Here is a 45,891-nt window from a genome sequence, read left to right on the forward strand (position 1 = left end):
GATTCTGTCCGAGAACGAAGGCGAACACGGCGGCTACAAAGAAATCATCGCCCGTGTCGAAGGTGAAAACGTCTACGGCAAGCTCAAGTTCGAGTCTGGCGCGCACCGCGTGCAGCGCGTGCCGGAGACCGAATCCCAGGGCCGCGTGCACACTTCCGCCTGCACCGTGGCGGTACTGCCCGAGCCAGACGAACAAGCGGCCATCGAAATCAACCCGGCTGACCTGCGCGTGGACACCTACCGCGCCTCCGGTGCCGGCGGCCAGCACGTCAACAAGACCGACTCGGCGATCCGCATCACCCACTTGCCCACCGGCATCGTGGTGGAGTGCCAGGAAGAGCGCTCGCAACACAAGAACCGCGCCCGCGCCATGTCCTGGCTGTCGGCGAAGCTCAACGACATGCAGACCAGCGCCGCCCAGAACGCCATTGCCAGCGAGCGCAAACTGCTGGTCGGGTCGGGTGACCGCTCGGAACGTATTCGTACCTACAATTACCCACAGGGGCGGGTGACCGATCACCGTATCAACCTGACCTTGTATTCGCTGGACGACATCCTCAGTGGTGGCGTGGACGCGGTGATCGAGCCGCTGCTGGCCGAATACCAGGCCGATCAACTGGCTGCCCTGGGGGACTGATGACCATCATCGCCAGCCTGCTGCGCAACGCACAGTTGCCAGAATCGCCTACCGAACGCCTGGATGCCGAACTGCTGCTGGCAGCGGCCATCGGCAAGTCGCGCAGTTATCTGCACACCTGGCCCGAGCGGATCGTCAGCAGCGAAGACGCGCAGACCTACGCCGGGTACCTGCAGCGCCGCCGCGGCGGTGAGCCGGTGGCGTATATTCTTGGCCAGCAAGGTTTCTGGAAGATCGACCTGGAAGTCGCGCCGCACACGCTCATCCCACGTCCGGATACCGAGCTGCTGGTCGAAACCGCCCTTGAACTGCAGCCCGCGGCCCCAGCCAGGGTTCTCGACCTGGGCACTGGCACGGGCGCCATCGCATTGGCCCTGGCCAGCGAGCGCCCCGCCTGGCAGGTCACGGCCGTAGACCGGGTGGCAGAGGCCGCTGCGCTTGCCGAGCGCAACCGGCAGCGCCTGGGCCTGAGCAATGCCCAAGTGCGCCTCAGCCATTGGTTCGACAGCCTGGCCGGTGAGCGTTTCGACCTGATCGTCAGCAACCCGCCCTACATCGCCGCCGCAGACCCACACCTGGTGGCTGGCGACGTGCGTTTCGAGCCCAGCAGTGCGTTGGTGGCTGGCCCCGATGGCCTGGATGACCTGCGCGTGATCGTCACCCAGGCCCCTGGGCACCTGGTGCCGGGTGGCTGGTTGCTGCTGGAGCATGGCTATGATCAGGCCGCGGCAGTACGGGCCTTGCTGGTCGAACAGGGCTTCAACGAGGTGGCCAGCCGGACCGATCTGGGTGGCCATGAACGCATCAGCCTGGGGCGCCTGCCATGCTGAGTGATCAGGAACTGCTGCGCTACAGCCGCCAGGTGCTGCTAGCGCAGATCGACATCGACGGCCAGCTACGCCTCAAGCACAGCAAGGCATTGATTGTCGGGCTGGGTGGCCTGGGTTCGCCGGTCGCCCTGTACCTGGCAGCCGCCGGGGTTGGCGAACTGCACCTGGCGGACTTCGATACCGTCGACCTGACCAACCTGCAGCGCCAGGTGCTTCACGACAGCGACAGTGTCGGCATGAGCAAGGTCGACTCGGCGCTGCAGCGCCTGCAGGCCATCAACCCTGAAGTCACCCTGGTTGCGCACCGCCAGGCACTGGACGAGGACTCCCTGGCAGCCGCGGTAGCGGCCGTCGACCTGGTACTGGACTGCTCCGATAATTTCTCCACGCGCGAGGCGGTCAACGCCGCCTGTTTCGCCGCCGGCAAACCCTTGGTCAGCGGTGCGGCAATCCGGTTGGAGGGGCAGCTGTCGGTGTTTGACCCGCGTCGCGACTACAGCCCTTGCTACCACTGCCTGTATGGGCATGGCAGTGAAGCCGAGCTGACCTGTAGCGAGGCGGGGGTGATCGGCCCACTGGTGGGCCTGGTCGGCAGCCTGCAGGCGCTGGAAGCGATGAAGCTGCTGGCAGGCTTCGGCGAGCCGCTGGTCGGCCGGCTGCTGTTGATCGACGCCCTCGGCACCCGTATTCGCGAACTGCGCGTCAAGCGCGACCCGGCGTGTGCCGTGTGCGGCAAGCGCGATGGCTGAGCGCTCGGCGCCGGTCGGCGTGATGGACTCAGGTGTTGGTGGCTTGTCGGTGCTCGCCGAGATCCAGCGCCTGTTGCCCAACGAGACACTGCTGTACGTGGCCGATTGCGGCCATGTGCCTTATGGCGAAAAATCCCCGGACTACATCCGTGAGCGCTGCCGGCGCATTGCCGGGTTCTTCCGCGAGCAAGGCGCCAAGGCTCTGGTGCTGGCCTGCAACACCGCCACGGTGGCGGCCGCGGCGGATTTGCGCGAGCTGTACCCGAACTGGCCATTGGTGGGGATGGAGCCTGCAGTAAAGCCTGCCGCGGCTGCGACACGCTCAGGCGTGGTTGGCGTGCTGGCCACCACCGGCACGTTGCAAAGCGCCAAGTTCGCGGCTTTGCTCGACCGCTTCGCCAGCGACGTGCTGGTGATCACCCAGCCTTGCCCGGGGTTGGTCGAGCTGATCGAGACCGGCGACTTGTGCAGCCCCACGCTGCGCCAGATGCTGTGGGGCTATGTCGAGCCGCTGCTGGCCGCTGGTTGTGACACCTTGATCCTGGGCTGTACCCATTACCCCTTCCTGCGGCCGCTGCTGGCCGGCATGGTGCCGCCAGAGGTGGCCATCATCGATACCGGTGCCGCCGTCGCCCGCCAGTTGCAGCGGCTGTTAGGCAACAATGGCCTGCTGGCCGCCGGACCAGCGCAGGCTACCCGCTTCTGGACCAGCGCCGATCCCTCTTCCCTGAAAAAAATCCTGCCTGTGCTGTGGCATAAGTCTGACGATGTGCAAAGCTTTGCCATGTGAAAAAAACGTGAAGAAAAGCTGAACTATCGTACCACTGCCGCTTTCTATGCTTTGCCTGAGATGAGGCGATTATTAAAACGGCACTAGGATGAAGGATGTTTCTCATGAAGAAACTGCTGGGCTTGGCGGCGGCTGCCGTTTTCACCATGGGGCAGGCAGTATCGGCGCAGGCTGCTGATGTATCGGTTTCGGTAGGGCAGACCGGTGACTCGACGATGGTCTACCGGCTGGGGCTGCAGTCGAACTGGGATGCCAGCTGGTGGCAGACCAGCGTCGGCCGCGTGACCGGCTATTGGGACGGTGCCTACACCTACTGGGACGGCGACGACACGGCTAGCAACCACAGCCTGTCGTTCGCACCCGTGTTCGTGTACGAGTTTGCCGGCCAGTCGGTCAAGCCCTACATCGAGGCGGGCATCGGCGTGGCAGCTTTCTCCAGCACCGAGCTGGAAAGCAACGAACTGGGTTCGTCGTTCCAGTTCGAAGACCGCATCGGCTTCGGCCTGCGCTTCGCCGGTGGGCATGAAATTGGTGTGCGTGCGATTCACTACTCGAACGCCGGCATCAAAGAACCCAATGACGGGGTCGAAAGCTACAGCTTGCATTACCGCATGGCGCTCTGACCCGATCGGGTCAACCATCAACCATCAACCGCCAAGCGCGACCCAGGTTCGCGCTTGGCGGGGAGCCTGCCGTCACCTTGGCGGCAGCGGCCATAGCCCACTGAGGTCAAGCGTCTCCAGCACCAACTCGGGCTCAGCCGCGGGCCAGCGCCGCAACAACTCCTGCGCGGCGCTTTGCGGCGTCCACTTCTCCGGAAAGGCTTGCGCAGGCGTCACTGGCGTTTTCAGCGACTGCGGCCCTACCACGGTCAGCGATATCCCCAACGCCTCGAGCGCATCACGTTGCTCACGTACCCACTGCGGCAGGTGGTTCCAACCGGCGGTTACCTGGCTTGGCGCGTACAACTGCAGGGCCGAATAACGGTTGAAAATAGCCATCACCTGGGGTGAATCACCCTTTGCCAGCAAGGGCGTCACCGCTGTCAGGCAGTGCTTGCCCGCCAGCTGGTTGCTGGTGACGATGGCCTCGATCAATTCGCTGTCAGCCACATCGCCCGGCAGGTAATCGCTGGTGCCGGCATTGATGATCACGCCGTCCAGTGAGTGCCATTGACGAGCGATCAGCTGGCAAGCGTCAGCGGCTTGCTGTGCATCGTGCAACTGCCAAGGCACTTGCAGGAATTGCTGGCCATAGCGTTCGCCCAGCGCTTCGAACGCAGGCGCATCCTTGCCACTCGCGGCCACCCGGTGGCCTTGGTCGAGCAGCCCTTGCAACAACGCCAAGCCAAGTCCATTGCTTGCGCCCGTAACCCAAAAACTGCGTGAGTTGTTCAAGACGTTCTGCCCCCTGATGTTACCGTCGCGGCAGGCCCTTGAAGGCCTCCAATGCACGTTGGCGACTACTGCCCAGATCAACTATTGGATTGTGATACGAATTACCAGCGAAAAGATCCGTAGATTTCATCGGACCATGAATTGTTTTTTCATCGATATCGCGAAGCTCCGGCAGCCAGTGGCGAATGAAACGCCCCTGAGGGTCGAAACGCTGTGATTGCGAGACCGGGTTGAAAATACGGAAATAGGGCACCGAATCGGTGCCGGTGGAGGCGCTCCACTGCCAGCCGCCATTGTTGGCGGCCAGGTCACCGTCGATGAGGTGGCGCATGAAGTGGCGCTCGCCCTTGCGCCAGTCGATCAACAGGTTTTTGCTGAGGAACATGGCGACGATCATGCGCAGCCGGTTGTGCATCCAGCCCGTGTGCAGCAGCTGGCGCATGGCCGCGTCGATGATCGGGAAGCCGGTGCGGCCCTGCTCCCAAGCCTCGAGATCGCCCGGCGCATCGCGCCAGGGCAGGGCTTCGGTATGGCTACGGAAGGCGCGGTGCCGCGAAACCTGTGGGTAGCCGGTGAGGATATGCTTGTAGAACTCGCGCCACAGCAGCTCGTTGACCCAGGTCTGCACACCCGTGCTACCGCTGTCGAACTCGCCCTTGTTAGCCGCCAGGGCCCCATGCAAGCACTGGCGCGGTGAAATCACCCCGGCGGCTAGGTACGGCGAAAGCTGGCTGGTCCCTGGCATCGCCGGCAGGTCCCGGGTTTTATGGTAGTCGTCGATGGTTTCGTCCAGAAACTGCGACAGGCGCTGCTGTGCATGGGCCTCGCCCGCCGGCCAGTGCTCACGCAAGGCGCGCGGGGTTTTTTCGACGCCGTCGATATGTTGCGGGATCGGGTCACTGTGGATCTTCAGCGCAGCCTGGCGCTTTACCCGCCGGGCCAGCGCAGGCAGGCTGCGGTGCAGGTGTTCAAGGCAGGTTTTCTTGAACTGGCTGAATACCTGAAAGTAATCGCCACTGCGGGTCAGGATGGTGCCTGGGCGAAACAGCAGCTGGTCGAGATAGCTGTGCGCCTGGACAGACGCATTTCCCAGTAGCTTGCGCGTAGCAGCGTCCCGGCGCTGCTCGTTGATGCCGTATTCCTCGTTCCAGTGCACGCTTTGCACCTGGTGTTGTTGGCAAACATCGAGTACGGCCTGAGGCGCCTGGTCCCAGGTGTCGATCTTGCGGATCAGCAGCGGGATGTTCAGCTTTTCCAGCGCCTGGCGCAGGTCGCGCAGGTTGCGTAGCCAGAAATCGACTTTGCAGTCGGCGTCGTCGTGCGCACGCCATTGCCCGGGGCTGACCAGCCACAAGGCGACGGTCGGCCCGCGTTCGGTCGCAGCGCTCAGTGCGGTGTTGTCATCGATGCGCAGGTCACTACGCAGCCAGGTCAGGTGCATGGGGCATTGATCTCTACAGGCTGGCGGTCATGGGCTTGAAGCAGGCGCAAGGCCGCTTGCGGGGTATCGAACAGGAAAAGGTCAGGCAGTTCGCTGTCTTTGAGGCGGGTTTCATGCAGTGCAACCATGCTGCCACCTAGCAACTTCGGCCCCGGCACCCCCTGCAGGGCACGCAGCAAGGCTTTGTCGTCCATGCGCGGGCCCAGGTGCAGTAGCACGGCGCGGGGTTGGAAGATGTTGACTGCGCTTTGCAGTTGCGCCGCGCTGACAGGCTGCTCGAGCACCTCAACGGGGATGCCATTGCTGGTGAACAACCAGGCGCACAGCCACAGCCCTGGGCTGAAGGCGCGCTCGCTGTCTTCGGCCAGAAGCACGGCGGGGCCGTGCAGCAACTGGTTGTCGTGGTAGACGCGGGCGCCCAGCTTGCTGCGTAGCCAGCCGTAGAAGAACACCTGCTCCAGCCGCGCGTTGAAGTAGTTGCCCCAGCGCAGGTCGAGCAGGTCGAGCAAGGGCAGCAGCAATTGCTCGCACAGGGTCAGAGCCGGATAGAGCGCCATGGCCTGGTTGAGTTGCTGGTCCAGGTTACGTTGCGACAGGCTGGCGATGGCTTCGACCAGCTCGTACTGACGGGCTTGCCAGTCGCCTTTGGGCGCGCTGCTGGTTGGTTTGTCGAGCAACTCGCGCACTTGGCCAACAGAGGCACCCCGCTGCAACCAGGCCAGGATCGTTTCCACCCGTTCCACCTGGCTTTGTGGGTACAGGCGGTGCCCCTTCGCTGTGCGTTGTGGTTTCAGCAGGCCATAACGGCGCTCCCAGGCGCGCAGCGTGACCGGGTTCACCCCGGTGCGGCGGGCCAACTCGCCTATTGGCAACAGCACCTCAGACCGCATTGCGTAAACCCAGGCTTTCAGGGTGGGGTTGCAGGTAGGTTTGCTGAAGCAGGTACGGGTCCGGGTGCTTGCGCAGGTGGTGTTTGAGCAGCGTCAGTGGCACCACCAGCGGCACGACGCCCTGCTGGTACTGGCCGATGATCGTCTGCAGTTCGGCTTTGTCCTGCTGGGTGAGGGTGTCCTTGAAATAGCCGCTGAGGTGCTGCAGCACATTGCAGTGGGTGCCACGGCTGGCACAGCGGCGCAGCGCCTGCATCAGTTGGCTGAAATACCGCTGGCCCACCTGTTGCGGGTCATCGTCCTTGCTCATGCTGCCGAGCAGGCGCCCGAGGGTGCGGTAGGCCTGAGGGTTGTTGGCCATCAACAGGTACTTGTAGCGCGAATGGAAGCTTACCAAGGCACCCCGGCTGAGGCCCTCGGCCAGCAGGCGTTGCCAGTCGGCATAGGCATAGACACGGCTTATGAAGTTCTCGCGCAGCACCGGGTCATGCAGCCGGCCTTCCTCTTCCACCGGCAGGTCGGGGCGTAGCGCGCAGAAGGCCTGGGCAAAGGCGCCGCGACCACTCTGCACCGCAGGGTGACCGTTTGGTTGATAGACCTTGACCCGTTCCAAGCCGCAGGACGGCGATTTCTGCATGAAAATGTAGCCGCAGATGTCACCCAGCTCAGCGGCCATCTGTTCGCCATAGCTGCGTAGCGGCCCGGTCAGGTCCATGCCCGGGTTGCGGGTGCCGACCACTTCAGGGTTGTTCGGGTCGCCAACCAGGCGGATCGGATCGCGAGGCACGCCTAGCCCGATGGCTACCTCGGGGCAAACAGGCAGCCATTCGAAATGTTCTTCCAGTTGCTTGCGACACAGGTCGGAGGCCTTGTGGCCGCCGTTATAGCGCACGCTGTGCCCGGTGAGGCAGGCGCTGATGGCAATACGCGGCTTGCTGTGGGTGGGCGGGTTTTGCATGACTGCCTCCGAAAACCTGTACGTTTGTAAAAACTTGTACAGGTTTATTCCAGCACAGTGCGGAAGTTATGCAAACCAGTTTTTTTGTATAAGGTGAAATCAGTCCAAATGTTCGAGCAGTCGCCGTGCTGCTTCCTGGCCGCTAAGCCAGGCGCCTTCTACACGCCCCGACAAGCACCAGTCGCCGCATGCATACAAGCCTTGGTCGGCATCGGCCAGGGCGCCCCACTCATGGTTGCTGCTCGGGCGGGCATACAGCCAGCGGTGGGCCAGGGAGAAAGCGGGCGCGGGTACCACGCAGCCGACCAGTTCGGCGAATTCGCCGTACAGATGCTCGATCACTGCCTCTCTGGGCAGGTCGATATGCTGCCGGCTCCAGTCTGCCGTTGCGTGCAATGTCCAGGTATCGGGCTGCTCGTCGCGGCCAGGCTTGCTGCGGTTGCGTGCCAGCCAATCGAGGGCGCTGTCCTGCACGAAGCAGCCTTGCATCGGTGTATCCAGCGGGGCCTGGAATGCCAGGGCCACGGCCCAGGTGGGTTCCATCTGCACGCCGGCCGCCACGGCGGCCAACTTGGGCGTGGCGGCCAGCAGCGGTGTCGCCTGGGGCGCCGGCACGGCAATTACCACGCGGCTGAAGGGGCCGTGGCTGCAGCCGTCGGTATCCTGCAGGTGCCAGTACTGCTTGCCGCGAAACACCTCGGCAATGCGGCAGTCGAAATTCACCGTCACGTCCTTGAGCAGGCCGCGGGTGATCGCGCTCATGCGCGGCACGCCTACCCAGCGTGTCTGCTCGTCGGGGGAGGGGCTGAGGGTGCCGTCGCGGTAGTTGTACAACTGGGGTTTCCACTGCTCTGCCCAGCCTGCGGCCACCCATTGCTGAACCTGCTCGACAAAGCGCCGGTCGCGGGCAGTGAAATACTGCGCGCCAAGGTCAAGGGCGCCGGCCTCGCTGCGCTTGCTGGCCATGCGCCCGCCGCTGCCCTTGCCTTTATCGAACAAGTGCACCGACTGCCCGGCCTTCTGCAAAGCCTGGGCGGCAGACAAGCCGGCGATACCGGCACCAATGATGGCAATAGGTACTGTCATGATGGCCTCTTCAAACCTTGCTATGAGCAGACTACGCTGTCAGGAAAACCTGTACAAAGCAAAAATATTGTATAAGGTAATTCCGCTTTGCCGGACAGGTTGGCCTATGTTTATCCGAGAGCGTCGGGTCAAAAAAGTGCCTTGATGTTAAAAATAGACCACCGCTGCAATCTGCGAGGACACAGGCATGCATATATTGCTGACAGGCGGTACCGGGTTGATTGGCAAGCACCTGTGCCAGTACTGGCTCAGCCAGGGCCACCGGCTGACAGTGTGGAGCCGGCGGCCACAGGAGGTGGCGAAACTCTGCGGCGCCGGGGTGCGGGGCATCGCCCGGCTTGAGCAACTGGAAGCAGACGATCAGCTCGATGCAGTGGTCAACCTGGCGGGGGCGCCGATTGCCGACCGGCCCTGGACGGCCGCCCGGCGCAACCTGTTGTGGGCTAGCCGCATTGCCCTGACCGAGCAGTTGCTGGCTTGGCTGGGTAGCCGCGAACAGCGCCCTGAGGTGTTGCTATCCGGGTCAGCGGTGGGCTGGTACGGAGACGGCGGTGAGCGCGAACTGACCGAGGCCTCGCCCCCGGTGCGGGAAGATTTCGCCAGCCAGTTGTGTATAGCCTGGGAAGAAACAGCGCAGCGCTCGCAGGCCCAGGGCATCCGTGTGGTACTGGTGCGTACCGGGTTGGTGCTGGCCAGCGATGGCGGCTTTTTGTCGCGCTTGCGCATCCCCTTCAAGTTGGGGCTGGGTGGGCCGTTGGGCAACGGTCGGCAGTGGATGCCGTGGATCCATATAGACGACCAGGTCGCCCTGATTGATTTTCTCTTGCAGCATAAGGACGCCAGCGGTCCTTATAATGCCTGCGCTCCAACGCCCGTGCGCAACCGCGAGTTCGCCAGGCGGCTGGGCCGTGCGCTGCATCGGCCGGCGCTATTGCCGGTGCCGGCACTGCTGCTCAAGGCCGGCTTGGGCGAGCTGTCGACCTTGCTGTTGGGCGGCCAGCGAGCGCGCCCGGTACGTTTGCTGGAGGCGGGCTTCGCCTTCCGCTTCAATGATCTGCAATCGGCCCTGGACGACCTGTCCAGCCGCCTCTGACATAGGACGCTGCATGACTGATCACGCCCTGCTGCTGGTCAACCTGGGTTCCCCGGCCTCCACTTCGGTGGCCGATGTACGCCGCTACCTCAACCAGTTTCTGATGGACCCGTACGTGGTGGACCTGCCTTGGCCACTGCGGCGGCTGCTGGTGTCGTTGATCCTGATCAAGCGACCGGAGCAGTCGGCCCATGCCTACGCGTCCATCTGGTGGGAGGAGGGCTCGCCGTTGGTGGTGCTGACCCGCCGCCTGCAGGCTGCCATGGTCGAGCACTGGCCGCATGGGCCGGTTGAAATAGCCATGCGTTACGGCCAGCCGGCGCTGGAGGATGTGCTGGCGCGTCTGGCAGCGCAGGGCGTGCGCAGGGTTACCCTGGCGCCGTTGTATCCACAGTTCGCGGACAGTACGGTGACCACGGTCGTGGAGTTGGCGAAACAGACCATCCAAGAGCGCCAGTTGCCGTTGCAAATGCGGGTGCTGCAGCCGTTCTACGAGCACCCCGCGTATATCCAGGCACTGGCGGCCAGCGCCGAACCTTACCTGGCACAGGATTACGACCACCTGTTGCTGAGTTTTCATGGGCTGCCGGAGCGGCACCTGAAAAAGCTCTACCCGCGCGGCACGCATGATCTGCGTGCAGCCGACTGCTGCAAAGATGCCAGCGCCGAAGTGCGCGCGGTGTGTTACCGGGGTCAGTGCCTGGCGACCGCCAAAGCGTTTGCGGCGCAGTTGGGTATACCCGACGGCAAGTGGTCGGTGAGTTTCCAGTCGCGGCTGGGGCGTGACAAGTGGATCGAGCCGTACACCGAAACACGCCTGGACGAACTGGCCAAGGCGGGGGTCAGGAAGTTGCTGGTGATGTGCCCGGCATTCGTGGCCGACTGCATCGAAACGCTGGAAGAAATCGGCATGCGCGGCAGTGAGCAGTTTGTCGAGGCCGGCGGGCGGGAGCTGGTGCTGGTGCCGTGTTTGAACGACCACCCGCAGTGGGTGAGGGTGTTGGCGGACATGTGTGAAAAGGCCTGAGTGAACCGGCCTTTTCGCGGGTGAACCCGCTCCCACAGGGTGTTTTGCTGCCCTGTGGGCGCTCAGGTCAAGGGTGGCTCAAGGCTGCTGATCCTCGAGCTTCTTGTGCTTCCAGCCGTCATTGCCAGGCAAGATCAGGTTCAGGGCAATCGCCACGATGGCACACAGGGCAATCCCCTTCAGGCCCCAGTCATCCGGGCCATCACCGCTGCCGATCAGTACCCCGCCAATACCGAACACCAGGGTCACCGACACGATCACCAGGTTGCGCGCTTCGGCCAGGTCGACCTTGTGGCGGATCATGGTGTTCAAGCCTACCGCGGCGATCGAGCCGAACAGCAGGCACAGGATGCCGCCCATAACCGGCACCGGAATACTCTGCAGCAGCGCGCCGAACTTGCCGATGAATGCCAGGGTAATGGCGAATACCGCCGCCCAGGTCATGATCTTCGGGTTGTAGTTCTTGGTCAGCATCACCGCACCGGTCACTTCGGCGTAGGTGGTGTTGGGCGGGCCGCCGAACAGGCCGGCGGCGGTGGTAGCCAGGCCGTCACCCAGCAGGGTGCGGTGCAGGCCGGGCTTCTTCAGGTAGTCACGGCCGGTTACGCTGCCAACCGCGATAACCCCGCCAATGTGCTCGATCGCAGGTGCCAGGGCTACTGGAACGATGAACAGAATGGCCTGCCAGTTGAACGCTGGCGCCGTGAAGTTGGGCATTTCCAGCCAGGGGGCAGCGGCAATTCTGGCGGTGTCGACCACGCCAAAGGCAAATGACAGGGCAAAACCCACCAGCACGCCAGCGATGATCGGCACCAGGCGGAAGATGCCTTTGCCGAACACAGCGACGATCAGTGTGGTCAGCAGCGCCGGCATGGAGATCAGCATGGCTGTCTTGTACGGCAGCAGCACGCTGCCGTCGCCAGCCTTGCCCATCGCCATGTTGGCGGCAATCGGCGCCATGGCCAGGCCGATGGAGATGATCACCGGCCCGATCACCACGGGCGGCAGCATGCGGTCGATGAAACCGGTGCCTTTGATTTTCACCATCAGGCCCATGAAGGTATACACGAAACCTGCGGCCATCACGCCGCCCATGGTCTCGGCCAGGCCGAACTGGCCTTTGGCGAGAATGATCGGGGTGATGAAGGCGAAGCTGGAAGCCAGGAACACTGGGACCTGACGGCCGGTGACCAACTGGAACAGCAAGGTACCGATACCCGCGGTGAACAGCGCGACGTTCGGGTCCAGGCCGGTGATCAGTGGCATCAGTACCAGCGCACCGAATGCCACGAAGAGCATCTGCGCGCCCGAAACGACCTGGCGCCAGAGCGGGTCGTTGAAGCCGTCCTGCATGTTCAGGCGTCCTTTTGCTTGGTGCCGAAGATCTTGTCACCGGCATCGCCGAGGCCCGGCACGATATAGCCGTGCTCGTTCAGGCGCTGGTCGATCGAGGCGGTGTAGATCTGTACATCGGGGTGAGCTTTTTCCACCACGTCGATGCCTTCTGGTGCCGCGACCAGGACCATGGCGCGAATCTCTTTGCAGCCCGCCTTCTTCAGCAGGTCGATGGTGGCAACCATCGAGCCGCCGGTTGCCAGCATGGGGTCGATGATCAATGCCAGGCGCTGGTTGATGTCCGGGGCGAGCTTTTCCAGGTAGGTGTGGGCTTCGAGGGTCTCTTCGTTGCGGGCAACACCGACCGCGCTCACCTTGGCACCCGGGATCAGGCTGAGTACGCCGTCGAGCATGCCGATGCCGGCGCGCAGAATGGGCACTACGGTGATCTTCTTGCCGGCGATTTTCTCTACCGCGACCTTGCCACACCAGCCGTCGATCTCGTAGGTTTCGAGCGGCAGGTCCTGGGTGGCTTCATAAGTCAGAAGAGCGCCGACTTCCTGGGCGAGTTCGCGAAAATTCTTGGTGCTGATATCGGCACGGCGCATCAGGCCGAGCTTGTGGCGGATCAGCGGGTGGCGGATCTCACGAGTGGGCATAGGGGGGCTCCGAAAGGCGGGCAAAAAAACCGCGCTAGATTAATCTATTCAGCCTGCGCTGTCGTCTGGTCATTCTGCACGTTAGTCCATAAACGCTTGATCTGTGACGAGCGGATGCGTACCTTTGCCCGCTTTTCCAAAATCCCCCGGAGAGCGCCATGTCCGCCGATCTCGAGCATATCCGTCAAGTCATGCGTGAAGCTGACTGCCTGTACACCGAAGCCGAGGTCGAAGCGGCCATCGCCAAGGTGGGCGAGCAGATCTGCAAGGACCTGCACGACAAGAACCCTGTGGTGTTTTGCGTGATGAACGGTGGCCTGATCTTCTCCGGCAAACTGCTGACCCACCTGCAGTTCCCGCTGGAAGCTTCCTACCTGCACGCCACGCGCTACCGCAACCAGACCAGTGGCGGCGAGCTGTTCTGGAAGGCCAAGCCCGAGGTGTCGTTCATCGACCGCGACGTGCTGATCGTCGACGACATCCTCGATGAAGGTCATACCCTCAGTGCCATCATCGAGTTCTGCAAGCACGCCGGCGCGCGCTCGGTGTACACCGCCGTGCTGATCGACAAGGACCACGACCGCAAAGCCAGCCCGGACCTCAAGGCCAACTACGTGGGCCTGCCCTGCATCGACCGCTACATCTTCGGCTATGGCATGGACTACAAAGGCTACTGGCGCAACGCCAACGGCATCTTCGCCGTCAAGGGCCTGTAAAAACGGCCACGTGCTAGAGTGCGGCTTCATACAAGGAGCCTCACATGCGTGCGTTTCTCCCCCTTCTGGTGGCCGTCAGCCTGCCGCTGGCCGCCGCACCGCTGCACAGCCAGTTCCTGCCCCCGGACGACCTGGCCCTGCGTCAGGAAGCACCCACCAGCCAGCAGTTGCTGCAAGTGACCGACTACTCGGTGGTAGTCGGTGCCCAGCGGCAGTCCGACCAGCAGCCGATCCCGATCACCTCGTCGCTGCAAGTGCGCCTTAAGGGCAAGCCGCTGAGCAAGGGGGCGACCATTGCCCAGGTGCTGCTGACATTCGACGGTGAGGCCGCCAAGAGCCTCAAGAAACCGGTGTACGACGACAAGACCCGCACCTTGAGCCTGAATTACCCCCTCAGCGACTACCGGGTGATCATGGACCTGCTGCGCAATGAAACGCTGTATGTGCAGTTCCTCACCTATGGCAATGGCCATATCTGGGCCGACCTGCACACGGGCACCGTACGTACGCGTTGAGGCGCGCGGCCTGCGGGGGGTAAACTGCCGGCCTTCGAAATTCCGTGATGGTCCAGATGGAGCCGGCAATGCGCAAAGACAAGAAACAGGTAATCGGTGACGAAATCAGCGACGACTACATCAAGTCGTTCCTTCAGTTCGAGCCGGCCGATGGCGTCACCTCACCCTCGCTGCACAAACTGGTGAAAGCCTACCGCGGCCTGCGTGTGGACGACTTCCAGCGTTTTGTCGGGTTCTTCGTCGAAGCCGGCCTGGACCTGGATGGCAAGGACGAACACGGCAAAACCTTCGTCGAGCAGATCGCCGACCAGCGCAATGCGCAGGAATACATCGAGATCATCGCCCAGGCCCGTGGTTGATCGTTGGCCTGTGCCGCCTTCTCGCGGCCAAGGCTGACCAACACGCAGGCAAAAAAACGCCCCGAAGGGTGATGCCTGTCCTTTAAGCGTTATTGGGGCTGCTTTGCAGCCCTTCGCGGGCGCGCCCGCTCCCACACGTTTGGCGCTGCACTCAAGAAATGCGCGACCCCTGTGTGAGCGGGCGTGCCCGCGAAGGGCCGCAAAGCGGCCCCCAATTACGTAACTGACTGGCATTACCCCGAAGGGCGTTTTTTCGTTACCGGGCCAGTCAGGCGTAATGCTTGGCTGCCGGGCTGCTTTCCACCAGGTCCAGTGCCGCGTCGTTATCTGCACTGATCTTGCGGTACAGGGCAGCATCGGTCGCCAGGGTCTTCTCGCGTGCGGGGAAGATTTCCTTGAGTTTGTCGGCCCAGGCCCCTTTGGCCTGCTCAGGGAAGCAACGCTCGATCAGTTCCAGCATGATCGAAACGGTCACCGAGGCACCTGGCGAGGCGCCGAGCAGTGCAGCCAGGCTGCCGTCCTGCGCCGAGACCAGCTCGGTGCCGAATTGCAGCACGCCGCCTTTCTTCGGGTCTTTCTTGATGATCTGCACGCGCTGACCTGCGACTTCCAGGCGCCAGTCTTCGGCCTTGGCCTGCGGGTAGAAGCGCCGCAGGGCTTCCAGGCGCTGTTCCATCGACTGCATCACTTCGCTGACCAGGTACTTGGTCAGGTCCATGTTGTCGCGGGCCACGGCCAGCATCGGGCCGATATTGCCCATGCGCACCGACAGCGGCAGGTCCATCAGCGAACCGTGCTTCAGGAACTTGGTGGTAAAGCCGGCATAAGGGCCGAACAGCAGCGAAGTCTTGCCGTCTACAACCCGGGTGTCCAGGTGCGGTACCGACATTGGTGGCGCACCCACGGCGGCCTGGCTGTAAACCTTGGCCTGGTGCTGCTTGACGATTTCCGGGTTGTCGCAGCGCAGCCACTGGCCGCTGACCGGGAAGCCGCCAAAACCTTTGCTCTCCGGGATGCCGGACATCTGCAGCAGCGGCAGGGCCGCGCCGCCGGCGCCCAGGAACACGAAGCGGGCGTCCACTTCACGGCTGCCGCCGCTGTTGACGTCCTTGATGCTGACGGTCCAACCGCTGCCGTTACGGCGCAGGCCGACGACCTTCTTGCTGTATTTGACCTGCGCGTCCGGCGCGTCACCCAGCAGCTTCAGCAGCTTCAGGGTAAGGGCGCCGAAGTTGACGTCGGTGCCTTTGGCCACGCGGGTCGCGGCGATGTGCTGGTCGGCAGGGCGGCCAGGCATCATCAGCGGCATCCAGTCGTTCATCACGGCCTTGTCTTCGGTGTACTCCATCTCGGAGAAGGCATGGTGCTGCTTGAGCAGCTCGAAGCGCTTCTTGAGGAAGGCAACACCCTTGTCACCCTCGACGTAGCTCAGGTGCGGGACAGGGTTGATGAACGCACGCGCCGAGCCGAAGTTGTCCTTCTTGCTCAGGTAGGCCCAGAACTGGCGCGAAACCTCGAACTGGGTGTTGATGTGCACGGCCTTCTTGATGTCGATGCTGCCATCGGCGGCCTGCGGCGTGTAGTTCAGCTCGCACAGGCCGGCGTGGCCGGTGCCTGCGTTGTTCCAGGGGTTGGAGCTTTCCGCGGCTCCGGAGTCCATCGCCTCGACGACCTCAAGCTTCAGGGTCGGGTCAAGCTCCTTGAGCAGTACGGCCAGGGTGGCACTCATGATGCCCGCGCCTACCAGTACCACATCAACCGATTCGTTCTGCGCCATTTAACGCGTCTCCACAATCTACAGCTACCTAATTGACAGCATAGGACCTGGGGTTGCCAGGGTCGCCATGTCCGGCTTTTCGCAGTTCTTGCAACTTCCGCGGACACCGCCAACCAGTCTTCGGGTTCAGGTATTGAACGCCGTTTGCCAGGGCTGCGGCAATTCGACTTATGGTCAAGGTGTCGTGCGTGCGTTATGGAGCGGGTCAGGCACTCATGCAGGATGAGCGCATTTGCCGCCTGTTCAGGGCTGTTCGGGACACATCTGCCGCTTTTACACATGCCAGACTGTTCATTTGCTCGCCACACTCTTGTGAAGTTGTGAAAACCGTTTTTTCACGCTCTTTTGGAGACGTGAACCTCAAAAAGGGACTGCGCGATGGCAACCCGCAGGTTCATGCAGCGTGAAGGGCCGGAAAAGCAGGCACGACAGCCGATGCAAGACCTGAGTGGAAGGCTCTCTGTGGGCGAAGCGTTGAAGTTGCCGGGGTCAATCGGCGAGTGCGGGGCCCGATCAGGAGACGTCCTTATAATCGGGGGGAGATTATAACGATGTCGCGGGCAGAAATGTCGCCATTCGTGGTTTTTATTGCAGCGTTTGTCAGGCCAGGCGCATGCGCGGCTGCCAGTGCTGGCTTGCACAGGCGCAAAGTACAGGCCCGGGCAGTGCATGAAAGCATTGTCACAAGCGGGCTGGGACCGATGACTGGCCGATGCGGGGCTGGGTATACTGTGCGCCTTAGCCGCATTTTCTGGAGAAACGCGCATGTTGCAACGTCTGTTGTTCGGTTTGCTTGCCGTGGCCAGCCTCAGCCTGGTCGGTTGTGCCCACAGCCCGCAACAACTCAACCCGCAACCCACGCTCAAGGCCCAACTCGCGCCGGTCGGTCATGGCCAGCCGGTGGTGGTCCGGGTGGTTGACGGTCGCCCATCGCAGTCGCTGGGTACCCGTGGTGGCATGTACCCTGAAACCAGCACCATCAGCGTCAGTGGCAACGACGTGGTGCCCAAGCTGCAGGCCCAGGCTGAAGCGGCTGTGCGCCTGCTCGGCTTCACGCCTACGGCCAACGCCTACAACGCGCCGCAGTTGACCGTGACCCTGGCCGAGCTGAAGTACCAGTCGCCCAAAGACAACCTGTACGTGACCGAAGCCACGATCGGTGCCACCTTCCGTGCCGACGTGAAGAATGGCGGCCGCAGCTACAGCGGCCGTTACGGCGCGTCGCTCGACCAGCGCTTTGGCATGGCACCGAACCAGGACACCAACACCCAGTTGGTAGGCGACGTTCTGAGCGATGCGCTGACCCGCATGTTCAAAGACCCGAGCATTGGCCAGATCCTGGCCCAGTAAGCCCTCTGCGCTGCTGAAAACCCGCTGCCTGGTCGCCAGGCAGCGGTTTTTTTTGTGCCTCGCCCACGCTTGCCGGTGGGGTGGCCGGCGCAGGTTCACGCCGCCTCTATGTGGAAATCCAGCAGGCTGAAGCCAGTGCCGGCGTCCACCTCCGGCAGGTCTGCATGCACATGCCCGCCCAGCGCGCAGTAGACCAGCCACTGGCGGTCTTGCACATTGATGGCAAAACCATCGATCAGCGCCTGTTGCTCCTCGCTTTGGGCAACGAGATAAAGGCGGTCCTGGTTTTCGGCGTGCAGCATGAAGTAGCTCCGGTTCATGGGAAGGTCGACAGGGTGGCCTGCTCAGATGACGAGCCGATGACAGATGAAATTAAATGACAGTTTGTCGCCAATGCCGGGCAGCGAAGGGCGAGTTGCGTAGAATGCGGGCCTTCGCCGTCGCTTACACCGAGGTTGCGTGATGTCCTTGCAAGTGCTTTGGGGTTTTCTGGCCGCCCATCCCACCAAGTTGATCAATGTGCTGGCGCTGCTGCTGACCTGCCCGGGCGGGTTGCTGCTGCAAAGCGCGCGGCGGCGCGCGGCCGAAACCCGCGAGAGCCTGGCGCTCGAGGAGGGGGTAGTGGATGCCTTCGACCTGCGGGTGCCCAAGTACTTCTACATTCTGGGCTTCGCTTGCCTGGCCATGGCGCTGCTGCTGTCCTGGCTCAGCACCTGGGTGTGAGATTGCGGGGCTGCAAGGCAGCCCCTGCAATCGGTCAGGCAACCGGCGCCTGCTGCCTGACCTGGTACTGGTTGCGCACCGGTGTCGCATACTGCAATACCAGGTACGGCCGCTGCTCTTCAGGGCAGGCCGCCAGCCGACGTTGCCATTCTTCCTTGGCCTTGGCCAGTTCGTCGGCCGGGAACACCTGTTCGGCGCCAGGTACCTGCAGGGCTTCGTCCTTACCCTCCCACATTGCGTAGGCCAGGTAATGCACCGGGAACAAGCGGTAGCCAGCCAGGATCTGGCGGTCGATCTCCGCGGCCAGCTGCTTGGTATCCTCGTAGTACTCGGTCACCGGTGGCGCGAAGTTGATGTGCACCCGGCCCTTGTAGCCGGTAATGCCCTTGGCAATGCTGTTGTCGTCCTCACCTGGGGCCTTCTGGTAGCTGCCAGTGGTGGCGCGGATATACAGCTCGCGGGCTTTGGCCTGGTCGCACGGGTCGTACTCGTAGCTGATCGACACCGGTGTCAGGTTCAGGCTCTGGATGACGGCGCCAAACGCCTCGTCCTTGCGGCTCATGTGGAACATCTTGAGGATCGCCGAGTCGGTGCGGTCGTCACCGTCCTTGGCGCGGCCCTCGGCCTGGGCGATCCAGATCGAGGTGGCGTCGTTGCGGATCGAGTGGTTGATGTAGGCCGAGAGCAGCTGATAAGCCGCCAGCTTTTCACGGCGCCCGCTGATCGAACGGTGCACGATGAAACTCTTGTTCAGGCGCATCATGTCGCTGACGAACGGCTTTTGCAGCAGGTTGTCGCCAATGGCGATGCGCGGCGTGGGCAGGCCGGCGTGGTACACCGCATAGTTGACGAAGGCCGGGTCCATCACGATGTCGCGGTGGTTGGCCAGGAACAGGTAGGCCGTACCTGCCTTCAACTGCTCCACCCCGGAATAGGTGACGCCGTCGGTGGCGCGGTCGATGGTCTGGTCAACGTAGTACTCGACCTTGTCCTGCAGGGTGGAAACGCAGGTCACACCGGCGAATTCCTTGCGCAGGCGGCGGGCGATCAGCGGTTTGAGCAGCCAGCCGAAAGCCCCGGCTGCCCGCGGGAAGCGGAAGTGGGTGAGGATATCGAGGAATGCCGGGTCGCTGAGCAGGCGGGCCAGAACCGCAGGTACCTCAGCGTCGTCGTAGGGTCGGATGGCATCGAATTCGCCCATCATGCTCTCTTGTTGGAAACGGCTAGGGTAATAAACAGGGGCAGGCTCCGAAAAACGGCTCGGACGCACACGGGCCCCGTAAACAGACCGACAATTATACGCATAAGTCACCCCGGAGGCCGCGATGCTCGAAACTGCGTTCTACGATTGCCCTTATTGCGGTGAAGAGGTCGAAACCACGGTGGACCTGTCCGGTGGCGATCAGGAGTACATCGAGGACTGCCAGGTGTGCTGCAGGCCGATTCGTTTCGTGCTGCAGGTGCATGGCGAGGAATGGATGCTGGATGTCTACGGCGAGAACGAATGATGCGGCGGATCTACGAACCGGAAAACCTGCTTGAAGCCGAAATGCTGGCCGGGATGCTCGCCAGTGAAGGCATCGCGGTGCAGGTGGTGGGCCGTGACCTGATCGGTGCAGTCGGCGAGCTGCCCATGCAAGGGTTGCTAGGGCTTGCGGTCGCCGATGAGCAGGCCGAGTACGCACGGCAGCTGATCGATGCGTACAATGAGGCCCAGCCACTGGTTGGCGACGAACCGGAGAGTATCCCCGGTACCTTGATCTGCTAGGTTCTGAATTCGCTCATGTGTGGACGTTACGCCCTGTTTCGCTGGCCCCAGGCCCTTGCCAGTCTGCCGGGGTTCCCCGCGGGCCAGCCGGCCCAATGGAATATCGCACCTGGGGCATCGGTGCTGATCCAGCGCCAGCTTGACGGCCAGCAGCAGCTGGCCATGGCGCGTTGGGGGCTGACCCCGGCGTGGCTCACCGACCTGTCCCGCACCCCCGCTCATGCCCGCGCCGAAACCCTGGCCGAGCAACCGATGTTCCGTGAGGCGTTTCGCCAGCGCCGCTGCCTGATGCCGGCCAACGGCTTTTACGAGTGGCGGGGCACGGTACGCAAGCGTCCTTATTGGCTGACGCCGGGGGAGGGCGCCTCGTTGTACTTTGCGGCCATATGGGAAGCCTACCCCGTGCAGGACCAGGTGTGGCTGAGTTGCGCGGTGGTGACCCAGGCGGCCATGAACCAGCGCCGGCCGCTGATCCTCGACGATGCGGGCCAGGCTGCCTGGCTCGATCCGGATACGCCGGTTACCCGCTTGCACGAACTGCTGGCCAGCCCGCCTGCGCCACTGCGCGAAAGGGCCTTGGCGAATTTCGTCAATGACCCGAAGCTGGATGCGCCGGAGTGTCTTACCCCGCTTTGATGGGTGGCCGGTGCTGGTGATGAAAATCTTCCCTGCGGCTATGGCGGCTACCGGCGAGTCGGCCTAGGATACGGCGCATGCAAAAAAGGGAGTGTTTTCATGCGTAAGTCTTTTGTCGTCAGCCTGTTGAGTGCTGGCATCGTGCTGGGCGGCTGCCAGGCGGTGAATACCACCAGTGGCGGTGCTGTCGGCGTCGAGCGCCAGCAGTACATGTTCAGCATGCTCTCCACCGATGAAGTCAACCAGATGTACGCCCAGTCGTACCAGCAGACCCTCGGTGAAGCCTCCAGCAAGGGGGTGCTCGACAAGTCCAGTGCCGATGCCAAGCGTGTGCAGGCCATCGCCAGCCGGCTGATTGCCCAGGCCCCCAAGTTCCGCCCGGATTCCGCGCAGTGGGACTGGCAAGTCAACGTGATCAAGAGCGACGAACTGAACGCCAACTGCGGCCCTGGCGGCAAGATCATCGTGTATACCGGCCTGATCGATCAGCTCAAGCTCACCGATGCGGAAATTGCCGCCGTTGTCGGTCACGAAATCGCCCACGCCCTGCGTGAGCACAGCCGCGAGGCGATGTCCAAGGCCTATGGTGTGGAAATGGCGCGCCAGGGGGCGGGTGCCATCTTTGGCCTGGGCCAGAACAGCATGGCCATGGCCGACACCGTGGTGAACTACGCCATGACCCTGCCCAACAGCCGGGCCAACGAAAACGAAGCCGACCTGATCGGCCTGGAGTTGTCGGCCCGTGCCGGCTACGACCCGAACGCCGCAATCACCTTGTGGAACAAGATGAGCAAGGCGTCCGAAGGCGCCCCGCCCGAGTTCATGAGCACTCACCCGGCATCTTCCAGCCGCATTGCCTCGCTGCAGGCGGCCATTCCGAAGGTGATGCCGCTGTATCAGGCCGCGGCCAAGCCATGATCGCCTGAAGCGTGGGGGCGCACGGCGCCCCCGTGTTTTCCGGTTACCCGACCCAGCCACTGGCCTTCATCGCCGAGTACACGGCCACGATCGCCAGTACGAAGAACGCCGCGGCCGCCAGGCGACGGATCAGCGTCAGCGGCAGCTTGTCGGCTGCAAAGTTGCCCGCCAGCACCACGGGTACGTTGGCAATCAGCATGCCCAGGGTGGTGCCGATGATGACCATGATCAGGTGCGGGTATTGGGCCGCCAGCATCACGGTCGCGACCTGGGTCTTGTCACCGATTTCGGCGAGGAAGAACGCAATCAGCGTGGTCAGGAACGGGCCGAAGCGGCGCGCCGGGTTCTCGTCATCGTCCATTTTGTCCGGTACCAGGGTCCAGAGCGCCGTGGCGGTGAAGCTCGCGGCCAGGATCCAGTGCAGGGCCGAATCGCTGAAGAAGCTACCGACCCACGCCCCTACGGCACCGGCTGCGGCATGGTTGGCCAGGGTGGCGGCGATGATACCGGCAATGATCGGCCAGGGCTTGCGGAAGCGCGCGGCGAGAATGAGTGCGAGCAGCTGCGTCTTGTCGCCGATTTCGGCGAGCGCAACGATGGCGGTGGGGACCAACAGAGATTCCAGCATCAGGATTCCTACGGGGGCGGGTCGACACGGCTATGACACGTACAGCCTTCCCGCCCCGGGTAAGGTGTGCGTGTCATAGGTCTTGTCAAACCCCGGATCCGTCTATGCGGATCTCTCCATGCACGTGGGCATGGGGGTCGCACGCGCCATGGTCTGTGGACCAAGTATGTTGACGCGTACCGGGCGAGCGGTGGGCTCGCGGGAGACTACTCCCCTAGGACGGAGCGGATTCTGCCTTGGCAAAACGCTTTCGGCAAGCGCTGTTTTCAGCCATGCACGGCCTGGTAGATTCGGAAGCCTTCCGCCTCGTCGCGTATCTGGCAGTTGCCCAGCGCCCCTTCGATCAGCGGCTGGTAGCGCAGGAAGCTATTGGCAACCAAGCGCATTTCGCCCCCTTTTCGCAGATGAACCGCCAATTTTCTCAGCAAGTTTTCCGAGGCCTGGTAATTGGTGTGCACCCCGGTATGGAACGGCGGGTTGCTAAGAATCAGGCTCAGGTCGAGCGGTGCTGCATCAATGCCATCACCGCTGATCACCTCACCTTCCAGGCCGTTCGCAGCCAGGGTCAGACGGCTGGCCGCCACGGCGAAGGCATCCACGTCCAGCAACGTCACCCGGTTGTGCGGGTAACGGCGCTTGACCGTGGCACCCAGCACCCCGGCACCGCAACCGAAGTCCAGCATGTGGCCGCTGGGCAGGTTGTCCAGGTGCTTGAGCAGCAGCGCAGTGCCGCGGTCCAGGCGGCCGTGGCTGAACACACCGGGCAGGCTGACCACTTGCAGCGGGCCGTCTTCCAGGGCCAGTTCGAAGCGCTGCGCCAGGCTCTGCAGCGGTGTCGCCTGCGGGGCCTGGTCGACCGTCACCTGCCACAGCTGGCAATGCCGCGCGCTGTCGAGCTTGCGCGGCTTGCCGAAAGCCTGCAACAGCTTGGCCGCGCCCTCGATGCCACCGCGTTTTTCACCGACCAGGTACAGCGCGCGACCCGCCAGGCGGGAAGCCAGGGCGTTGAGCAGGTAGGCGGCCAATTCGCGGGATTTGGGCAGGAACAGCACGGCGCTGTCGAACGCGCCCGCTGGGGGCTCTACGCCATACTGGCTGCGGCCCGCAAAGCGGCCTTCGAGCACGGCCTGGTCGCCGGCGTGCCACGACCAGGCGCGGGCTTCGGGCAACTGCCCGAGCAAGCCGTCGGCGGGGGCGCCTGCGAGCAGCAGCGGGCCCTGGAACAGCTCCGCCTGGCGGAGCAATACTTCACTGCGCGGATCCATGAACGACGCCTCCTGGAAAAAAGTGGCGCAGTGTAGCAGAGCCCGGCGCCTGGCTCAGCTGACCACGCGGCGTGGCTGCCCGGCGAAAAAGGCCTGGGCGTTCTCGCTGAGCTGGCCGACGATACGCTGGCGCGCCTCCACCGCGCCCCAGGCGCTGTGTGGGGTGATGATCAGGCGCGGGATACCGGCTTCGAGCAGCGGGTTGCCGTTGACCGGCGGCTCCACGCTCAATACGTCGGTGGCAGCGCCGCCCAGGTGGCCACTGCGAAGCGCATCGGCCAGGGCCTGCTCATCGATCAGGCCGCCGCGCGCGGTGTTCACCACCAGCGCCCCAGGCTTGAGCAGGGCCAGCTCGCGCGCCCCCAGCATGTGCCGGGTGTGCTCGTTCAAGGGGCAGTGCAGGGTCAGCGCGTCAACCTGCGGTAACAACGCCTCCAGCGGCAGCCGGTCGGCGCGCTGCGGGCGGCCGGGGATCAGCCCGCTCAGTACGCGCATGCCGAACGCTTCGGCCAGCCGCGCCACCGCGCCGCCCAACTCACCGTGGCCAAGCAGGCCAAGGGTTTTGCCCTGCAGTTCGACAATCGGGAAATCCAGCAGGCAGAACTGGTTGGCCTTGGCCCATTGCCCCTCTGCCACCGCCTGGTGGTAGTCGCACAGCCGCGTGGCCAGCGCCAGCAGCAGCGCGAGGGTGTGCTGGGCGACAGACGGCGTGCCGTAGCCCTGGCAGTTGCACACCGTGATGCCCTGGGCGCGGGCGGCGGCCAGGTCGACGTTGTTGGTGCCGGTGGCGGCCACCAGAATCAGCTTCAATTGCGGGTTGGCGGCCAGCACGGCGGCGTCGAGCACAACCTTGTTGCTGACCACTGCGACCGCGCCCTGCAGGCGCTCGGCGACCTGTTCCGGGGCGGTGGCGGCGAACAGCTCGAATTGGTCGAACTGCTGCTGCAGGGGCGACAGATCCAGGTCGCCGAGGTCCAGGGACTGGTGGTCGAGAAACACGGCGCGACGCGGGCTGGGCATGAACATCTCCTGGGCAGGGCGGGTTTGTGGTGGGGCTCCCGGCGCAGTGTCCAGCTCAACCTCGCCGCCCGTCAACGCCTTGCGGCTCATACCTTGGCCAGGCAAATCATTCCTTCGGCTGATTTGGCCGTCACATTGGCGAACTACAGTAACTCCCCAGATCAGCTCCCCACAGACTTTTCCGGCCCGCTTCCAAGAAAAGGGATACCCATGTTGCAGACCCGCATCATCAAGCCCGCCGAGGGCGCCTATGCCTATCCATTACTGATCAAGCGCCTGCTGATGTCTGGCAGTCGCTACGAAAAGACCCGCGAAATCGTCTACCGCGACCAGATGCGGCTGACTTACCCACAGCTCAACGAGCGTATCGCCCGGCTGGCCAACGTGCTGACCGAGGCCGGTGTGAAGGCCGGTGACACCGTGGCGGTCATGGACTGGGACAGCCACCGCTATCTGGAATGCATGTTTGCCATCCCGATGATCGGCGCCGTGGTGCATACCATCAACGTGCGCCTGTCACCCGAGCAGATCCTCTACACCATGAACCACGCCGAAGACCGTGTGGTGCTGGTCAACAGTGACTTTGTCGGCCTGTACCAGGCCATCGCCGGGCAGTTGACCACTGTCGACAAGACCGTACTGCTGACCGATGGCCCGGCCCAGGCCGCCGACCTGCCCGGGCTGGTGGGTGAGTACGAACAACTGCTCGCCGCCGCCAGCCCGAGCTACGACTTCCCCGACTTCGACGAGAACTCGGTGGCGACCACGTTCTACACCACTGGCACCACCGGCAACCCCAAGGGCGTGTACTTCACCCATCGGCAGTTGGTGCTGCACACCCTGGCCGAGGCTTCGGTCACCGGCAGTATCGACAGCGTGCGCCTGCTGGGCAGCGATGACGTCTACATGCCGATCACGCCGATGTTCCATGTGCATGCCTGGGGCATTCCCTACGCGGCCACCATGCTCGGCATGAAGCAGGTGTATCCCGGTCGTTACGAGCCCGAGATGCTGATCAGGCTGTGGCGTGAAGAGAACGTCACCTTCTCCCACTGTGTGCCGACCATCCTGCAGATGCTGCTCAATTGCCCGACTGCCCAAGGCCAGGACTTCGGCGGCTGGAAGATCATCATCGGCGGCAGCTCGCTGAACCGGTCGGTGTACCAGGCGGCGCTGGCCCGCGGCATCCAGCTGACCGCAGCGTACGGCATGTCCGAGACCTGCCCGCTGATATCCGCCGCGCACCTGAACGACGAGTTGCAGGCCGGCAGTGAGGATGAGCGCGTCACCTACCGTATCAAGGCCGGGGTGCCGGTACCGTTGGTGGAGGCGGCGATTGTCGACGGCGACGGCAACTTCCTGCCCGCCGATGGCGAAACCCAGGGCGAGCTGGTGCTGCGTGCACCGTGGCTGACCCAGGGTTACTTCAAGGAGCCGGAAAAGAGCGAAGAGCTGTGGCTGGGCGGCTGGCTGCACACCGGCGACGTCGCCACCCTCGACAACATGGGTTACATCGACATACGCGACCGTATCAAGGATGTGATCAAGACCGGTGGCGAGTGGGTGTCGTCACTCGACCTGGAAGACCTGGTCAGCCGCCACCCGGCCGTGCGTGAAGTCGCGGTGGTGGGGGTGGCCGACCCGCAGTGGGGCGAGCGCCCGTTTGCCCTGCTGGTGGTGCGCGAGGGCATGGCGATCGATGCGAAAGCGCTGAAGGACCACCTCAAGCCGTTCGTCGAGCAAGGCCATATCAACAAATGGGCGATTCCCAGCCAGATCGCCGTTGTTACTGAAATTCCCAAGACCAGTGTCGGCAAGCTGGACAAGAAGCGCATTCGCCAGGACATCGTGCAGTGGCAGGCCAGCAACAGCGCCTTCCTGTCCACCCTGTAAACCCGGGGCGGGTCGCGTGCGACAGAACGCGACCCGCGTTCTAGAGCGGCTGGCGCCTTGCCAAATGGTAAAAATGCGCCATCCTTGAGCACTGCCAGCACGCGATCAAGGAAAAAACCCAAAGAGTGGTTGGCACGGAGCGCAAATCACACTTTAGAGGGATCAAGCGCCTGTGCCTTGCTGGCTATAGTCGGGGCCAGGGGATTTTCAGGAATGGGGGAGGGCGTCACGCGCTAGCCGTGCCGCCGCAGGCGCAAGCCTGCAAACCGGTCACTCGGGCCGTTCTTGAAAGGACTCACTGCCATAACAATAAAGTACATGGAGTAGCGTCGATGAAATCTGCAAATCCGTTCTGGCGCCGGGCCAAGCTGCCCTTGGCCGTCAGCATCGCTTCCACGCTCGCAAGTCCTGCTTTCGCTGTCAGTTTCAACATCGGTGAAATCGAAGGCCAGTTCGACTCGTCGCTCTCCATTGGCGCCAGCTGGTCGACCGCCAACCCCAACCGGAACCTGATCGGGGTGAACAACGGCGGCAAGGGCCTGTCGCAGACCTCCGACGACGGTCACCTGAACTTCAAGAAGGGCGAAACCTTCTCCAAGATCTTCAAGGGTATCCACGACCTGGAGCTCAAGTACGGTGATACCGGCGTATTCGTGCGCGGCAAGTACTGGTATGACTTCGAGCTGAAGGACGAAGGTCGCGAATTCAAGGACATCAGCGATTCCAACCGCAAGGAAGGGGCCAAGTCGTCCGGCGCCGAACTGCTCGACGCCTTCGTCTACCACAACTACTCGATCGGTGATCAGCCGGGCTCGGTTCGCCTCGGCAAGCAGGTGGTCAGTTGGGGCGAAAGTACCTTCATCGGTGGCGGCATCAACGCGATCAACCCCATCGACGTGTCGGCGTTCCGCCGCCCGGGTGCCGAGATCAAGGAAGGCCTGATTCCGGTCAACATGTTCTACATCTCCCAGAGCCTGACCGACAACCTGTCGGCCGAAGCCTTCTATCAGCTGGAGTGGGACCAGACGGTCGTCGACAACTGCGGCACGTTCTTCTCGCAACCCGACATCATCGCCGATGGCTGTACCGACAACCTGCGCGTGCTCAACAGCAGCCGCACGGTACCGGGCGCCGCCCAGCAGTTTCTTGCCACGCGCGGTGTGAACATCAACGAAGAGGGCGTGATGGTGCGCCGTGGTGCCGACCGCGATGCGCGTGACAGCGGGCAGTTCGGTGTGGCTATGCGCTACATGTTCGAGCCGCTGGACACCGAGTTCGGTGCCTACTTCATGAACTACCACAGCCGTGCGCCAATCTTCAGCGCCACAGGGGCCGCACCTTCGGTATTTGCAGGGCTCAGCGCGCTGCCTGCGCAACTGCGGGCGCTGGCGCCGCTGATCGTGGCCGGCAATTCCGAGTACTTCGTCGAATACCCGGAAGACATTCGCCTGTATGGCTTGAGCTTCTCCACCACATTGCCCACTGGCACCGCCTGGAGCGGCGAAATCAGCTACCGGCCCAACGCACCGGTGCAGCTCAATACCACGGACATCCTGTTTGCCGGGGTTCGCCCGATTGGGGGCGCGTTGAGCAACGCCTCGCTGCTGACAGGCACCCCTGGCCAGGACCTGCATGGCTACCGTCGCAAGGAGATCACTCAGTTCCAGACGACCCTCACGCACTTCTTCGACCAGGTGATGGGCGCCAGCCGCATGACCGTGGTCGGTGAGCTGGGTGTGACCCACGTCGGTGGCCTGGAGAACGCGCACGATACCCGCTACGGCCGTGACCCGGTATTCGGCCCAGGCCCGTTGCCCGCCACCGGCGGCGCAGATACCTGCCAGGCACTCAACAGCAGCACCATCGCCGGCGCGGGTGCGGGGGCCTCCACCGCGAACCTGAACCGCAATTGCGAGAACGACGGCTACACCACCAGCACCTCGTGGGGCTACCGCGCCCGCGTGATCTGGGACTACAACGACGTGTTCGCCGGGGTCAACCTGAAACCGAGCGTGGCCTGGTCGCACGACGTGTCGGGCTATTCGCCAGGCCCTGGCGGCAACTTCGAGGAAGGCCGCAAGGCAGTCAGCCTGGGCCTGGACGCCGAGTACCAGAACACCTACACGGCGAGCCTGTCGTACACCAACTTCTTTGACGGCAAGTACAGCACCGTGGATGACCGCGACTTCGTCGCCCTCAGCTTCGGCGTGAACTTCTAAGCCCACAGATCCAGGACAACACGACATGAACAAGACCAGAAGTCTGCTGCAAGCCGGTGTGCTGGGCCTGTCCCTGCTGGCGACCAGCGTCATGGCTGCGGTATCCGCCGACGAGGCGGCCAAGCTGGGTAGCACGCTGACCCCGATGGGCGCCGAAAAGGCCGGTAACGCCGATGGTTCGATCGGCCCATGGCAGCCCTTGTCGAAAACTGCAGGCAGCGTCGATGGCAAAGGCTTCCTGTCCGACCCGTACGGCAGTGAGAAGCCACTGTTCACCATCACTGCGCAAAACGCCGAGCAGTACAAGGACAAGCTCTCGCCAGGCCAGATGGCCATGCTCAAGCGTTACCCGGACACCTTCAAGATCCCGGTATTCAAGACCCACCGCGGTTCCACCGTGCCTGCCGACGTGTTCGCCGCCATCAAGGAGAACGCCACCAAGACCACCCTGGTGGAAGGCGGCAACGGCCTGAGCAACTTCCGCACCGCGATACCGTTCCCCATTCCGAAAAACGGCCTGGAGGTGATCTGGAACCACATCACCCGCTACCGGGGTGGCAGCGTCAGCCGCCTGGTTACCCAGGCCACGCCGCAACAGAACGGCTCCTTCAACCCCGTGTACTTTTCCGACCAGTTCGTCTTCCGCGACAAGATGAAGGATTACGACCCGAACAACCCGGGCAACATCCTGTTCTACTTCAAGCAGGAAGTTACCGCCCCGGCGCGTCTGGCCGGTACCGTACTGCTGGTGCACGAAACCCTCGACCAGGTCAAGGATCCGCGCAAGGCCTGGATCTACAACGCCGGCCAGCGCCGAGTGCGCCAGGCGCCACAGGTGTCGTACGACGGCCCGGGTACCGCCGCCGATGGCCTGCGTACGTCGGACAACCTGGACATGTACAACGGCGCGCCAGACCGCTATGACTGGAAGCTGGAGGGCAAGAAGGAGCTGTACATCGCCTCCAACGCCTTCAAGCTCGATGACCCCAAGCTCAAGTACACCGACATCATCAAGGCCGGGCACATCAACCAGGACCTGACCCGTTATGAGCTGCGCCGTGTCTGGCATGTGGTCGCCACACTGAAGCCGGGGCAGCGGCATATCTACGCCAAGCGTGACTTCTACATTGACGAAGACACCTGGCAGGCCGCAGTGATCGACCAGTACGATGGCCGTGGCCAGCTGTGGCGCGTGTCCGAGGCGCATGCCCAGCCTTACTACAATGTCGAGGTACCGTGGTACACCCTGGAGGCCATCTACGACCTGCAGTCTGGTCGTTACCTGGCGCTAGGTATGAAGAACGAAGAGAAGCGTGCTTATGACTTCGGCTTCAGTGCCAGCAAAGCCGACTTCCAACCGGCGGCGCTGCGCCAGTCCGGCATTCGCTGAGCAGAACGCATTCAAGCGCCGGTTTACCGTAATGTTGTTCACTTGTGTGTGATGTCACACTGATTGGGGCTGCTGCGCAGCCCATCGCGACACAAGGCCGCTCCTACCAGGACCGTGCAGTTCTTGAGGCCTGCGCTGTACCTGTGGGAGCTGGCTTGCCTGCGATGGGCCGCAATGCGGCCCCAGTTGCTTGAGCGAACAGCATTACCGGTTTACCGGGGCGTTTTCATTGGCGGCTCCATGCCTTCGGCGTGCAAGCCTGAACGGGCGATAAGTCCGCTGAATACCTGCCCAAACCCGCCCCCCACCCCCGTGTCCATCAGGCATGTCGCTTTTTGTCGCAGTCTTTTCCACGGCAATTGTTTCCATCATCTTCAAATGCGTAGCGTTACCGGCTAGTCTCGCAGGCATCCATATCGCCGTAGTCTTCCAACCAGAACGAGCCGGCCATGACAGAACTGTCCCGCACGCATGGATTCGCGACTCAGGCCTTGGGCCTGATGGACGGGCGTTTCTTCCGGCCGCCATTGCCGGACGGGCACGTGCCGCGCCCGCGTTTGTGCCAGCGCTTGTACGCCGGCCTTGGTGGCCGCTTGCTGCTGGTCAATGCGCCGGCCGGCTTCGGCAAGAGCTCGCTGGCCATCGAGTTCTGCGAGTCGCTGCCCGATCACTGGCGCAGCCTCTGGCTGGGCCTGAGCCAGCGCGATGCCGACCCTGGGCGCTTTCTCGAGCGGCTGCTCGAAGGCCTGCAGCAGTACTGCCCGGCCTTGGGCGGCCAGGCCATGGGCCTGTTGAAAATGCGCCAGCGCCATCAGCCATTCGCCTTCGAGGAGTGGCTCGATGGCCTGCTCGACGAGCTGGCGCAGTACCTGCGTGCCGATACGCCGTTGCTGCTGGTGCTCGACGACTATCACCTGGCCCAGGGGCCGGTACTCGACCGCTGCCTGCAGTTTTTCCTCAACCATTTGCCGCCGGGCCTGGTGTTGCTGGTTACCAGCCGGCAGCGGCCGGACTGGCACCTGGCACGTCTGCGCCTGTCACGGCAGTTGGTCGAGCTCAACGAACAGGAGCTGCGGCTGACCGCCGAAGAAGCGCTGGCGGTGATCGGTCGCCAGCCCAACGGCTTGCGAGGCCAGGCGCTGGACAACCTGATCCAGCGCAGCGACGGGTGGGTGGCAGGGTTGCGCTTCTGGCAACTGGCGGTCAGCGAGAGCGCCGACGAGCAGGCCTTGCCACAGGCCCTGCACGGGGGCGAGGGCCTGATCCGCGACTATCTGCTCGAAGAGGTCATCGACATGCTGCCTGCCGACGTGCAGGCCTTCCTCGATGAAACCGCCTGCCAGGAGCGTTTCTGTGCCCCGCTGTGCGATGCATTGCGGGGGCGCGACGACAGCGCCGCGATCCTGCGCTTCTTGCAGGCACACCAGGTGTTCCTGGTACCGCTTGACGAGCATGGCCACTGGTTCCGCTACCACCACCTGTTCTCCGACCTGCTGCGCAGCCGCCAGGCCAGTGAGCCACTGGCTGACCTGCACCTGCGTGCCTGCCGCTGGTTCGAGCGCCAGGGGTTGCTGGATGAAGCCGTGGAGCAGGCCCTGCGTGCCGGCCACCTCGACGTCGCTGCCGACCTGGTACAGAGCCTGTCCGAGGAACAACTGCTGGCCGAACAGAATGTCGGCATGCTGCTGCGCTGGAAGATGGACCTGCCCGACAGCCTGCTGATCAGCACCCCGCGGCTGATCGTGCTGTACAGCTGGGCGCTGGGCCTGGCCTGCCAGCTGGACGCGGCTGAAGAACTGGCAGGCCACCTCAGCCGCTTCCTGCCTGCACCTTCGGCGACCGCGCAAAAGTCCATGCTGGCCCAGTGGCTGGCACTGAGCGGTGTCATCGCCCGTGGCCGCGGAGATCGTGAGCGGACCCTGGCCTATTGTGGCGAAGCCCTGCAGAGCCTGCCCGGCAAGCGCTATGGGCAGCGCCTGGTCTGTTTGTCGACGTTGTCCAACCTGGCGATTGCCGATGGCGACTTCTGGCGCGCCCGTGGCTGGAACCGTGAGGCGCTGGAGCTCGCCCAGCGGGTCGGCAACCCGTTGTTCGAGGCGTTGGCGCATTATGACCGGGCGCGGGTGTTGCACGCCCGTGGCGAGGTGCTGCGCGCACTGGATGAAGTGCGCCAGGGGCTGCAGCGTCTGCAAGGGCTCTCGGCGCAGAGGCTGTATGCGGTGCGCGCCCGCCTGACGCTGTATGAAGGCTACCTGCTGGTCTCGCGCCTGCAACCGGCCCAGGGCCGTGCACGCTTGCGCGCGGGGTTGGGCGAGGCACGTGCCTGCCGCGACATCAGCGTGCTTATCGGCCACTGCGTGATTGCCACCCTCGATGGGCGCGACGGGCAGTTCGCCGAGGCCTTTGCCGAACTGGCCGAGGCAGAGCGGCTGATGCATATCTGGGACGTGCCGCCGGTTTACTACCTGGCCATGATCACCCTGGTCAAATGCGAGCTGTGGCTGGCCCAGGGGCGCGTCGACCTGGCCGAGTCCTGGTTGCTGCGCCTGGGCCAGACCTATGGCGGTGAGCAGCCGGCGGCGGCGCCAGAGTTTCACCCGCTGCTGCCGGTGCATATCGCCCTGCAGCAGGCGCTGCTCGAACGTGTGCTGTCACGCCGCACAGAGGCGCTCGAGCGCCTGGCCGGGCTGGTGGAGCGCGGCCAGGCCAGCGGCGGCATGATGCTCACCGTCAGCGCGCTCAGCCAGTGGATGCTGCTGTTGCTGGACGAAGGCCGCGATGGCCATGCCGCGCAGTTGCTGCCCGGCTTGCTGGAGGCCGCACGCGGGGGCGTGCTGCAACCGTTCCAGCCGTTGCTGCAACGGCACCCGCAGTGGCTGCAGGAGCAGTTGCTGGCCAGGGCCGGCTGCCCGGTGCAGGCCGACCTGCTGGGGCATTTGCCAGCGTTGCCAAGCGCCCCATGCGGTAGCAGCGAGGCCCTGAGCGGGCGGGAGCTGGCAGTGCTCGAACTGATCGCCCAAGGCTGCTCCAACCAGCAGATCAGCGAGCGCTTGTTCATTTCCTTGCACACGGTCAAAACCCACGCCAGCCATATCAACAGCAAGCTGGGCGTGGAGCGGCGGACCCAGGCTGTGGCCAAGGCCAAGTCACTGGGGTTGCTGGCGTAGTGCTGGCGGTGCTGGCTACCGCCCGTTAAAGTAATGGCCTCGGGCCATGTTCGCGGCCGATAATGCTCGATGCTCATCTTTCCCGGCCAGCTGCCGATACAGCGATCGGTGGCATCGCCTCGCGCGATTTTTCAATCATTCCAGGGCAGGTCGTGTTGATGCTGCAGTACGGGCAAAAGAGCTTTCTGATCGTCGACGATTTCACCGACTTTCGCACGTCGACCCGGTCCATGTTGCGCGAGTTGGGTGTGCGCGACGTCGACACCGCCGACAGCGGCGAGCAGGCGCTGCGCATGTGCGCGCAGAAGCGCTATGACTTCATCCTGCAGGACTTTCACCTGGGCGATGGCAAGAAGAACGGCCAGCAGGTACTCGAAGACCTGATCATCGACAAGCATATCAGCCATGAGTGCGTGTTCATCATGGTCACCGCCGAGAGCAGCCAGGCCATCGTTCTCAGTGCCATCGAGCACGAGCCCGACGCCTACCTGACCAAGCCGTTCAACCGCGTGGGGCTGGCCCAGCGGGTCGAGAAGCTGTTCCAGCGCAAAACCCTGCTCAAGCCGATATTGCAGGCGCTGGACCGCAACCGCCCGGGCGAGGTGCTGGCGGCATGCGCCGAGCTGTGCAAACGGGACCCGCGCCTGGCACCGCTGTGTCTGCGCTACCGGGCCGATGCCTTGCGCAACCTCAACCGCTTCGATGAGCTGGAGAAATTCCTCAAGGCCATTCTCGCCAGCCGCCCGCAACCGTGGGTGTACGCGGCGCTGGGGGCCTTGATGCACAAACGTGGCCAGAATGCCCAGGCCCAGGGCGTATACGAGCAGGCGCTCAAAGCCTTCCCGATCATGCCAGCCTTGTACGATGGCATGGCCGAAGTGCTGGTGGCCCAAGGCGAAAGCAAGCGTGCGCAGAGCCTGCTGGAAGAGGCAGTGCGCCTGTCGCCATTGTCGGTGCGGCGGCAGTCGACCCTGGGCAAGCTGGCGCTGGAAAACGAAGACTTCGAAAGCGCTTCCAAGGCCTTCCGCCATGCGGTGAACCAAGGGCAGAGTTCGCGCTACAAAGACCCGGAAAACAACCTGGGCCTGGTGCAGGCGCTGATGAGCAAGAATGCAGGCTTTGGCCTGGACGCCCGTACCCGCGTCGAGATCAACACCACGCTCAGCGAAGTGGCCAAGGAAAACCCCGAAGACCAAGGCTTGCAGGTGCGTGCGCGGATGATGAAGGCCGCCAGCCTGCAACAGGCCGGTGACCCGGAAACGGCTGCCAAGCTGACCGATCAGGCCATTCTGCGCCTGGACAAGATGAACCAGTTCTTCTCGGTCGATTCGGCCCTCACCGTCGCCGCGCAGTTGCAGGCGATGGGCCAGGAAGCCGCCGCCATCGGCGTACTGAAAAGCTGTGTGGAAAGTTATGGCGATGACCTCAAGGTCATGGAAAGAGTGGGCAAGTTGACGGACGACCCGAGTGTGCTCAACGCCATTACCGAAGCGGTCACCCTCAATCGCCAGGGTGTGCGCAGTTACCAGGGAGGGCAGCTCGGCGAGGCGTTGCAACTGTTCCGCAAGGCGCTGGGTCTACAGCCCAGGAACATCAGCATCGCCCTGAACACCGCCCAGGCGCTGCTGCGCATTGGTGGTGAAACCCCCCAGCCCGCGATCATGCAGGAATGCCGCGACGCCTTGACCAGCGTGGCCGGTATCCCTGCCAGCGACAATCGCTATGACCGTTACCGCAAACTGCACATCCGAGTGTTCGGCGCATGAATCAAGACAATCAGGGGCTGGATTTTTCCACGGTGATCGCCTCCACCGTGCACGACCTCAAAAGCTCCCTGGCGGCGTTGATCCAGTGCCACGGCCAGTGGGTGGAGCGCCTGCCCGAGGAACTGCGCGGCGGGGCCGAGCAAGGGATCATGGAGCATGAGTTTCGTCACCTCAACGGCATGCTGGTGCAGCTGCTGGGGTTGTACAAGCTTGGTGTGAACCAGCTGCCGGTGTGCCCGGACTACCACGAACTGGACGACTTCATCGAGGCCCAGCTGGCGGCGCATGAGGAAGTGCTCAAGCACAACGATATTCTCGCCACCTGGCGCATCGACACGGATAACCCGCTGGGTTTCTTCGACCGCGAGCTGGTGGCCTCGGTGATCGCCAACGTCATCACCAATGCCACACGTTTTGCCGGGCATGCGTTGTTGATCAGCATCGAGGAGGCCGACAACCAGCTGGCCATTTGCGTGAACGATGACGGCCCGGGTTATCCACAGCGCATGCTCGACCGCCAGGAGGAATATACCCAGGGTATCGACTCGACCAGCGGCAGCACCGGCCTGGGGCTGTACTTTGCTGCACGCATTGCCGCGCTGCATGAAAGTGGCGGGGTGCGTGGGCGCATCGAGATCTCCAATGGCGGTGCACTGGGCGGAGGCTTGTTCAAGTTGTTTCTGCCGTAGGGATTGGGGTGCACCTGCCGGCTTTTCCTGGCAGGCTTTGCGCAGAACCCCGGCTTTACCTGCGAGAACACCATGACCCAAGCCCTGCCTGCGCTCATCCGCGAAACCTTCCCTGTCGGGCCTTTGCAGTGCAACTGCACGCTCATCGGCGACCCGTTGAGCAAAAAGGCCATCGTCGTCGACCCGGGCGGTGATCCAGACAAGATCCTGGCCCGCCTGCAGGTCCATGGCCTGACACTGGTGAGCATCATCCACACCCACGCCCACTTCGATCATTTTCTTGCCTCGGGCAAGCTCAAAGCGCTGACCGGCGCCACGCTGCATCTGCACAAGGCCGACCAGGCGCTGTGGGACAACCTGGAGATGCAGTGCCAGATGTTCGGCGTGCCCTATACCCCGGTGCCGTCGCCTGATCGCTGGCTGGCCGATGACGAAGAACTGCCGTGCGGCTGCGGCGTGGCCTTGCATACACCCGGGCACACGCCTGGCTCGATGAGCTTCTGGTTCGCCGACGCCAAGCTGTTGATCGCAGGTGACACCTTGTTCCGCCGGGGTATTGGCCGTACCGATTTGTGGGGTGGCGACCAGCGGGCCATCGTGCGCTCGATCAAGGAGCGGCTGTACCGGCTGGACGAGGAGGCCACCGTGGTCACCGGCCATGGGCCTGATACCCGGCTGGGTGACGAGATGCGCGAAAACCCGTTCGTGCGTGCCTGATGGCACATGAAGGCGCTTTCATGGAATTTTTCGTTGCCGGTGCGTTCCAAGGCTGGCATAGATGCATTTGCGATCTGTCGCATTCATGAATTGAGTAGGAGCTTGTCCATGTTCACCATGCGTCGTCTGATTATCGTCGCAACTGCCGCTGCCCTGATGACCGGCTGTGCCAGTCAGAACCCTTACGACAACCAGGGGCAGGCGCAGGGCTCTACTGGGATGAGCAAGACTGCCAAGTACGGTGGCCTGGGTGCGCTGGCCGGTGCGATCGCCGGTGCCGCCATCGACCACAACAACCGTGGCAAGGGCGCCCTGATCGGCGCTGCCGCCGTGGGCGCTGCCGCCGCCGGTTATGGCTACTACGCCGACAAGCAGGAAGCCGAGCTGCGCGCACAAATGGCCAACACCGGTGTGGAAGTGCAGCGCCAGGGTGACCAGATCAAGCTGATCATGCCGGGCAACATCACCTTCGCCACCGATTCGGCCAACATCGCGCCAAGCTTCTACCAGCCGCTGAACAACCTCGCCAGCTCGTTCAAGCAGTTCAACCAGAACACCATCGAAGTGGTCGGTTTCACCGACAGCACCGGCAGCCGCCAGCACAACATGGACCTGTCCCAGCGCCGGGCGCAGGCCGTCAGCACCTACCTGACTTCGCAGGGTGTGGACAGCTCGCGCCTGTCGGTACGTGGCATGGGCCCGGACCAGCCGATCGCCAGCAACGCCGATGCCAATGGCCGTGCGCAGAACCGCCGTGTCGAAGTGAACCTGAAGCCGATTCCAGGCCAGCAGTATGACCAGCAGCAGGGCCAGGTGCAGCAGTATCCCTGAATAGGCATTGGGGCCGCGTTGCGGCCCCGTTTGTTTCAGCGCCCTACGCTGGCCTGAATCGCCGTGAGGGCAATGGTATGGACGATATCGTCCACCTGCGCCCCGCGTGGCAGATCGTTCACCGGCTTGCGCAGGCCCTGCAGCATTGGCCCCAGGCTGACCCCGTCGGCACTGCGCTGCACCGCCTTGTGCGTGGTATTGCCGGTGTTCAGGTCGGGGAATACGAAGACCGTGGCGCGCCCGGCCACCTGGCTGGTGGGCGCCAAGTCCCGGGCAATTGCCGGGTTGGCTGCAGCGTCGTATTGCAGCGGCCCATCGATCAGCAAGCCTTGCGTGGCGGCCTGCGCCAGGCGGGTCGCCTCGCGCACTTTCCCCACTTCCTCATCGCTGGCCGAATCGCTTGAATAACTGATCATCGCCACCCGTGGCGCGATGCCGAAGGCTTGCGCCGATTCGGCACTTTGCCGGGCGATTTCCGCCAGTTCGGCGGCGCTTGGGTGAGGGTTCATCACGCAGTCGCCGTACACCAGTACCTGCTCGGGGAACAGCATGAAGAACACCGACGATACCAGGCTCGCCCCCGGCGCGGTCTTGATCAACTGCAGGGCAGGGCGGATGGTGTTGGCGGTGGAATGCACCAGCCCCGACACCAGGCCGTCCACCTCATCCAGGGCCAGCATCATGGTGCCGATCACCACCGGGTCTTCCAGTTGCTGCTCGGCCATCGGCGCGTTGAGGTTCTTGCTTTTGCGCAGCTCCACCATCGGCTCCACATAGCGCCCGCGAATCAGCTCCGGGTCCAGTATTTCCAGGCCTGGTGGCAGGGTGATGCCCTGCGCGCGGGCGACGGCGTCGACATCCTCGGGCTTGGCCAGCAGCACGCAGCGGGCGATGCCACGGGCCTGGCAGATGGCCGCTGCCTGTACCAGCAGCGGCTCTGCACCTTCTGGCAGAACGATGCGCTTGTTTGCCTGCTGCGCGCGCTGGATCAACTGGTAGCGGAACACCGCCGGCGACAGGCGCAGCTCGCGCGGGGTGCCACAACGTTGGTGCAGCCAGGCTGCGTCGAGGTGGCTGGCGACAAAGTCGGTAATGAACTCGGCGCGTTCGCGGTCGTCCACCGGGATTTCCCGGTTGAGCGAATTGAGCTGGTTGGCGGTGTCGTACGAACCGGTACTGACCGACAGGATTGGCAGGCCCGCCTGCAGCGCGCCGCGGCACAGCCCGAGGATGCGAGCGTCCGGTTTGCTGTCACTGGTCAACAACAGGCCGGCCAGCGGGACGCCATTGATCGCAGCCAGGCTGACGGCCAGGATGATGTCATCGCGGTCGCCCGGTGTGACGACCAAGGTGCCGGAGGTGAGCAGTGGCACGGTATTGGCCACGGTGCGCGCGCAGATGATGATCTTGCTCATGCGCCGTTGTTCGTAATCGCCGGCATTGAGCACCTGGGCGCCAAGCAACTCGGCCACGTCGCGGGTGCGCGGTGCGTTCAGCTCGGGCTGATAAGGGATGCAGCCCAGCAGGCGAAAGTCATTGCCGCGCAGCAGCGGCGAGTGTTCGCGCAGGCGGGTGGCGAAGTCGGCCATGCTTTCGTCGGTGCGGACCTTGTTGAGGATCACCCCCAGTACTTTCGGGTCGCGTGGGCCGCCGAACAGTTGCGCCTGCAGTTCGACCCGCCCGGACAGCTCGCTGAGCACTTCGTTTTCCGGCGCCGAGACCAGGATCACCTCGGCATCCAGGCTCTTGGCCAGGTGCAGGTTGACCCGCGCGGCATAGCTGGCGTGGCGCGTGGGCACCATGCCTTCGACCACGACCACGTCATTGCCGATGCAGGCTTGCTGGTAAAGTCGGATGATTTCTTCCAGCAGTTCGTCCAGTTGGCCATCGCCGAGCATGCGCTCGACCTGGGCCAGGCTCATGGGCACGGGGGGCTTGATGCCGTGGGTACGGGCGACCAGTTCGCTGGAGCGTTCGGGGCCGGTGTCGCCCGGGTGGGGCTGGGCGATGGGCTTGAAGAAACCCACCTTCAGCCCGGCCCGTTCCAGGGTACGCACCAGGCCCAGGCTGATCGACGTCAGGCCGACACCAAAGTCGGTCGGCGCAATGAAAAATGTCTGCATGCGTGCTTCTCGAAATAAGCGGTGCAAGAAATTAACGGCCAAGGGTAGCGCTATCGGCCCCTTGTGCGCACCAGCCACATGCGAACGGCTGGCCGAGACGCTGCAGGCGCTGGGCCGGGTCGAGCACCCACGGGCGTGCCTGCCACGGCGGTTGGTGGCGCAGGTGCTGGGTGTGGCCGCAGGACAGCTCGGCTACCCAGTGGCCTTCTTCGTCCTGGTGAAAGCCGATGATCCGACTGATGGACCGTTGCTGCACGCCAGTGCGTTCGCAATCGGGCGATGGCTTGGTTACACTGGTGCGCTCTACATTCTTTTGCAAAAGGTCTTGCCCCATGCTGATCGCCGCCAACAAGGCTGTCTCCATCGACTATACCCTGACCAACGACGCCGGGGAGACCATCGACAGCTCCGCCGGTGGCGCGCCGCTGGTTTACCTGCACGGTGCCGGCAACATCATCCCAGGCCTGGAAAAAGCCCTGGAAGGCAAGCAAGCTGGTGACGAACTGGAAGTTGCCATCGAGCCGGAAGACGCCTACGGCGAATACCTGGCCGAGCTGGTCAGCACCCTGAACCGCAGCCTGTTCGAAGGCGTCGACCAGCTGGAAGTGGGTATGCAGTTCCACGCTTCGGCGCCGGATGGCCAGATGCAGATCGTGACCATCCGCGACGTGGACGGCGACGACATCACCGTTGACGGCAACCACCCGCTGGCTGGCCAGCGTCTGAACTTCAAGGTCAAGGTCGTCAACGTGCGTGACGCCAGCGACGAAGAAATCGCTCACCGTCACATCCACGGTGAAGGTGGCCATCACCACTGATTTTCTGCGCTAAGCTCAGAAAGTCGCCAGGCGCTCGGGCAAGCCGATCTGCCTTCCTACGGGAGGTGGGCGGTTTGAACGGGCGCCTTTTTAGTGGGCGCGATTTGCCTGCGCGGCAACCCGGAAGCTGAGAGGGGGGTTCATCATGAGTGCATTTCACGAGCTGAAACTGGAGGCGCTGAACGGCGGGGAGCTGCCCCTCGCACCGTTCAAGGGCCAAGTGGTGCTGGTGGTCAACGTCGCTTCCAAGTGTGGTCTCACGCCGCAATACAAGGCCCTGGAAAACCTCTATCAGGTTTACAAGGACAAGGGCTTCAATGTGCTTGGCCTGCCGTGCAACCAGTTTGCCGGGCAAGAGCCTGGCAGTGAAAAGGAAATCCAGGACTTCTGCAGCCTGAACTACGGGGTGAGCTTCCCGCTGGCGGGCAAGCTAGAGGTCAACGGGGCGCAGCGCCATTCGCTGTATCGCCTGCTGGCGGGCGAGGGCGCGGAGTTCCCCGGCGACATTACCTGGAACTTCGAAAAGTTTCTGGTGGGCAAGGACGGCCGAGTGCTGGCGCGTTTTTCTCCCCGCACGGCGCCAGATGACCCGGCGGTGGTGCAGGCCATCGAGAAAGCGTTGGCCTGACGCGGCCCCTCTGTAGGCGCGGCCTTGTGTCGCGATCGGGCTGCAGAGCAGCCCTTCGATAGTTGCAACAATGCCGATATTCGGGGGCCGCCTTGCGGCCCGATCGCGACACGAGGCCGCTCCTACACAGATCGCGTAGCACCCAGCCTCGAAGCAGGTGAAGTCGCAGCCTGGTTCCGGGCTGCGTGCAGATACCCCTCGAACTGCTCGACAATCGCCGGCCAGCCCTGGCGGCTGGCATGCTGCCGCGCATTCAGGCGCACGCGACGTAGCGTTTCCTCTTCCTCCAGCAGCCAGCAGGCGGCATCGATGAATGCGGGCTGGTCGCCCGGCATGGCCAACGCACCGTTGTGGCCATGGCGGATATGTTGCGCAGCTGCCGCCTGGTCACAGGCAACCACCGCCAACCCCGAAGCCATGGCCTCGAGCACTACGTTGCCGAAGGTTTCGGTTGTGCTGGGGAACAGGAACAGGTCGCCACTGGCGTAGTGTTGTGCCAACACTTCGCCGCGCTGGGCGCCGCAGAAGAGCGCCTCGGGGAGCTGCTGCTGGAGGGCGGCGCGCTGTGGGCCGTCACCCACCAGAACAAGGCGCAGGCGTTTCTGTGGATAGGTTTGCTGCAAGGCCTGCAGGCAAGGCTGTAGCAGGCGAAGGTTCTTTTCTGCCGCCAAGCGCCCGACGTACAGCACGGCGATGTCGTCTGCACCCAGCCCCCAGCTTTCGCGCAAAGCCTGGCTGCGCCGGGCCGGGTTGAACAGGCAGGCGTCGACCCCGCGGGCCAGCAACCCCAGGTGCTGGAAGCCGCGGCGCTCAAGCTCAAGGCGCTGGCTTGCGCTGGGCACCAGGGTGACCGCCGTGCGCCGGTGGAACCAGCGCAGGTAGAGGGTGAGCAAGCGGCTCAGCAAACCCAGGCCGTAGTGGCCGGAGTACTGCGGGAATTTGGCGGTGAAGCCACTGACCACCGCCAGCCCCAGGCGCCGGGCAGCGCGCAGCGCGCTAAGCCCGAGCGGCCCCTCGGTGGCGATGTAGAGCACGTCCGGGCGCTGCCGGCGCCAGCGGCGTAGCAGCGTGTGCATCGACACCTCGCCCCATTGCAAGCCTGGGTAACCCGGCAGGCCCCAACCGCGGCACAGCACCAGCTGTGGATTGTGCTGTGCGTGGTTATCGCCGGCCTGGCGTGGGCGTACCAGCTCAACCTGATGGCCGCGCTGGCGCAACCCTTCGCTCAAGCGCCCAAGGGTGTTGGCCACGCCGTTGATTTCGGGTGGGAAGGTTTCGCTGACCAGGGCGATGCGTAGCGCAGGTGTGTTCATGGCAAAAGTTTCTGCCTGCCCGATTGCGTCAATGTGACGGTCACGTGGCGCGCAGGTGACAGCTGACCATCGGCTTGTGCAGCGTGCAGATTATTTCCTGGTGCGCCGCTCAAGGGGCCGTGCCGTCGGCCGATGAAGATGCATTCGACCACCTGTTGCGCTCCAGGAGAGCGGTGATGTTCAACAACAAGCTCAAGCAAGAAAACCGGCAACTCCGCGAAGACCTGATGTGTATCGAACAGGTCAAGAGCAGCCTCGACAGCGAGATGCTGGTGCTGCAACTCGACCCCCAGGGACGGATCGAGATGGTCAATGGCAACTTCGAGAGCGAGATGCTCTACCGGGCCGACCAACTGCTTGGACGCAACATCGAGGACATCGTCCCCGCCCATGTGCGGTCGCTGGACTTCTACCAGCGGATGAAAGCCGCCATCACTCGTGGCGAGCACCTGAACGGCGCGTTTCGCCTGTTGCGCGGCAATGGCCAGGAAGCCTGGCTGCGCTCGATCCTGCAGCCGGTCAAGAACAGCGAGGGGCGCATTCGGTACTTCACCCTGCATTCCAGCGACCTGACCCGCACCATCGAAGCTTCGCGCGAACATGAGAGCCTGATCAAGGCGCTGATGCGCTCCACGGCGGTCATCGAGTTCGACCTCGACGGTAACGTCCTCACCGCCAACGAGCGCTTCCTGGCCACGGTCGGCTACCGCCTGGAGCAGATTCGCGGCAAGCACCATCGTCTGTTCTGCACGCCGGAAGAGGCCAACTCAACCGCTTACCAGGCGTTCTGGGACAGGCTGCGTCGTGGCGAGTACGTGGCTGACCGCTTCAAGCGCATCGATGCCCACGGCCGGGTGGTCTGGTTGGAGGCCTCCTACAACCCGATCTTCGATGCCCACGACGTGCTGTACAAGGTGGTCAAATTCGCCACCGTGATCACCGACCAGGTCAACCAGGAACAGGCGGTGGCCGAAGCGGCGGATGTCGCCTACACCACCTCGCTGGGCACCGATGCCAGCGCGCGCAAGGCTACCGAGGTGGTCACCCAGAGTGTCAGCGTGATGCGCGGCCTGGAAGCTTCGATGCAAGAGGCGGCCGAGGGTATCCAGGCGCTGGACACGCAGTCGCGGGTGATCGGCTCGATCATCAAGACCATCAGCGATATTGCCGGGCAGACCAACCTATTGGCGCTCAACGCGGCCATCGAGGCCGCCCGTGCGGGCGAGCAGGGGCGCGGGTTTGCCGTGGTTGCCGACGAAGTCCGGCAACTGGCCTCGCGTACCAGCAGCGCCACCGAGGAAATCGCCCGGGTGGTGCAGCAGAACGAGCAGTTGGCGCAAGCGGCGGTGACGATCATCGACACCAGCAAGCGCCAGGCCGAACAGGGGCTGGCGCTGGCCGATCAGACGGGCAGCGTGATCGTCGAGATCCAGGACGGGGCGAAGCGGGTGGTGGATGTGGTGGGGCAGTTTTCCAGCCGGTTGGGGCACTGAAACCCAAACCAGACGCGCTCTGCTTTTTGTAGGAGCGGCCTTGTGTCGCGATAGGGCCGCAAAGCGGCCCCAACAATTTGTGCATTAACGTTGAGATCCTGGGGCCGCGTTGCGGCCCTATCGCGACACAAGGCCGCTCCTACAGAGATCGCGTAACGCCCAGGGATCAGTCCCGCTCCCGCACCCAGAACAACGTAGCCCCGGCCACCGCCGCCGGCATCATCAGCACGTTCACCCCCGGGATCAGCAACGCCAGGTACGTCACCCCGCCAAAGCCCAGGCTCTGCCAGCGCTTCTGGCGCAGCCAGGCGAGCATGTCCTGCCAGCTCATCTTGTTGTTGTCGGCCGGGTAGTCGATGTACTGGATGGCCATCATCCATACGCCGAAGATCAGCCACAGCGGCGCGGCCACCACGTTGACCACCGGAACCAGTGAGAGGATGAACAGGCCGATGGCCCGTGGCAGGAAGTAGCCCAGCTTGCGCATTTCGCGACTGAGGGTGCGCGGCACCATGGCCACCAGCTCACCCCAGCTGAAGGCCGGGAAATTGTCTTCGCCACGCACCACCACTTCGACCTTTTCCGCCAGAAAGCCATTGAACGGCGCGGCGATGACGTTGGCGACCAGCGTGAAGGTGAAAAACACCATCAACACCACCAAGGCGACGAACAGCGGCCAGAGGATGTAGGTAAGGAAGCTCAGCCAGCTCGGCAAGCTTGGCATCAGGGCATCCACCCAGAGGCTGAACTGATGGCCGGCGAAGTAGATCAGGCCACCGAACAGCAGCAGGTTGACCGCCAGCGGCAGCAGCACGAACAAGCGCAGGTTGGGGCTGAGCACCAGTTTCAGGCCTTCGCGCAGGTATTGGGGGCCAGAGAGGACAGGGGCTTGCATCAAGGTACTCCGCAGAGAAGGGAAACGCGCTGACCTTACCGAGTTTGGCGTGCCGACGAAAGGCAGCGGGTGGTCGGGAAACCGGCTGTAACAAAAGCATCGACAGTATGATCACCGATGAAATTGCAGCATAGACGATGCCTATGAGGTGGATTGTCGAAGGATATTTCCTTAATCTTTGCGACCTCGCTACAGTGCGTTCACCTTTCCGCTTTCCGGGCCTGCGCGTTGTAGCCTTCCCCAAGTGCTGCGTGGGTCCTTTTAAATTTTCCAGCTGGCGCCGCCGGTGTATCGAAACCGGCCCGCTCGACAGGAGTTCGACATGTCTGAAGTACGTCATTCGCGCGTCATCATTCTGGGTTCCGGCCCTGCCGGTTACAGCGCTGCGGTCTATGCCGCCCGTGCCAACCTCAAGCCGCTGCTGATCACCGGCATGCAGGCCGGTGGCCAGCTGACCACCACTACCGAAGTCGACAACTGGCCGGGCGACCCGCACGGTCTGACTGGCCCGGCCCTGATGCAGCGTATGCAGGAGCATGCCGAGCGTTTCGAAACCGAGATCGTGTTCGACCACATCAATGCTGTCGACCTGGCCAACAAGCCATTCACCCTGCAGGGTGACAGCGGCAAGTACACCTGCGACGCACTGATCATCGCCACTGGCGCCAGCGCCCGCTACCTGGGCCTGCCGTCGGAAGAAACCTTCATGGGCAAGGGCGTTTCGGCCTGCGCTACCTGCGACGGGTTCTTCTACCGCAACAAGCCGGTCGCTGTGGTGGGCGGTGGCAACACCGCCGTGGAAGAGGCCTTGTACCTGGCCAATATCGCCAGCAAGGTGACCCTGGTGCACCGCCGCGAAACCTTCCGCGCCGAGAAGATCCTGGTCGACAAGCTCAACGCCCGCGTGGCCGAAGGCAAGATCGAGCTCAAGCTCAACGCCACCCTGGACGAAGTACTGGGTGACAACATGGGCGTGACCGGTGCGCGCCTGAAGAACAACGACGGCAGCAGCGATGAAATCAAGGTCGATGGCGTGTTCATCGCCATTGGCCATACCCCGAACACGTCGCTGTTCGAAGGCCAGCTGACCCTCAAGGACGGCTACCTGGTGGTCAACGGCGGCCGTGAAGGCAATGCTACCGCCACCAATGTCGAAGGCGTATTCGCGGCCGGTGACGTGGCCGACCACGTGTACCGTCAGGCGATTACCTCGGCCGGTGCTGGCTGCATGGCAGCGCTGGACGTCGAGCGCTACCTGGACGGGCTGGCCAACGCCTCGTTCTGATTTGCCAAATGCACGGGGGCCACGCGCCCCCAACTGGAAACCGGCTCGAAACTGATCCTGTTCAACCAAGTGTGATCGCAGGCTGATTGGGGCTGCT

At 63.4% G+C, this 45,891-nt stretch carries 45 protein-coding genes, 1 pseudogene and 1 riboswitch; of the genes and pseudogenes, 29 read left to right on the top strand and 17 right to left on the bottom strand.

Features of this window, described 5'->3' with window-relative positions; translation table 11 throughout:
* The 5 genes from APH30_RS07325 to APH30_RS07345 all read left to right on the top strand — a co-directional run.
* The coding region (locus tag APH30_RS07325) for a peptide chain release factor-like protein (protein ID WP_156326383.1) at positions 1 to 637 on the top strand (637 nt) is incomplete at its 5' end.
* Positions 637 to 1,467, top strand: coding sequence for a peptide chain release factor N(5)-glutamine methyltransferase (gene prmC / locus APH30_RS07330; RefSeq protein ID WP_054912091.1), 831 nt, complete (start codon positions 637 to 639; stop codon positions 1,465 to 1,467). The genes APH30_RS07325 and prmC, both read left to right, overlap by 1 nt.
* A complete protein-coding gene (locus APH30_RS07335) occupies positions 1,461 to 2,216 on the top strand; it encodes a molybdopterin-synthase adenylyltransferase MoeB (protein WP_054912092.1) in 756 nt (251 codons plus the stop codon). Before prmC ends, APH30_RS07335 begins: the two co-directional genes overlap by 7 nt.
* Positions 2,209 to 3,006, top strand: a complete 798-nt coding sequence (gene murI / locus APH30_RS07340) for a glutamate racemase (RefSeq protein WP_054912093.1) — start codon at positions 2,209 to 2,211, stop codon at positions 3,004 to 3,006. The genes APH30_RS07335 and murI overlap by 8 nt, the downstream gene beginning before the upstream one ends.
* Positions 3,007 to 3,110: 104 nt before the next feature.
* Entirely contained in the window at positions 3,111 to 3,629 is a 519-nt protein-coding gene (locus tag APH30_RS07345) for an acyloxyacyl hydrolase (protein WP_054912094.1), read from the top strand.
* A gap of 72 nt (positions 3,630 to 3,701) precedes the next feature.
* Here the strand turns inward: APH30_RS07345 and APH30_RS07350 are convergent, their stop codons facing one another.
* From APH30_RS07350 to APH30_RS07370, 5 genes are all read right to left on the bottom strand, one after another.
* A complete protein-coding gene (locus tag APH30_RS07350) occupies positions 3,702 to 4,403 on the bottom strand; it encodes an SDR family NAD(P)-dependent oxidoreductase (protein WP_054912095.1) in 702 nt (233 codons plus the stop codon).
* A 19-nt stretch (positions 4,404 to 4,422) separates the two neighbouring features.
* Entirely contained in the window at positions 4,423 to 5,844 is a 1,422-nt protein-coding gene (phrB, locus tag APH30_RS07355) for a deoxyribodipyrimidine photo-lyase (protein WP_054912096.1), read from the bottom strand.
* Positions 5,835 to 6,734 carry a MerR family transcriptional regulator gene (locus APH30_RS07360; protein ID WP_054912097.1) on the bottom strand — a complete coding sequence of 300 codons (900 nt, stop codon included), beginning with the start codon at positions 6,732 to 6,734 and terminating at the stop codon, positions 5,835 to 5,837. The genes phrB and APH30_RS07360 overlap by 10 nt, the downstream gene beginning before the upstream one ends.
* Positions 6,724 to 7,692, bottom strand: coding sequence for a DUF523 and DUF1722 domain-containing protein (locus tag APH30_RS07365; RefSeq protein ID WP_054912098.1), 969 nt, complete (start codon positions 7,690 to 7,692; stop codon positions 6,724 to 6,726). The genes APH30_RS07360 and APH30_RS07365 overlap by 11 nt, the downstream gene beginning before the upstream one ends.
* A 99-nt stretch (positions 7,693 to 7,791) precedes the next feature.
* Positions 7,792 to 8,778 (bottom strand): NAD(P)/FAD-dependent oxidoreductase, encoded by a 987-nt coding sequence (locus APH30_RS07370; protein WP_054912099.1) that lies wholly within the window; start codon positions 8,776 to 8,778, stop codon positions 7,792 to 7,794.
* Positions 8,779 to 8,965: 187 nt separating this feature from the next.
* Here APH30_RS07370 and APH30_RS07375 point away from each other — a divergent pair, with 187 nt between their 5' ends.
* Both APH30_RS07375 and hemH read left to right on the top strand, forming a co-directional pair.
* Complete coding sequence (locus tag APH30_RS07375; RefSeq protein WP_054912100.1) at positions 8,966 to 9,871, top strand: TIGR01777 family oxidoreductase; 906 nt, start codon at positions 8,966 to 8,968, stop codon at positions 9,869 to 9,871.
* Between the two features lie 13 nt (positions 9,872 to 9,884).
* Positions 9,885 to 10,898 carry a ferrochelatase gene (gene hemH, locus APH30_RS07380; RefSeq protein ID WP_054912101.1) on the top strand — a complete coding sequence of 338 codons (1,014 nt, stop codon included), beginning with the start codon at positions 9,885 to 9,887 and terminating at the stop codon, positions 10,896 to 10,898.
* 78 nt (positions 10,899 to 10,976) lie between these two features.
* On the opposite strand, the gene APH30_RS07385 is transcribed toward hemH, so the two are convergent.
* Both APH30_RS07385 and upp read right to left on the bottom strand, forming a co-directional pair.
* Positions 10,977 to 12,251 (bottom strand): uracil-xanthine permease family protein, encoded by a 1,275-nt coding sequence (locus tag APH30_RS07385; RefSeq protein ID WP_009682954.1) that lies wholly within the window; start codon positions 12,249 to 12,251, stop codon positions 10,977 to 10,979.
* A 2-nt stretch (positions 12,252 to 12,253) separates the two neighbouring features.
* Positions 12,254 to 12,892 carry a uracil phosphoribosyltransferase gene (gene upp / locus APH30_RS07390; RefSeq protein ID WP_009682953.1) on the bottom strand — a complete coding sequence of 213 codons (639 nt, stop codon included), beginning with the start codon at positions 12,890 to 12,892 and terminating at the stop codon, positions 12,254 to 12,256.
* 158 nt (positions 12,893 to 13,050) lie between these two features.
* On the opposite strand from upp, the gene APH30_RS07395 reads away from it, so the two are divergent.
* From APH30_RS07395 to APH30_RS07405, 3 genes are all read left to right on the top strand, one after another.
* Positions 13,051 to 13,608: a hypoxanthine-guanine phosphoribosyltransferase gene (locus tag APH30_RS07395; protein ID WP_009682952.1), complete on the top strand. Its 558-nt coding sequence runs from the start codon at positions 13,051 to 13,053 to the stop codon at positions 13,606 to 13,608.
* 44 nt (positions 13,609 to 13,652) lie between these two features.
* Positions 13,653 to 14,123 (top strand): hypothetical protein, encoded by a 471-nt coding sequence (locus tag APH30_RS07400; RefSeq protein ID WP_054912102.1) that lies wholly within the window; start codon positions 13,653 to 13,655, stop codon positions 14,121 to 14,123.
* A 68-nt stretch (positions 14,124 to 14,191) separates the two neighbouring features.
* Positions 14,192 to 14,482 (top strand): PA4642 family protein, encoded by a 291-nt coding sequence (locus APH30_RS07405; RefSeq protein ID WP_009682950.1) that lies wholly within the window; start codon positions 14,192 to 14,194, stop codon positions 14,480 to 14,482.
* A gap of 268 nt (positions 14,483 to 14,750) precedes the next feature.
* Here the strand turns inward: APH30_RS07405 and mqo are convergent, their stop codons facing one another.
* Positions 14,751 to 16,259, bottom strand: coding sequence for a malate dehydrogenase (quinone) (gene mqo / locus APH30_RS07410; RefSeq protein WP_054881708.1), 1,509 nt, complete (start codon positions 16,257 to 16,259; stop codon positions 14,751 to 14,753).
* Positions 16,260 to 17,024: 765 nt separating this feature from the next.
* Here mqo and APH30_RS07415 point away from each other — a divergent pair.
* Positions 17,025 to 17,609, top strand: a complete 585-nt coding sequence (locus APH30_RS07415) for a YajG family lipoprotein (RefSeq protein WP_029886852.1) — start codon at positions 17,025 to 17,027, stop codon at positions 17,607 to 17,609.
* A 95-nt stretch (positions 17,610 to 17,704) separates the two neighbouring features.
* Here APH30_RS07415 and APH30_RS07420 read toward each other — a convergent pair whose 3' ends face one another.
* Positions 17,705 to 17,911 (bottom strand): hypothetical protein, encoded by a 207-nt coding sequence (locus APH30_RS07420; protein WP_009682946.1) that lies wholly within the window; start codon positions 17,909 to 17,911, stop codon positions 17,705 to 17,707.
* A gap of 160 nt (positions 17,912 to 18,071) precedes the next feature.
* Here APH30_RS07420 and APH30_RS07425 point away from each other — a divergent pair, with 160 nt between their 5' ends.
* Positions 18,072 to 18,332 carry a hypothetical protein gene (locus tag APH30_RS07425; RefSeq protein ID WP_054912103.1) on the top strand — a complete coding sequence of 87 codons (261 nt, stop codon included), beginning with the start codon at positions 18,072 to 18,074 and terminating at the stop codon, positions 18,330 to 18,332.
* Between the two features lie 34 nt (positions 18,333 to 18,366).
* Here the strand turns inward: APH30_RS07425 and APH30_RS07430 are convergent, their stop codons facing one another.
* Positions 18,367 to 19,533 (bottom strand): 1-acyl-sn-glycerol-3-phosphate acyltransferase, encoded by a 1,167-nt coding sequence (locus APH30_RS07430; protein WP_054912104.1) that lies wholly within the window; start codon positions 19,531 to 19,533, stop codon positions 18,367 to 18,369.
* 124 nt (positions 19,534 to 19,657) lie between these two features.
* Between APH30_RS07430 and APH30_RS07435 the strand changes: the two genes are divergently transcribed.
* The 4 genes from APH30_RS07435 to APH30_RS07450 all read left to right on the top strand — a co-directional run bounded on the left by APH30_RS07435 (position 19,658) and on the right by APH30_RS07450 (position 21,654).
* Complete coding sequence (locus APH30_RS07435; protein WP_009682943.1) at positions 19,658 to 19,840, top strand: CPXCG motif-containing cysteine-rich protein; 183 nt, start codon at positions 19,658 to 19,660, stop codon at positions 19,838 to 19,840.
* Positions 19,840 to 20,100: a putative signal transducing protein gene (locus tag APH30_RS07440; RefSeq protein WP_029887158.1), complete on the top strand. Its 261-nt coding sequence runs from the start codon at positions 19,840 to 19,842 to the stop codon at positions 20,098 to 20,100. Before APH30_RS07435 ends, APH30_RS07440 begins: the two co-directional genes overlap by 1 nt.
* A gap of 15 nt (positions 20,101 to 20,115) precedes the next feature.
* Positions 20,116 to 20,736: an SOS response-associated peptidase gene (locus tag APH30_RS07445; RefSeq protein WP_029887159.1), complete on the top strand. Its 621-nt coding sequence runs from the start codon at positions 20,116 to 20,118 to the stop codon at positions 20,734 to 20,736.
* A gap of 99 nt (positions 20,737 to 20,835) precedes the next feature.
* On the top strand, positions 20,836 to 21,654 hold the full coding sequence (locus APH30_RS07450; RefSeq protein WP_054881704.1) for a M48 family metallopeptidase: 819 nt from the start codon (positions 20,836 to 20,838) through the stop codon (positions 21,652 to 21,654).
* Between the two features lie 43 nt (positions 21,655 to 21,697).
* Here APH30_RS07450 and APH30_RS07455 read toward each other — a convergent pair whose 3' ends face one another.
* The 3 genes from APH30_RS07455 to APH30_RS07465 form a co-directional block, all read right to left on the bottom strand.
* A complete protein-coding gene (locus APH30_RS07455; RefSeq protein WP_009682938.1) occupies positions 21,698 to 22,282 on the bottom strand; it encodes a TMEM165/GDT1 family protein in 585 nt (194 codons plus the stop codon).
* 88 nt (positions 22,283 to 22,370) lie between these two features.
* Positions 22,371 to 22,509, bottom strand: a riboswitch (yybP-ykoY riboswitch).
* A gap of 39 nt (positions 22,510 to 22,548) precedes the next feature.
* Positions 22,549 to 23,547 (bottom strand): class I SAM-dependent methyltransferase, encoded by a 999-nt coding sequence (locus tag APH30_RS07460; protein WP_009682937.1) that lies wholly within the window; start codon positions 23,545 to 23,547, stop codon positions 22,549 to 22,551.
* A gap of 54 nt (positions 23,548 to 23,601) precedes the next feature.
* Positions 23,602 to 24,567: a 2-hydroxyacid dehydrogenase gene (locus tag APH30_RS07465; RefSeq protein WP_029887160.1), complete on the bottom strand. Its 966-nt coding sequence runs from the start codon at positions 24,565 to 24,567 to the stop codon at positions 23,602 to 23,604.
* Between the two features lie 210 nt (positions 24,568 to 24,777).
* Here APH30_RS07465 and APH30_RS07470 point away from each other — a divergent pair, with 210 nt between their 5' ends.
* The 8 genes from APH30_RS07470 to APH30_RS07505 all read left to right on the top strand — a co-directional run bounded on the left by APH30_RS07470 (position 24,778) and on the right by APH30_RS07505 (position 37,239).
* A complete protein-coding gene (locus APH30_RS07470) occupies positions 24,778 to 26,460 on the top strand; it encodes a fatty acid--CoA ligase (protein ID WP_054912105.1) in 1,683 nt (560 codons plus the stop codon).
* 332 nt (positions 26,461 to 26,792) lie between these two features.
* A complete protein-coding gene (locus APH30_RS07475) occupies positions 26,793 to 28,679 on the top strand; it encodes a DUF1302 domain-containing protein (protein WP_054912106.1) in 1,887 nt (628 codons plus the stop codon).
* 25 nt (positions 28,680 to 28,704) lie between these two features.
* Entirely contained in the window at positions 28,705 to 30,069 is a 1,365-nt protein-coding gene (locus tag APH30_RS07480; RefSeq protein ID WP_054881702.1) for a DUF1329 domain-containing protein, read from the top strand.
* 449 nt (positions 30,070 to 30,518) lie between these two features.
* Positions 30,519 to 33,236, top strand: coding sequence for a LuxR C-terminal-related transcriptional regulator (locus APH30_RS07485; RefSeq protein WP_054912107.1), 2,718 nt, complete (start codon positions 30,519 to 30,521; stop codon positions 33,234 to 33,236).
* A 158-nt stretch (positions 33,237 to 33,394) separates the two neighbouring features.
* The gene (locus APH30_RS07490; protein WP_054912111.1) at positions 33,395 to 35,002 is read left to right on the top strand and encodes a response regulator; all 1,608 of its coding nucleotides are present in this window, start codon (positions 33,395 to 33,397) and stop codon (positions 35,000 to 35,002) included.
* Entirely contained in the window at positions 34,999 to 35,691 is a 693-nt protein-coding gene (locus tag APH30_RS07495; protein WP_009682688.1) for a sensor histidine kinase KdpD, read from the top strand. The genes APH30_RS07490 and APH30_RS07495 overlap by 4 nt, the downstream gene beginning before the upstream one ends.
* Before the next feature lie 72 nt (positions 35,692 to 35,763).
* A complete protein-coding gene (locus APH30_RS07500; protein WP_054912112.1) occupies positions 35,764 to 36,408 on the top strand; it encodes an MBL fold metallo-hydrolase in 645 nt (214 codons plus the stop codon).
* Positions 36,409 to 36,516: 108 nt separating this feature from the next.
* Positions 36,517 to 37,239 (top strand): OmpA family protein, encoded by a 723-nt coding sequence (locus tag APH30_RS07505; RefSeq protein ID WP_029887746.1) that lies wholly within the window; start codon positions 36,517 to 36,519, stop codon positions 37,237 to 37,239.
* Between the two features lie 35 nt (positions 37,240 to 37,274).
* On the opposite strand, the gene pta is transcribed toward APH30_RS07505, so the two are convergent.
* Both pta and APH30_RS07515 read right to left on the bottom strand, forming a co-directional pair.
* Positions 37,275 to 39,362, bottom strand: a complete 2,088-nt coding sequence (gene pta, locus APH30_RS07510; RefSeq protein WP_029887747.1) for a phosphate acetyltransferase — start codon at positions 39,360 to 39,362, stop codon at positions 37,275 to 37,277.
* Between the two features lie 31 nt (positions 39,363 to 39,393).
* A complete protein-coding gene (locus APH30_RS07515) occupies positions 39,394 to 39,696 on the bottom strand; it encodes a DUF3565 domain-containing protein (RefSeq protein WP_054912108.1) in 303 nt (100 codons plus the stop codon).
* Between APH30_RS07515 and APH30_RS07520 the strand changes: the two genes are divergently transcribed.
* Together APH30_RS07520 and APH30_RS07525 are read left to right on the top strand one after the other, a co-directional pair.
* Positions 39,695 to 40,180 carry a peptidylprolyl isomerase gene (locus tag APH30_RS07520; RefSeq protein WP_029887748.1) on the top strand — a complete coding sequence of 162 codons (486 nt, stop codon included), beginning with the start codon at positions 39,695 to 39,697 and terminating at the stop codon, positions 40,178 to 40,180. The two genes, APH30_RS07515 and APH30_RS07520, sit on opposite strands and share 2 nt — an antisense overlap.
* A 145-nt stretch (positions 40,181 to 40,325) precedes the next feature.
* A complete protein-coding gene (locus APH30_RS07525) occupies positions 40,326 to 40,808 on the top strand; it encodes a glutathione peroxidase (protein WP_009682696.1) in 483 nt (160 codons plus the stop codon).
* A gap of 122 nt (positions 40,809 to 40,930) precedes the next feature.
* Here APH30_RS07525 and APH30_RS07530 read toward each other — a convergent pair whose 3' ends face one another.
* Entirely contained in the window at positions 40,931 to 42,121 is a 1,191-nt protein-coding gene (locus APH30_RS07530; RefSeq protein ID WP_054912109.1) for a glycosyltransferase family 1 protein, read from the bottom strand.
* A 266-nt stretch (positions 42,122 to 42,387) separates the two neighbouring features.
* Between APH30_RS07530 and APH30_RS29865 the strand changes: the two are divergent.
* Both APH30_RS29865 and APH30_RS29870 read left to right on the top strand, forming a co-directional pair.
* A pseudogene (locus APH30_RS29865) lies at positions 42,388 to 43,074 on the top strand (PAS domain-containing protein); the annotation flags it as partial.
* Between the two features lie 129 nt (positions 43,075 to 43,203).
* Positions 43,204 to 43,614, top strand: coding sequence for a methyl-accepting chemotaxis protein (locus APH30_RS29870; RefSeq protein ID WP_371262797.1), 411 nt, complete (start codon positions 43,204 to 43,206; stop codon positions 43,612 to 43,614).
* Positions 43,615 to 43,780: 166 nt separating this feature from the next.
* Here APH30_RS29870 and cysZ read toward each other — a convergent pair whose 3' ends face one another.
* Complete coding sequence (gene cysZ / locus APH30_RS07540; RefSeq protein ID WP_054890456.1) at positions 43,781 to 44,509, bottom strand: sulfate transporter CysZ; 729 nt, start codon at positions 44,507 to 44,509, stop codon at positions 43,781 to 43,783.
* A 322-nt stretch (positions 44,510 to 44,831) separates the two neighbouring features.
* Here cysZ and trxB point away from each other — a divergent pair, with 322 nt between their 5' ends.
* Positions 44,832 to 45,794 carry a thioredoxin-disulfide reductase gene (trxB, locus tag APH30_RS07545; RefSeq protein ID WP_003247318.1) on the top strand — a complete coding sequence of 321 codons (963 nt, stop codon included), beginning with the start codon at positions 44,832 to 44,834 and terminating at the stop codon, positions 45,792 to 45,794.
* Positions 45,795 to 45,891: the final 97 nt, after the last annotated feature.

Source organism: Pseudomonas sp. NBRC 111127 (assembly GCF_001320345.1).
GTDB classification, from domain to species: domain Bacteria; phylum Pseudomonadota; class Gammaproteobacteria; order Pseudomonadales; family Pseudomonadaceae; genus Aquipseudomonas; species Aquipseudomonas juntendi.

Bases quoted from the DNA above. Each gene is read 5' to 3' on its own strand.
- APH30_RS07395 (WP_009682952.1), top strand. From the start codon at position 13,051: ATGTCCGCCGATCTCGAGCATATCCGTCAAGTCATGCGTGAAGCTGAC.
- APH30_RS07335 (WP_054912092.1), top strand. From the start codon at position 1,461: ATGCTGAGTGATCAGGAACTGCTGCGCTACAGCCGCCAGGTGCTGCTA.
- murI (WP_054912093.1), top strand. From the start codon at position 2,209: ATGGCTGAGCGCTCGGCGCCGGTCGGCGTGATGGACTCAGGTGTTGGT.
- APH30_RS07385 (WP_009682954.1), bottom strand. From the start codon at position 12,251: ATGCAGGACGGCTTCAACGACCCGCTCTGGCGCCAGGTCGTTTCGGGC.
- APH30_RS07375 (WP_054912100.1), top strand. From the start codon at position 8,966: ATGCATATATTGCTGACAGGCGGTACCGGGTTGATTGGCAAGCACCTG.
- APH30_RS07435 (WP_009682943.1), top strand. From the start codon at position 19,658: ATGCTCGAAACTGCGTTCTACGATTGCCCTTATTGCGGTGAAGAGGTC.
- APH30_RS07475 (WP_054912106.1), top strand. From the start codon at position 26,793: ATGAAATCTGCAAATCCGTTCTGGCGCCGGGCCAAGCTGCCCTTGGCC.
- APH30_RS07450 (WP_054881704.1), top strand. From the start codon at position 20,836: ATGCGTAAGTCTTTTGTCGTCAGCCTGTTGAGTGCTGGCATCGTGCTG.
- APH30_RS07440 (WP_029887158.1), top strand. From the start codon at position 19,840: ATGCGGCGGATCTACGAACCGGAAAACCTGCTTGAAGCCGAAATGCTG.
- APH30_RS29870 (WP_371262797.1), top strand. From the start codon at position 43,204: ATGCAAGAGGCGGCCGAGGGTATCCAGGCGCTGGACACGCAGTCGCGG.
- prmC (WP_054912091.1), top strand. From the start codon at position 637: ATGACCATCATCGCCAGCCTGCTGCGCAACGCACAGTTGCCAGAATCG.
- mqo (WP_054881708.1), bottom strand. From the start codon at position 16,259: ATGGCGCAGAACGAATCGGTTGATGTGGTACTGGTAGGCGCGGGCATC.
- APH30_RS07400 (WP_054912102.1), top strand. From the start codon at position 13,653: ATGCGTGCGTTTCTCCCCCTTCTGGTGGCCGTCAGCCTGCCGCTGGCC.
- APH30_RS07425 (WP_054912103.1), top strand. From the start codon at position 18,072: ATGTCCTTGCAAGTGCTTTGGGGTTTTCTGGCCGCCCATCCCACCAAG.
- APH30_RS07360 (WP_054912097.1), bottom strand. From the start codon at position 6,734: ATGCGGTCTGAGGTGCTGTTGCCAATAGGCGAGTTGGCCCGCCGCACC.
- APH30_RS07480 (WP_054881702.1), top strand. From the start codon at position 28,705: ATGAACAAGACCAGAAGTCTGCTGCAAGCCGGTGTGCTGGGCCTGTCC.
- APH30_RS07505 (WP_029887746.1), top strand. From the start codon at position 36,517: ATGTTCACCATGCGTCGTCTGATTATCGTCGCAACTGCCGCTGCCCTG.
- cysZ (WP_054890456.1), bottom strand. From the start codon at position 44,509: ATGCAAGCCCCTGTCCTCTCTGGCCCCCAATACCTGCGCGAAGGCCTG.
- upp (WP_009682953.1), bottom strand. From the start codon at position 12,892: ATGCCCACTCGTGAGATCCGCCACCCGCTGATCCGCCACAAGCTCGGC.
- APH30_RS07465 (WP_029887160.1), bottom strand. From the start codon at position 24,567: ATGCCCAGCCCGCGTCGCGCCGTGTTTCTCGACCACCAGTCCCTGGAC.
- APH30_RS07430 (WP_054912104.1), bottom strand. From the start codon at position 19,533: ATGGGCGAATTCGATGCCATCCGACCCTACGACGACGCTGAGGTACCT.
- APH30_RS07500 (WP_054912112.1), top strand. From the start codon at position 35,764: ATGACCCAAGCCCTGCCTGCGCTCATCCGCGAAACCTTCCCTGTCGGG.
- APH30_RS07495 (WP_009682688.1), top strand. From the start codon at position 34,999: ATGAATCAAGACAATCAGGGGCTGGATTTTTCCACGGTGATCGCCTCC.
- APH30_RS07470 (WP_054912105.1), top strand. From the start codon at position 24,778: ATGTTGCAGACCCGCATCATCAAGCCCGCCGAGGGCGCCTATGCCTAT.
- APH30_RS07370 (WP_054912099.1), bottom strand. From the start codon at position 8,778: ATGACAGTACCTATTGCCATCATTGGTGCCGGTATCGCCGGCTTGTCT.
- APH30_RS07515 (WP_054912108.1), bottom strand. From the start codon at position 39,696: ATGGGGCAAGACCTTTTGCAAAAGAATGTAGAGCGCACCAGTGTAACC.
- trxB (WP_003247318.1), top strand. From the start codon at position 44,832: ATGTCTGAAGTACGTCATTCGCGCGTCATCATTCTGGGTTCCGGCCCT.
- APH30_RS07525 (WP_009682696.1), top strand. From the start codon at position 40,326: ATGAGTGCATTTCACGAGCTGAAACTGGAGGCGCTGAACGGCGGGGAG.
- APH30_RS07415 (WP_029886852.1), top strand. From the start codon at position 17,025: ATGTTGCAACGTCTGTTGTTCGGTTTGCTTGCCGTGGCCAGCCTCAGC.
- APH30_RS07455 (WP_009682938.1), bottom strand. From the start codon at position 22,282: ATGCTGGAATCTCTGTTGGTCCCCACCGCCATCGTTGCGCTCGCCGAA.
- pta (WP_029887747.1), bottom strand. From the start codon at position 39,362: ATGCAGACATTTTTCATTGCGCCGACCGACTTTGGTGTCGGCCTGACG.
- APH30_RS07345 (WP_054912094.1), top strand. From the start codon at position 3,111: ATGAAGAAACTGCTGGGCTTGGCGGCGGCTGCCGTTTTCACCATGGGG.
- APH30_RS07420 (WP_009682946.1), bottom strand. From the start codon at position 17,911: ATGCTGCACGCCGAAAACCAGGACCGCCTTTATCTCGTTGCCCAAAGC.
- APH30_RS07445 (WP_029887159.1), top strand. From the start codon at position 20,116: ATGTGTGGACGTTACGCCCTGTTTCGCTGGCCCCAGGCCCTTGCCAGT.
- APH30_RS07485 (WP_054912107.1), top strand. From the start codon at position 30,519: ATGACAGAACTGTCCCGCACGCATGGATTCGCGACTCAGGCCTTGGGC.
- APH30_RS07365 (WP_054912098.1), bottom strand. From the start codon at position 7,692: ATGCAAAACCCGCCCACCCACAGCAAGCCGCGTATTGCCATCAGCGCC.
- phrB (WP_054912096.1), bottom strand. From the start codon at position 5,844: ATGCACCTGACCTGGCTGCGTAGTGACCTGCGCATCGATGACAACACC.
- APH30_RS07530 (WP_054912109.1), bottom strand. From the start codon at position 42,121: ATGAACACACCTGCGCTACGCATCGCCCTGGTCAGCGAAACCTTCCCA.
- APH30_RS07405 (WP_009682950.1), top strand. From the start codon at position 14,192: ATGCGCAAAGACAAGAAACAGGTAATCGGTGACGAAATCAGCGACGAC.
- APH30_RS07490 (WP_054912111.1), top strand. From the start codon at position 33,395: ATGCTGCAGTACGGGCAAAAGAGCTTTCTGATCGTCGACGATTTCACC.
- APH30_RS07460 (WP_009682937.1), bottom strand. From the start codon at position 23,547: ATGGATCCGCGCAGTGAAGTATTGCTCCGCCAGGCGGAGCTGTTCCAG.
- hemH (WP_054912101.1), top strand. From the start codon at position 9,885: ATGACTGATCACGCCCTGCTGCTGGTCAACCTGGGTTCCCCGGCCTCC.
- APH30_RS07520 (WP_029887748.1), top strand. From the start codon at position 39,695: ATGCTGATCGCCGCCAACAAGGCTGTCTCCATCGACTATACCCTGACC.